The organism is Sphingorhabdus sp., assembly GCF_035329025.1.
Classification (GTDB): Bacteria; Pseudomonadota; Alphaproteobacteria; order Sphingomonadales; family Sphingomonadaceae; genus Sphingorhabdus_B.
The window spans coordinates 1-56543 of record NZ_DAOLHN010000007.1 but is presented as its reverse complement, the minus strand read 5'-3'; the positions used below and the strand labels follow the sequence as shown (position 1 = coordinate 56543).

The 56543-nt window shown below is 56.9% G+C and carries 54 protein-coding genes, 2 tRNA genes and 1 pseudogene (1 of these 57 running past the window's edge); 43 read left to right on the top strand and 14 right to left on the bottom strand.

Annotation, left to right across the window (positions count from 1 at the left end):
- A protein-coding gene (locus PKC81_RS03140; RefSeq protein ID WP_324333179.1) for an aminoacetone oxidase family FAD-binding enzyme crosses the window boundary here: on the top strand, positions 1 to 1104 show its 3' portion. It extends 105 nt beyond the left edge of the window; only the last 1104 of its 1209 coding nucleotides appear in the window; its start codon lies off the left edge, out of view; the stop codon is at positions 1102 to 1104.
- Here the strand turns inward: PKC81_RS03140 and PKC81_RS03135 are convergent.
- Both PKC81_RS03135 and PKC81_RS03130 read right to left on the bottom strand, forming a co-directional pair.
- Positions 1101 to 1517 (bottom strand): type II toxin-antitoxin system VapC family toxin, encoded by a 417-nt coding sequence (locus tag PKC81_RS03135; RefSeq protein WP_324333178.1) that lies wholly within the window; start codon positions 1515 to 1517, stop codon positions 1101 to 1103. The two genes, PKC81_RS03140 and PKC81_RS03135, sit on opposite strands and share 4 nt — an antisense overlap.
- Positions 1514 to 1774, bottom strand: a complete 261-nt coding sequence (locus PKC81_RS03130; protein WP_324333177.1) for a hypothetical protein — start codon at positions 1772 to 1774, stop codon at positions 1514 to 1516. Before PKC81_RS03130 ends, PKC81_RS03135 begins: the two co-directional genes overlap by 4 nt.
- A gap of 109 nt (positions 1775 to 1883) precedes the next feature.
- On the opposite strand from PKC81_RS03130, the gene PKC81_RS03125 reads away from it, so the two are divergent.
- On the top strand, positions 1884 to 2984 hold the full coding sequence (locus PKC81_RS03125) for a hypothetical protein (RefSeq protein WP_324333176.1): 1101 nt from the start codon (positions 1884 to 1886) through the stop codon (positions 2982 to 2984).
- 17 nt (positions 2985 to 3001) lie between these two features.
- Here the strand turns inward: PKC81_RS03125 and typA are convergent, their stop codons facing one another.
- A complete protein-coding gene (gene typA / locus PKC81_RS03120; RefSeq protein WP_324333175.1) occupies positions 3002 to 4822 on the bottom strand; it encodes a translational GTPase TypA in 1821 nt (606 codons plus the stop codon).
- 87 nt (positions 4823 to 4909) lie between these two features.
- Between typA and PKC81_RS03115 the strand changes: the two genes are divergently transcribed.
- Entirely contained in the window at positions 4910 to 5878 is a 969-nt protein-coding gene (locus PKC81_RS03115) for a bile acid:sodium symporter family protein (RefSeq protein WP_324333174.1), read from the top strand.
- A 97-nt stretch (positions 5879 to 5975) separates the two neighbouring features.
- Here PKC81_RS03115 and PKC81_RS03110 read toward each other — a convergent pair whose 3' ends face one another.
- Genes PKC81_RS03110 through PKC81_RS03100 form a run of 3 tightly spaced genes read right to left on the bottom strand, consistent with a single transcriptional unit; the run spans position 5976 to position 9267 of the window.
- Positions 5976 to 8477: an FtsX-like permease family protein gene (locus PKC81_RS03110; protein WP_324333173.1), complete on the bottom strand. Its 2502-nt coding sequence runs from the start codon at positions 8475 to 8477 to the stop codon at positions 5976 to 5978.
- Positions 8477 to 8599, bottom strand: coding sequence for a hypothetical protein (locus PKC81_RS03105; RefSeq protein WP_324333172.1), 123 nt, complete (start codon positions 8597 to 8599; stop codon positions 8477 to 8479). The genes PKC81_RS03110 and PKC81_RS03105 overlap by 1 nt, the downstream gene beginning before the upstream one ends.
- A gap of 2 nt (positions 8600 to 8601) precedes the next feature.
- On the bottom strand, positions 8602 to 9267 hold the full coding sequence (locus tag PKC81_RS03100) for an ATP-binding cassette domain-containing protein (RefSeq protein WP_324333202.1): 666 nt from the start codon (positions 9265 to 9267) through the stop codon (positions 8602 to 8604).
- 42 nt (positions 9268 to 9309) lie between these two features.
- Between PKC81_RS03100 and PKC81_RS03095 the strand changes: the two genes are divergently transcribed.
- From PKC81_RS03095 to PKC81_RS03085, 3 genes are all read left to right on the top strand, one after another.
- The gene (locus PKC81_RS03095; protein ID WP_324333171.1) at positions 9310 to 10005 is read left to right on the top strand and encodes an arylesterase; all 696 of its coding nucleotides are present in this window, start codon (positions 9310 to 9312) and stop codon (positions 10003 to 10005) included.
- Positions 10006 to 10116: 111 nt separating this feature from the next.
- Positions 10117 to 11328, top strand: a complete 1212-nt coding sequence (locus PKC81_RS03090) for a toxic anion resistance protein (protein ID WP_115548679.1) — start codon at positions 10117 to 10119, stop codon at positions 11326 to 11328.
- Between the two features lie 135 nt (positions 11329 to 11463).
- Positions 11464 to 12183 (top strand): hypothetical protein, encoded by a 720-nt coding sequence (locus PKC81_RS03085; RefSeq protein WP_324333170.1) that lies wholly within the window; start codon positions 11464 to 11466, stop codon positions 12181 to 12183.
- A gap of 14 nt (positions 12184 to 12197) precedes the next feature.
- Here PKC81_RS03085 and PKC81_RS03080 read toward each other — a convergent pair.
- A tRNA-Gln gene (locus tag PKC81_RS03080) sits at positions 12198 to 12271 on the bottom strand.
- A gap of 171 nt (positions 12272 to 12442) precedes the next feature.
- Here PKC81_RS03080 and PKC81_RS03075 point away from each other — a divergent pair.
- A complete protein-coding gene (locus tag PKC81_RS03075) occupies positions 12443 to 13606 on the top strand; it encodes a Ppx/GppA phosphatase family protein (protein ID WP_324333169.1) in 1164 nt (387 codons plus the stop codon).
- Between the two features lie 3 nt (positions 13607 to 13609).
- The gene (locus PKC81_RS03070) at positions 13610 to 14296 is read left to right on the top strand and encodes an RlmE family RNA methyltransferase (protein ID WP_324333168.1); all 687 of its coding nucleotides are present in this window, start codon (positions 13610 to 13612) and stop codon (positions 14294 to 14296) included.
- Here PKC81_RS03070 and PKC81_RS03065 read toward each other — a convergent pair whose 3' ends face one another.
- From PKC81_RS03065 to PKC81_RS03055, 3 genes are all read right to left on the bottom strand, one after another.
- Complete coding sequence (locus tag PKC81_RS03065; RefSeq protein ID WP_324333167.1) at positions 14297 to 15109, bottom strand: DsbA family protein; 813 nt, start codon at positions 15107 to 15109, stop codon at positions 14297 to 14299. It abuts the gene before it with no gap.
- A gap of 51 nt (positions 15110 to 15160) precedes the next feature.
- A complete protein-coding gene (locus PKC81_RS03060) occupies positions 15161 to 16534 on the bottom strand; it encodes a M48 family metalloprotease (protein ID WP_324333201.1) in 1374 nt (457 codons plus the stop codon).
- 99 nt (positions 16535 to 16633) lie between these two features.
- Positions 16634 to 19210 carry a ribonuclease E/G gene (locus PKC81_RS03055; RefSeq protein ID WP_324333166.1) on the bottom strand — a complete coding sequence of 859 codons (2577 nt, stop codon included), beginning with the start codon at positions 19208 to 19210 and terminating at the stop codon, positions 16634 to 16636.
- Between the two features lie 413 nt (positions 19211 to 19623).
- On the opposite strand from PKC81_RS03055, the gene PKC81_RS03050 reads away from it, so the two are divergent.
- From PKC81_RS03050 to PKC81_RS03025, 6 genes are all read left to right on the top strand, one after another.
- Entirely contained in the window at positions 19624 to 20526 is a 903-nt protein-coding gene (locus PKC81_RS03050) for an N-acetylmuramoyl-L-alanine amidase (RefSeq protein WP_324333165.1), read from the top strand.
- 104 nt (positions 20527 to 20630) lie between these two features.
- Positions 20631 to 22331 carry a DNA polymerase III subunit gamma/tau gene (locus PKC81_RS03045; RefSeq protein WP_324333200.1) on the top strand — a complete coding sequence of 567 codons (1701 nt, stop codon included), beginning with the start codon at positions 20631 to 20633 and terminating at the stop codon, positions 22329 to 22331.
- Complete coding sequence (locus PKC81_RS03040) at positions 22328 to 22663, top strand: YbaB/EbfC family nucleoid-associated protein (RefSeq protein WP_324333164.1); 336 nt, start codon at positions 22328 to 22330, stop codon at positions 22661 to 22663. Before PKC81_RS03045 ends, PKC81_RS03040 begins: the two co-directional genes overlap by 4 nt.
- A gap of 116 nt (positions 22664 to 22779) precedes the next feature.
- A complete protein-coding gene (gene lon / locus PKC81_RS03035; RefSeq protein WP_324333163.1) occupies positions 22780 to 25179 on the top strand; it encodes an endopeptidase La in 2400 nt (799 codons plus the stop codon).
- A gap of 285 nt (positions 25180 to 25464) precedes the next feature.
- Positions 25465 to 25737 (top strand): HU family DNA-binding protein, encoded by a 273-nt coding sequence (locus PKC81_RS03030; protein WP_115548669.1) that lies wholly within the window; start codon positions 25465 to 25467, stop codon positions 25735 to 25737.
- A gap of 139 nt (positions 25738 to 25876) precedes the next feature.
- Complete coding sequence (locus PKC81_RS03025) at positions 25877 to 27484, top strand: hypothetical protein (protein ID WP_324333162.1); 1608 nt, start codon at positions 25877 to 25879, stop codon at positions 27482 to 27484.
- Between the two features lie 78 nt (positions 27485 to 27562).
- On the opposite strand, the gene PKC81_RS03020 is transcribed toward PKC81_RS03025, so the two are convergent.
- On the bottom strand, positions 27563 to 27814 hold the full coding sequence (locus PKC81_RS03020; protein ID WP_324333161.1) for a hypothetical protein: 252 nt from the start codon (positions 27812 to 27814) through the stop codon (positions 27563 to 27565).
- A 138-nt stretch (positions 27815 to 27952) separates the two neighbouring features.
- On the opposite strand from PKC81_RS03020, the gene PKC81_RS03015 reads away from it, so the two are divergent.
- Positions 27953 to 29365 (top strand): M20/M25/M40 family metallo-hydrolase, encoded by a 1413-nt coding sequence (locus PKC81_RS03015; RefSeq protein WP_324333160.1) that lies wholly within the window; start codon positions 27953 to 27955, stop codon positions 29363 to 29365.
- Positions 29366 to 29371: 6 nt separating this feature from the next.
- On the opposite strand, the gene PKC81_RS03010 is transcribed toward PKC81_RS03015, so the two are convergent.
- On the bottom strand, positions 29372 to 29776 hold the full coding sequence (locus PKC81_RS03010) for a hypothetical protein (RefSeq protein WP_324333159.1): 405 nt from the start codon (positions 29774 to 29776) through the stop codon (positions 29372 to 29374).
- 242 nt (positions 29777 to 30018) lie between these two features.
- Here PKC81_RS03010 and rpsB point away from each other — a divergent pair, with 242 nt between their 5' ends.
- From rpsB to PKC81_RS02870, 28 genes are all read left to right on the top strand, one after another.
- Positions 30019 to 30831 (top strand): 30S ribosomal protein S2, encoded by an 813-nt coding sequence (gene rpsB / locus PKC81_RS03005; RefSeq protein WP_324333158.1) that lies wholly within the window; start codon positions 30019 to 30021, stop codon positions 30829 to 30831.
- Between the two features lie 175 nt (positions 30832 to 31006).
- Positions 31007 to 31933: a translation elongation factor Ts gene (tsf, locus tag PKC81_RS03000; RefSeq protein WP_324333157.1), complete on the top strand. Its 927-nt coding sequence runs from the start codon at positions 31007 to 31009 to the stop codon at positions 31931 to 31933.
- A 108-nt stretch (positions 31934 to 32041) separates the two neighbouring features.
- Positions 32042 to 32767, top strand: a complete 726-nt coding sequence (pyrH, locus tag PKC81_RS02995; RefSeq protein ID WP_324333156.1) for a UMP kinase — start codon at positions 32042 to 32044, stop codon at positions 32765 to 32767.
- A gap of 3 nt (positions 32768 to 32770) precedes the next feature.
- On the top strand, positions 32771 to 33328 hold the full coding sequence (gene frr, locus PKC81_RS02990; RefSeq protein ID WP_115548660.1) for a ribosome recycling factor: 558 nt from the start codon (positions 32771 to 32773) through the stop codon (positions 33326 to 33328).
- A gap of 133 nt (positions 33329 to 33461) precedes the next feature.
- A complete protein-coding gene (gene uppS, locus PKC81_RS02985) occupies positions 33462 to 34181 on the top strand; it encodes a polyprenyl diphosphate synthase (RefSeq protein WP_324333155.1) in 720 nt (239 codons plus the stop codon).
- Positions 34178 to 34912: a phosphatidate cytidylyltransferase gene (locus PKC81_RS02980; RefSeq protein WP_324333154.1), complete on the top strand. Its 735-nt coding sequence runs from the start codon at positions 34178 to 34180 to the stop codon at positions 34910 to 34912. Before uppS ends, PKC81_RS02980 begins: the two co-directional genes overlap by 4 nt.
- Positions 34909 to 36075 carry a 1-deoxy-D-xylulose-5-phosphate reductoisomerase gene (locus PKC81_RS02975; RefSeq protein WP_324333153.1) on the top strand — a complete coding sequence of 389 codons (1167 nt, stop codon included), beginning with the start codon at positions 34909 to 34911 and terminating at the stop codon, positions 36073 to 36075. The genes PKC81_RS02980 and PKC81_RS02975 overlap by 4 nt, the downstream gene beginning before the upstream one ends.
- Complete coding sequence (locus tag PKC81_RS02970) at positions 36065 to 37183, top strand: M50 family metallopeptidase (protein ID WP_324333152.1); 1119 nt, start codon at positions 36065 to 36067, stop codon at positions 37181 to 37183. The genes PKC81_RS02975 and PKC81_RS02970 overlap by 11 nt, the downstream gene beginning before the upstream one ends.
- 103 nt (positions 37184 to 37286) lie before the next feature.
- The gene (bamA, locus tag PKC81_RS02965; RefSeq protein ID WP_324333151.1) at positions 37287 to 39941 is read left to right on the top strand and encodes an outer membrane protein assembly factor BamA; all 2655 of its coding nucleotides are present in this window, start codon (positions 37287 to 37289) and stop codon (positions 39939 to 39941) included.
- On the top strand, positions 39941 to 40684 hold the full coding sequence (locus PKC81_RS02960; protein WP_324333150.1) for an OmpH family outer membrane protein: 744 nt from the start codon (positions 39941 to 39943) through the stop codon (positions 40682 to 40684). The genes bamA and PKC81_RS02960 overlap by 1 nt, the downstream gene beginning before the upstream one ends.
- 5 nt (positions 40685 to 40689) lie before the next feature.
- Positions 40690 to 41145, top strand: coding sequence for a 3-hydroxyacyl-ACP dehydratase FabZ (fabZ, locus tag PKC81_RS02955; protein WP_324333149.1), 456 nt, complete (start codon positions 40690 to 40692; stop codon positions 41143 to 41145).
- A 105-nt stretch (positions 41146 to 41250) separates the two neighbouring features.
- Entirely contained in the window at positions 41251 to 41478 is a 228-nt protein-coding gene (gene rpmE / locus PKC81_RS02950; protein WP_298603113.1) for a 50S ribosomal protein L31, read from the top strand.
- Positions 41479 to 41568: 90 nt separating this feature from the next.
- A tRNA-His gene (locus tag PKC81_RS02945) sits at positions 41569 to 41645 on the top strand.
- An 88-nt stretch (positions 41646 to 41733) separates the two neighbouring features.
- Positions 41734 to 42765, top strand: a complete 1032-nt coding sequence (locus tag PKC81_RS02940) for a Glu/Leu/Phe/Val dehydrogenase dimerization domain-containing protein (RefSeq protein ID WP_324333148.1) — start codon at positions 41734 to 41736, stop codon at positions 42763 to 42765.
- A 151-nt stretch (positions 42766 to 42916) separates the two neighbouring features.
- Positions 42917 to 43780 carry an OmpA family protein gene (locus PKC81_RS02935; RefSeq protein WP_324333147.1) on the top strand — a complete coding sequence of 288 codons (864 nt, stop codon included), beginning with the start codon at positions 42917 to 42919 and terminating at the stop codon, positions 43778 to 43780.
- A gap of 125 nt (positions 43781 to 43905) precedes the next feature.
- On the top strand, positions 43906 to 44622 hold the full coding sequence (ccmC, locus tag PKC81_RS02930; RefSeq protein ID WP_324333146.1) for a heme ABC transporter permease CcmC: 717 nt from the start codon (positions 43906 to 43908) through the stop codon (positions 44620 to 44622).
- Between the two features lie 4 nt (positions 44623 to 44626).
- Positions 44627 to 44758, top strand: coding sequence for a hypothetical protein (locus tag PKC81_RS02925; RefSeq protein WP_324333145.1), 132 nt, complete (start codon positions 44627 to 44629; stop codon positions 44756 to 44758).
- The gene (gene ccmE / locus PKC81_RS02920) at positions 44755 to 45204 is read left to right on the top strand and encodes a cytochrome c maturation protein CcmE (RefSeq protein WP_324333144.1); all 450 of its coding nucleotides are present in this window, start codon (positions 44755 to 44757) and stop codon (positions 45202 to 45204) included. Before PKC81_RS02925 ends, ccmE begins: the two co-directional genes overlap by 4 nt.
- Positions 45201 to 47135 carry a heme lyase CcmF/NrfE family subunit gene (locus PKC81_RS02915; RefSeq protein ID WP_324333143.1) on the top strand — a complete coding sequence of 645 codons (1935 nt, stop codon included), beginning with the start codon at positions 45201 to 45203 and terminating at the stop codon, positions 47133 to 47135. The genes ccmE and PKC81_RS02915 overlap by 4 nt, the downstream gene beginning before the upstream one ends.
- Entirely contained in the window at positions 47132 to 47662 is a 531-nt protein-coding gene (locus PKC81_RS02910; RefSeq protein WP_324333142.1) for a redoxin family protein, read from the top strand. The genes PKC81_RS02915 and PKC81_RS02910 overlap by 4 nt, the downstream gene beginning before the upstream one ends.
- Positions 47659 to 48066: a cytochrome c-type biogenesis protein gene (locus PKC81_RS02905; protein WP_324333141.1), complete on the top strand. Its 408-nt coding sequence runs from the start codon at positions 47659 to 47661 to the stop codon at positions 48064 to 48066. The genes PKC81_RS02910 and PKC81_RS02905 overlap by 4 nt, the downstream gene beginning before the upstream one ends.
- Complete coding sequence (locus tag PKC81_RS02900; RefSeq protein ID WP_324333140.1) at positions 48063 to 48713, top strand: cytochrome c biogenesis factor; 651 nt, start codon at positions 48063 to 48065, stop codon at positions 48711 to 48713. The genes PKC81_RS02905 and PKC81_RS02900 overlap by 4 nt, the downstream gene beginning before the upstream one ends.
- A 134-nt stretch (positions 48714 to 48847) precedes the next feature.
- The gene (locus PKC81_RS02895; RefSeq protein WP_324333139.1) at positions 48848 to 50782 is read left to right on the top strand and encodes a potassium transporter Kup; all 1935 of its coding nucleotides are present in this window, start codon (positions 48848 to 48850) and stop codon (positions 50780 to 50782) included.
- A gap of 85 nt (positions 50783 to 50867) precedes the next feature.
- Positions 50868 to 51614, top strand: a complete 747-nt coding sequence (locus PKC81_RS02890; RefSeq protein WP_324333138.1) for a hypothetical protein — start codon at positions 50868 to 50870, stop codon at positions 51612 to 51614.
- Between the two features lie 54 nt (positions 51615 to 51668).
- Positions 51669 to 52121: an AHH domain-containing protein gene (locus tag PKC81_RS02885; RefSeq protein WP_324333137.1), complete on the top strand. Its 453-nt coding sequence runs from the start codon at positions 51669 to 51671 to the stop codon at positions 52119 to 52121.
- A 220-nt stretch (positions 52122 to 52341) separates the two neighbouring features.
- Complete coding sequence (leuA, locus tag PKC81_RS02880; RefSeq protein ID WP_324333136.1) at positions 52342 to 54000, top strand: 2-isopropylmalate synthase; 1659 nt, start codon at positions 52342 to 52344, stop codon at positions 53998 to 54000.
- Between the two features lie 61 nt (positions 54001 to 54061).
- Positions 54062 to 55039, top strand: coding sequence for a nitronate monooxygenase family protein (locus PKC81_RS02875; RefSeq protein WP_324333135.1), 978 nt, complete (start codon positions 54062 to 54064; stop codon positions 55037 to 55039).
- Positions 55039 to 55509: a GNAT family N-acetyltransferase gene (locus PKC81_RS02870; protein ID WP_324333134.1), complete on the top strand. Its 471-nt coding sequence runs from the start codon at positions 55039 to 55041 to the stop codon at positions 55507 to 55509. The genes PKC81_RS02875 and PKC81_RS02870 overlap by 1 nt, the downstream gene beginning before the upstream one ends.
- Here the strand turns inward: PKC81_RS02870 and PKC81_RS02865 are convergent, their stop codons facing one another.
- Together PKC81_RS02865 and PKC81_RS02860 are read right to left on the bottom strand one after the other, a co-directional pair.
- Complete coding sequence (locus PKC81_RS02865; RefSeq protein ID WP_324333133.1) at positions 55510 to 56127, bottom strand: YceI family protein; 618 nt, start codon at positions 56125 to 56127, stop codon at positions 55510 to 55512. It abuts the gene before it with no gap.
- 78 nt (positions 56128 to 56205) lie between these two features.
- Positions 56206 to 56543 (bottom strand): annotated as a pseudogene (locus PKC81_RS02860) (ketol-acid reductoisomerase); the annotation flags it as partial.

The window sequence follows — 56543 nt, the reverse complement described above, 5'->3', positions numbered from 1 at the left end:
CATGCCTCGGGGCCGGGCAAGAAAATCCTGATTTCAGGCGGCGGGCGGTGCAACTTCACCAATGTGAATGCGACAAGCCAGAATGCGCAGGAACGCTATATTTCCGCCAATCCGCATTTCGCCAAATCGGCGCTGGGGCGATATGAACCGCAGGATTTCATCGATCTGGTGACGTCGCACGGGATTGCATTCCATGAAAAAACGCTGGGGCAGTTGTTCTGCGATGGAAGTGCACGGCAGATCGTTTCGATGTTGATGGACGAATGCGATAAGGCTGTCGTTTATGGTGGCCGCGTCGATTTTGCCTTTGGGCTCGATGTGCGAGACGTCGCACACGACGGCGTCAGTTTCCGTGTCGCCTATGGAAAACTGGCGGCCAGCGCCCCGCGCCTGATCGTGGCAACCGGCGGACCGAGCATTCCCAAAATGGGCGCGACGGCTTTTGCTTATGATCTGGCCCGCCAGTTCGGACTGAAGGTGATCGAACCACGCCCGGCCTTGGTGCCGCTGACATTGGGTGGCGACGACGTGCTGTTCCGTGAATTGTCGGGCGTGTCTGCAGAAGTGATCGCGACTGCAGGCAAGGCCGCATTCCGAGAAGCTGCGTTGTTTACACACAAAGGTCTGTCGGGCCCCGCCATCCTGCAGGCCAGTAGCTATTGGTCCAATGGCGATCCGATCCAGATCGATTTCCTGCCCGAGGCCGATGCGGGCGCACTGCTCGCCGAAGCCAAACGCGCCAATCCGCGCGCGACCATGCGCTCAACACTGGAGAAGCATTTGCCGGGGCGACTTGCCGAAGCCTTGGCCGCACAATTAGCGCTAAACGGCAATCTCGCCGATCAATCCGACCGCAAACTGGCCGAAGCAGGCGCGCGGCTGGATAGCTGGATCTTCCACCCCAATGGCAGCGAAGGCTATGCCAAGGCCGAAGTCACGCGCGGCGGCGTTGCCACCGATGGCCTGTCGCAAAAGACTCTGGAGGCCAAAGCTGTCCCCTGCTTGCACTTCATCGGCGAAGCCGTCGATGTCACCGGATGGCTTGGCGGCTACAACTTCCAATGGGCCTGGGCGAGTGGTGTGGCGGCAGGGGAAGCGGTTTAAGGGGCTTCCCAAGGATTGATCAGGGCCAAGTCTGTAAAACGAAAGTCCTTGATGTTGCGTGTTGCAAGCTGGAGGCCGTTTTCGACTGCAATCGCCGCAATCTGACCATCGACAACATTCATATTATGCTTTGCTGTCAGTGCATCGAACATGATGTCGCCATATATGTTGGCGCTGTTTGCAGTGAATGGCAAAGACCGGTCGGCATAACGGACGCGCAAATCTGCAAGATCGGCTTCTAGCCCGCTACGCCTACGACCCTCAGGTAACCGAGCGATGCCAAAAGCTAACTCGCCAAGCGATGGCGCGCTAATTATCGTCTCGGCCTCGTGCAACAAATACCAAGCCGTAACCTGTTCATTGGCAGGCTTTTTCATCAGTTCTGAAATGACATTGGTATCGAGAAGGATCACAAATCGAGGCCGCGATGCGGTTTGCGGTTTTCTGCGATGAAAGCCTCAAGATCGGCCAAATCGTCATCGGCATCCTTGCCGCCAATCGCTCCCAGCCGCCGCAGGAACGCCTCTGCGCTCTCTTTTGGTTGCCGGTTTGCATAAGCAACTAGCGCATCCTCGACAATTGCATGGATGGGCCGCTTTTCCTTGGCCGAAAGCTGATGCGCCAAATCGCGTGCCTTGGCCGAACGGACGGAGAGTTGTGGGGCAGTCATGGAGAGGAGTTTATGCTTTTGATGGCATGATGGCAAGATGGGATGAATTGTTGCTTCGTATCTGCATTTATGCTGAATACTTTACGTAAATCAAGTTAAAGCGGGATACATGCAACAGCTAAATGACCGAATTAAGCAACGTTTGATAAGCGGAGCATACCCTAACGAGGCGTCCGTTTCACATGGCATTGTTATTCCGCTTCTAGGTTCGCTGGGTTGGGATACTTCTGATCCGGAATTAGTATTGCCTGAATTTACGAGCGGCAAAGGGAGAGTCGATTTTGCACTCTGCTGCCGACCTAACCGGCCAAATGCGTTCATTGAAGTCAAAGGCGTTGGACGTTCGCTTGATGGCGATCGGCAGCTTTTTGAGTATGCGTTCCATCAAGGTGTTCAGCTTTGTGTTTTGACGGACGGACGAGAATGGAGTTTTTATCTGCCCAGTGGGCAAGGAAGCTATGACGAGCGGCGGGTATATCGCTTGCAAATGGACGATCGGGACACCGATGAATCCGTTCGCATTTTTAAGCGCTACCTCTCGTTTGAGCGAGTTAAATCCGGTGAAGCATTGGAGGATGCTCAGCGCGACTACAAGGATGCGTCAGCTAGGCGTGAGGCAAAGCGGATAATCCCTGCCGCTTGGACCGATCTAGTCAGAGAGCGTGACGACCTGCTAATAGAGTTGTTAGCCGATAAAGCCGAAGCAAAGTCCGGGTTTAGGCCATCTAATGAGGAAATTGCCACATTTTTGGCTCGATTGGTGCCGGACGCATCGGCTGGAAAAACAACGATGTCGGTCGACTATGAATCAGTTCGTACTGAGATATCAAAACCTCAGAGACTGACAACGACCCGAGCGGTTTCTCGACGAGATTTGACCTTTACGATTTTTGGCAGTGAGCGCTCAGCACCGAACGCAAATCATGCACTCGTCGAAGTATTATCGACGATTGCGCAAACAAATCCATCACTTGTAGAACAGCTGTCGATCGCGGTTCAATCGCGTAGCCGGAACCATATTGCTCGAACCGTCGCTGAAATTTACCCTAGCCGCCCCGACCTTGCTCGAGCAGAAGAGTTTCACGACGGATGGTTGATCGGATTGAATATCGCCAATCGTGAGAAACTGAAAATTATCAAGCTGGCATGCGACGTGTACGGTTTGCGTTTTGGACAAGATCTAAAAATTGACCTCCCCAACGCTGAGTAGGACTTGAGGCTGTTGCCTCAAGCCGCCTCTTTCTTCCGGCTCGCCTTCTTCCGCTCATGCGGGTCGAGCAATGCCTTGCGGATGCGGATGTTTTTGGGCGTTACCTCGACCATTTCATCGTCATCGATATAGGCGATGGCCTGTTCGAGCGTCATGATCTTGGGTGGGGTCAGGCGGATGGCGTCGTCCTTGCCGGTCGAACGGAAGTTCGTCAGCTGCTTCGACTTCATCGGGTTGACTTCAAGATCTTCGGGCTTGGCATTTTCGCCGATGATCATGCCTTCATACAGCGCTTCGCCGGGCGAGACGAACAATATGCCGCGCTCTTCCAGAGGGCCGAGGGCGTAGGCAACTGCTTCGCCATTGCCGTTCGAGATCAGCACGCCATTCTTCCGGCCTTCGATCGGGCCGCGATAGGGGCCGTATTTTTCGAACAGGCGGTTCATGATGCCGGTGCCGCGGGTGTCGGACAGGAATTCGCCATGATAGCCGATCAGGCCGCGCGAAGGCGCGCTGAAGGTGATGCGGGTCTTGCCGCCGCCGGACGGGCGCATGTCGGTCATTTCGCCTTTGCGCAGCGCCATTTTTTCAACGACCGTGCCCGAATGTTCGTCATCCACGTCGATGACGACGGTTTCATAAGGCTCGGTGCGATTGCCGTTTTCGTCTTCGCGATACAGCACGCGCGGGCGGCTGATGCCGAGTTCGAAACCTTCGCGGCGCATCGTTTCGATGAGCACGCCAAGCTGGAGTTCGCCGCGGCCAGCGACTTCGAACGAATCCTTGTCTTCGCTTTCGGTTACCTTGATCGCGACATTCGATTCGGCTTCGCGCTCAAGGCGATCGCGGATCATGCGGCTGGTGACCTTGGTGCCTTCACGGCCCGCCATCGGCGAATCGTTCACGGAAAAACGCATCGACAGCGTCGGCGGATCGATCGGCTGCGCCTGAATTGCCTCGGTGACCGATGTGTCGGCAATGGTGTTCGAGACCGTCGCAACCGTCAAGCCAGCGATTGAAATGATGTCGCCTGCGCTGGCTTCGTCGGTCGGCACGCGATCAAGCCCTTGGAAAGTCATAATCTTTGAAGCGCGACCGGTTTCGATGACCTTGCCGTCCATGTCGAGCGCATGGATCGGCTGATTGACCTTGACCGTTCCCGACTGGACGCGACCGGTGAGGATGCGGCCAAGGAAATTGTCGCGGTCCAACAGGGTCACGAGGAAGGAGAACGGCGCGTCGACTTCAAGAGCCGGCGGCGGTACATGCTCGACGATCTTCTGGAAGAGCGGGGTCAGCGTGCCCTCGCGCAGGTCCGGATTTTCATTGGCATAACCGTTGCGGCCCGAGGCGTAGAGCACGGGGAAATCCAGCTGCTCGTCGGTCGCGTCGAGCGAGACGAACAGGTCGAACACTTCGTCGAGCACTTCCTGGATACGCTCGTCGGGACGGTCGATCTTGTTGACGACAACGATCGGGCGCAAGCCGAGTTTCAATGCCTTCCCGGTCACGAATTTCGTCTGCGGCATCGCGCCTTCGGACGAATCGACCAGCAGGATGACGCCGTCGACCATCGACAGGATACGCTCCACTTCGCCGCCAAAGTCGGCGTGGCCCGGGGTGTCGACAATGTTGATCCGCGTGCCTTCCCATTCGACCGAGGTCGGCTTGGCCAGAATCGTGATCCCGCGTTCCTTTTCAAGGTCGTTCGAATCCATCGCCCGCTCTTCGACGCGCTGGTTGTCGCGGAAGGTTCCGGACTGGCGGAAAAGCTGGTCAACAAGGGTGGTCTTGCCATGATCGACGTGCGCGATGATGGCGATATTGCGCAGGGACATTTATCTAGCCTTTTGGGAGTGCGGTGCACAGGCACCGTCAATTGCGGGCGCCCTTAGCTTAGTTTGTGCACTGCGGCAAGGATTGCTATGCGCATCGCCATGATTTCACGCCTGATCCCCGACCGCTTCGTGCTCCTTCTTCTGGCCGCGGTGCTGCTTGGCTGGCTGTTGCCGGTATCCGGGCAGGGGCTGGCGATTGCGCAGGACGTCAGTTTCGTCAGCATTTTTGCGCTGTTTTTCCTCCACGGATTGCGCCTGCCGCGTCAGGAAGTGGTAAAGGCGGCACGCAGCTGGAAAGTGCAGGGGGCGATGCTGGCCTTCAGTTTTGTTGCCCTGCCATTGGCGGGGTTGGCACTGGCAAAAGGGGCGGGGTGGATGCTGCCTGCTGCTTTGGCGACGGGATTGGTGTATTGCGCGATGCTGCCATCGACGGTGCAGTCGGCGATCAGTTACAGCTCTATGGGTGGCGGCAATGTGGCAGCGTCGGTAGTAGGCGCGGCGCTCTCTAACCTTTCGGGTATTATTTTGACACCGGCGCTGGTCGCTCTGATGCTGGGAGCAGCATCCGGCGTAACAATTGGAAGCGATACGATCATCCGCATCGCAACCATGTTGCTATTGCCCTTTGCCCTTGGCCAGATTGCGCAGTGCTGGCTGGGTGGTTGGGCGCAGCGGCAAAAGGCGATGTTGTCTTTCTTTGACAGACTGGTGATTTTGATTGCGGTTTATGTTGCCTTTGCCGGTGCGGTGAATTCGGGCAGCCTGTCTGCACTCGATCTGGGGACGATGGCGACGTTGTGTGCTTTGCTTGGCGTGCTGCTGGCTTTTGCCTTTGCAGGGGCGTGGTTCTTCGGAAGGCTATTGGGGCTGGACCGCGCGGACCGGATCAGCCTCGTCTTTGCCGGTGCGCAAAAAAGCATCGCAACGGGTGCGCCGATGGCGGCGATCCTTTTTGGAAGTTCGGCGGGGCTGATCGTGCTGCCCGCCATCATCTACCATATGGCGCAATTGCTGCTGTCTGCACCGCTGGCGGCGCGGTTTGCGCGATCCCACTAAAACCGTAGCCCTGAGCCTGTCGTGCCGAAGGCCACCGGAGGTGAACGGCGCTTGTCCGGTGAGGCGTGCTTCGACAGGCTCAGCACTACGGTGAAATTTAGAGGCTCCTGAGCGCCTCAGCCGGGCGCGCGGCCAATATAGGCAGCGATCCCAACATGCCGAGTGCAAAAGTCAATCCCGCGCCGCCGATCAGCGTCCACGCCAGTGTCGCCGGGTCCGGAGCGAAGGTGAAATCGAAGATTTGCACGATCACATACCAGCCTGCACCCAGCCCAAGCGCCAGCGCGACAAGACCAAGCACCGCCGCGCGAATTGCATATTCCAGCGCCTGCGCACCCAATATCTGCCGCCGCGTCGCGCCGAGCAGCTTCATAATGACGCTGTCGTAAACGCGGCTCTGCCGGGCTGCGGCAATTGCGCCGACGAGCACCGCAATGCCCGCAAGAATGGCGATCGAGGCCGCCGCAGCAATCGCCTGTGCCATTTGCTGCAGCAGAACCGTTACCTGGCTCACGACTTCGCCGACTTCAATCAGCGACGAGGACGGGAAGGCAGGCGGTATCGACTTTGCCAGTGCCCGTTCTGCTTCGGCTGGAACGGTTAGTGTTGCGACCATGCTGTGCGGGGCGGCGTCGAAGGTGCCGGGTGAGAAAACCAGCGCATAGTTGAGCCCGAAATTCTCCCACTTCACTTCGCGCAGCGAGCCGATTTTGGTGGGGATCTCGACGCCGAGAACACTGACGGTCAGGCTGTCGCCAACGCCTACGCCAAGCGACTCCGCGACACGGATATCGAGCGAGACAAGGGCAGGCCCTTTATAGTCGGCAGGCCACCATTCGCCTGCGATGACTTCGCTGCCTTCTGGCACCTGCGGGCTATAGGTCAAGCCCCGATCGCCATTGAGCACCCACGCGCCTTCCGGAAGTTCTTCCAACTGGTCAACGCGCTGGCCGCCAAATTCGACGATGGTGCCGCGCAAGGAGGGGATGAGGTTGATCTCGGCATCAGGCGCTTCCTTGCGGACCATCGCCGAGAATTCTTCCGTCTGCTCGCGCGGGATATCGAGCGCAAAAAAGCTCGGGGCGCGTTCGGGGACGCTGTTCTGGATTTCATTGTTGATGCTGGTCTGGATCGCCGCCAGCGTGACGAAAAGGGTTAGGCCAAGGCCCAGCGCGATCACCAGCGCCTGTGTGTGCGATCCTGGCCGATGCAAATTGGCAAGTGCAAGACGCGGCAGCGGGGCTTTGGGACGAGGCAGTCGCAAAGCTATCGCCCGCATACCCCATGCGATCAGGGCGAGTAGCACCAACAGGGCAAAAGCCGCGCCGATAAAGCCCAGCGAGAAGATCGGTTCGCGCGCAGTGCCGACCGCCAGCGCGACGATTGCGGCGATGCTGGCCGTTACCCATATTGCCGTGCGTCGGTCGACGCGGCTGCTGCCCTCGACAACCGAACGGTACAGCCCGGCAGCGGGCACCGTGCGTGCGCGGGCGAGGGGAGGCAGGGCGAAGGCGAAGGCAATGAGCAGTCCGTATACCGCGCTGACGATGAGGGGCAGCGGGTGCAGGGTGAAACCGGGCGCTACAGGCAAGATATCACCTGCGATCCAGCCTATCGCCATCGGCATCACACTGCCTACCGCAAGCCCTACCAGAATCGCTACCGCCGCAACTGCGAAAATCTGAAGCATGTAGATGCGGAAAATAATGCCGCTATCCGCGCCGGTCACTTTCAGCGTGGCGATCCCCGCACGCTTGCTTTCCAGATAGCTGCCCACGCCGTTGCCGACACCGATGCCGGCAATCACCAATGCAGCAAGCCCGACCAGCGTCAGGAATTGCCCCATGCGTTCAATGAAACGGCGCGTGCCGGGTGCGCCGTTCGAGCGATCAGTGATGTCCCATCCGGCAGAGGGAAATTGCTGTTCAAGCGATTTGGCGATAGCTTCGGGATCGGCGCTGGCGGGCAGTTTGATGCGATATTTGCTTTCAAACATGCTGCCCGGCTGGATCAGCTTTGTGCCATCCAATGAGGCGAGCGAAACCAAAGCCACCGGCCCAAGCGTGAAACCCTCGCCCAAGCGATCGGGTTCTTCGGCAATCACGCCCGCGACTTTGAAGGCCGCCTCACCAAATCGCACGGACCCGCCGGTCGCAAGGTTGAAACGGTCCGCCAGCGTCTGGCCGACATAGATTTCCCCGTCCTTGGGTGCCTTCGCAACTGTGCCGCCCTGCAGCAGCAATTTGCCATATAGCGGGTAAGTGCCGTCAATGGCTTTCAGTTCGGCCAATATGCTGTCGCTGCCGTCGGGGCCGATGGCCATGGCGCGCAGGCGTACGGTTTCCGAAACCGTACCCGCTGCAGCAAAGGCTTTCAGTTCGGCGTCGCTTGCCTCGCGCTGGGCGATACCGATTTCGATGTCACCGCCAAGGATGGTTTGGCCGCGACGCGACAATTCTTCAGTGATGCTGGCTGTCAGGCTGCCGATAGCCGCCAATGTGGCAACGCCCAGGAACAGGCAGACGACAAGCAGGCGCAGACCTCGAATGCGCGCGGAAAGATCGCGACGGGCAATGCGCCAGAGGGACCCCCAACCCATCAGTGTTCCACCTTCTCGTCACCCCCGCGAAGGCGGGGGTCCATCACCGGCGGGTTAAATTTCAACGGCGGGTGATGGATTCCCGCCTTCGCGGGAATGACGATGAAAGAGAAAGTGTGCATCGTCACGCTTCAACCACCAACCCATCCTGCATCGCAATCACGCGGTCACAGCGGGCAGCAAGAGTGGGATCATGGGTGATAATGAGCAGCGTCGCCCCCAATGCAGCACGCCGTTCGAACAACAGGTCTATAATCGACGATCCGGTCGAGCCATCCAGATTGCCCGTCGGTTCGTCGGCGAAGATGATCTTCGGGGCGGCCGCCATTGCGCGCGCTATCGCCACACGCTGCTGCTCGCCGCCGGAAAGTTGAGAGGGATAGTGGGTCAGACGATGAGCAAGGCCTACCGCTTCCAATTCCTTGGCAGCGCGTCCGAAGGGATCGTCGATGCCTGCCAGTTCCATCGGCACTGCGACATTTTCGAGCGCGGTCATTGTGGGCAGCAGGTGAAAAGCCTGCAACACGATGCCAATGCGTCCGCGCCGTGCGCGGGCTAAAGCATCCTCATCCAGTTCGGTAAAGTTCAAACCGTCGACCAACACCGAACCGCCGCTGGCCCGTTCCAAACCAGCCAACACAGCCATTAGGGAACTTTTGCCTGAACCCGAAGGCCCGAGCAGAGCTACACTGACCCCATAAGGCACCTCGAGATCGACGCCGCGCAAAATTGATACCTGCGCGTCGCTGGCCCCAAGCGTGAGGGTGACATTCGACGCCCGTATCGCCATATCGGGCGCCTCGGTTTGTGTGGCGGACAAGGAGAGTTCCTTATGAAGACGAATTTTACCTTATATGGTGCGGCTTTACTGCTTGTCCAAGCCCTTGCTGCATGCGGGTCTTCACCTGTAGCAACCCCCACAGAGGAAACGGCTCAAATTGCGCCTGCCAAGGTAGAGGCTGCACAATATGACAAGCTCGTCGTGGCATTTGGGGATAGCCTTTATGCGGGGTATCGTCTCGGTCCGACGGAAGGGCTCGCACCTCAGCTTCAGGGAGCGCTCGAAAATGCCGGCATAAAGGCGCGCGTGCACAATGCCGGGGTGTCGGGAGAAACAACTGCAGCGGGCAAGCAACGCCTGACCTTTGTGCTCGATAATCTGGAAAAGAAGCCCGATCTGGTTGTGTTGGGGCTGGGCGGAAACGATATGCTGCGCGGAATCCAGCCCAAGGAAACCGAGGCGAACCTCAAGGCGATGCTCGATGAACTCAAAAAGCGCGATATTGACGTTGTGCTTACGGGTATGTTGGCCGCGCCTAATCTCGGGCCAGACTATGCTGCTGCCTTCAACCCGATCTTTCCCAAACTGGCGAAGCAATATGATGCGCCGCTTTATCCCTTTTTCCTCGACGGTGTGGTTGCCGATCCAAAGCTGATGTTGCCCGATAATATTCATCCCAACGCGCAAGGTGTGGCGAAGGTCGTCGACGGCCTTGCGCCGCTTGTCGAAAAGGCGCTCCAGCCCTGAAACAGCAGGTGTATTAAAAAAATAACACACCAAAGACCGGATTTGCTTGAAATCGCACTGACTGCGTTCCATTTATTCCCTAATATCATTGCCTGAGGAGGATCGACCCGCATGTCGACCAATGAAACCCTGACTGCCACCGAAACCGAGCTGAAGCTCACCCCGCCCGATCCGGTGCCGCCGATTGCTGCCGAAAAGGCGGTCGGGCTGGTTCCCGTCGAGGATGAAGTGAAGGGCAAACTCGCCGAAAAGGTCGAAGGCTATATCGCCGACTTGCTGGCGCAGGATGTGAACAGCCCGGAATTTGGCAAGCGTGTTGACCAGCTAACCAATATGGGTCGCAAGGAAATCATGGAAGCGGCCGGCCAGTCGAACCGCTTTCTCGATAGGCCGATCCGCCAGATGGACGAAACGTCCGGCGTTGGTGCTGACCTTGCCGAACTGCGTCGTACCGTTGAGGATCTGGATCCGTCCAAACGCGGGAATTTGACGACCAAGCAGAAGCTGTTCGGTATCATCCCCTGGGGCAACAAGCTGCGCAACTATTTCGACAGCTATCAAAGCGCGCAGGGCCATATCAGCTCGATCCTCGGCCGCCTTGCCAATGGCAAGGATGAGTTGCTGATGGACAACGCCGCGATCGACGTTGAGCGCCAGAATCTGTGGAAGGCGATGGGCAAGCTTGAGCAGATGATCCTGATATCGAAGCAGCTCGACGGGCGGTTGGAGGAGAAGGCCGCCGAATTGGAGCTTTCCGATCCGGCCAAGGCAAAGGCGATCCGCGAAACCGCACTCTTTTATGTCCGCCAGCGCCATCAGGATTTGCTGACGCAAATGGCTGTGACGGTGCAGGGCTATCTGGCGATGGACCTGGTCAAGAAGAACAATGTCGAACTGGTAAAGGGCGTCGATCGCGCCTCGACCACCACTGTCGGCGCACTGCGCACTGCGGTTACCGTCGCGCAGGCGATGACCAACCAGCGTCTGGTTCTCGGCCAGATTACTGCCCTCAACACCACAACGGCCAATATCATCGATAGCACCGGAAAGTTGCTTCGCGAGAATACGGCAGCGATCCACGAACAGGCGGCGGCATCGACCATTCCGCTCGAAACGCTGAGCCGCGCGTTCCAGAATATCTATGACACGATGGACGCAATCGATACCTTCAAGGTCAAAGCTCTTGAAAGCATGAAGCAGACGTCGGAGGCGCTTGAAAAGGAAGTTGAAAAGTCGAAAGGCTATATTGCGCGTGCAGAAGGAGCGGCGCAGGCCAAATTGGGTGCGACCGAAACCAACCTGTTGAGCTCGCTGGAGGCGTAAGAACTTATTATGACTAAACCATTTTTCGTCATTCCCGCGAAGGCGGGAATCCATCACCTGCCGTTGAAACTTGTACCACCGGTGATGGACCCCCGCCTTCGCGGGGGTGACGAGTGAATTGATAGAGTATTGCTCGTGAACTCACCCGCCTCACAATCCGATGAAATCCTCGACAGTGCGCGCCGTTCGCTGAAACGTGTCCGCATGGGGCCACCCATCGGCACGAAATCGCGGGCACTGCGCCGGGCGCATTTCTTCGGCAAGCTTGCACGTACGGGCGTTGTGGTTGGCGGCTTGCTGATCGGGGCAGGGATAGTTGGCGCTATCATCGACGGCATCGGTTTCTGGGGCGTGATGATTACCGGCGTGCTGGGCGCGGCAGCGGTCTATGCGCTGATGCGCTATCCAGAAATGCCGATGCCCACCACCGAATCGTTGCGTCAGACCGATCTCGGTACGCTTGCGGGAAAAACCGAAATCTGGCTGGAGGCGCAGCGCCCTGCTTTGCCTGCTCCGGCCATTCCGGTTGTGCAGAATATTGGCTTGCGGCTCGATGCGTTGGCGCCGCAATTGCAGACATTGGCTGAAACCGACCCGGCTTCGCGCGAGGTGCGCAAGCTGGTCGGCGAGCATCTGCCCGAACTGATCAACGGCTATAAACGCATCCCCGAACCGTTGCGGCGGCAGGACAATGGCGGCAAGACGCCGGAACAGCAATTGGTCGACGGTCTGAAGCGGATTGATCGCGAAATCGAGACGATGACCGGCCAGATCGCGCGCGGCGAACTCGACAAGCTGGCGACCCGCGAACGCTTCCTTGAAATCCGTTACGACGGAGCGAGCGAAACCGCTTGATTCTGTAAGGAAAATGGTTCCCCGGTAAGGATTCGAACCTCAATAGACGGAGTCAGAGTCCGTAGTCTTACCGTTAGACGACCGGGGAATGTGGGGAGCGCCATTAGGCTGACGGTAGCTGGCTGTCAATCGGCTGGATGCCGCTTTTCGATGCATTCAGCCAATTCTCTTGAAAAATTAATCTGTTCGCGGTATTTCTGCCCTCAAGTACCGGGCGGCATTTCCCGCTTTCGGATAAAAGATAAGAGAAGAATCGGCCATGGGCGAGCAGATCGCACCATCGCCGCAAAAAGGCGGAAAGGGCAAAGGCGCCCGTAAAAAGGGGCCAAACCGTCGCAAATCCGCCGATGCGGCAACAGGAGGAGCCTCGCGTGAATCGAACGCGAAGGCAGATCCTGAATTTCCAAAGGAAAACCGTTTTGGTGATACATCCAATCGTGGCAGCTGGCTGGGCAAAACTGCCTATGCCGCACTCGATTTGGGTACCAACAACTGCCGCTTGTTGATCGCTCGCGCGGCGAACGACGGCTTTACCGTGGTCGACGCATTTTCGCGCGTAGTGCGCCTGGGTGAAGGGCTGAATTCGACTGGCAAGATGAGCGAAGCGGCGATGGACCGTGCGATTGAGGCGCTGTCGGTTTGCGCCGACAAGCTCAAGCGCCGCAATGTTGTGCTCGCCCGCTCTGTCGCCACCGAGGCGTGCCGCCAGGCTTTGAACGGTGTTGAATTTATCGAACGTGTGAAGCGTGAAACGGGCATCGTGTTGGATGTTATCAGCCCCAAGGAAGAGGCCCGCCTTGCGGTCATGGGATGCCACGCCTTGCTGGAAGAAGGCGAAGGGCCAGCGATGATTTTCGATATTGGTGGCGGTTCGACCGAACTGGTGCTGGTTTCGACCGATGGTGCAACACCTGAAATTCTTGACTGGGCCAGCGTGCCTTGGGGCGTTGTTTCGCTGACAGAAAGTGAGGCGCACCGGGGTGACGATGAGCATTCGCTGCAGGAAACCTATGCCGCCATGCGCGCCAAGGTGCGCGAGAGCTTCGCCGAATTCGCCTCGCGTCTGCCCGTGGGTCAGGGCGATCACCGTCTGATGGGCACATCGGGCACGGTCACGACGCTGGCGAGCGTTTATCTAAACCTGCCTAGCTATGACCGGCGGCAGATCGACGGCTTGCATTTGCCTACCTCAGCCATGCGCGAAATCAGCCAGACACTAGCCGCCCGCCCACCCAAAGGCCGAGCTGAATTCCCGACCATCGGACAGGAGCGGGCTGATTTGGTGGTAGCTGGGTGTGCGATATTGGAGACAATTTTTGATATCTGGCCGGGAGAACGTCTCGGAGTAGCCGATCGCGGCATCCGCGAAGGCATATTGCGCGCATTGATGGCCAGCGACGCCCGTCGGCGGAAACGGCGGTAGGCGGTGACAAAATTCACATTTGGCGGAAACCGTTCCGGTCGCAGCACAACGGGCAAGGAACGGGTAAAGACCGCGAAACGCCGCAGTCCGCAGTCGGCGCGCTGGCTCGAGCGTCAGCTCAACGATCCTTATGTCAAACGGGCCCAATCCGAAGGCTATCGCAGCCGGGCGGCCTATAAGCTGATCGAACTCGATGAGAAATTCGGTTTTTTGAGAGGCAAGAAGGCAGTTGTCGATCTGGGCATAGCACCGGGCGGTTGGGCGCAGGTAGTCCGTCGTCGGCTGCCAAAGGCGAAGGTATCAGGAATAGACTTGCTGCCAGTTGATCCGATCGAGGGCGTGACACTTTTCGAAATGGATTTCATGGATGATCGCGCGCCTGAGTTGCTGGTAGAGGCACTTGGGCAGGCGCCTGACCTGATCATATCCGATATGGCGGCCAACACCGTCGGTCATAAGCAGACCGACCATTTGCGCACCATGGGGCTGGTGGAGGCTGCTGCGCATTTCGCCGTTGAAGTGCTGCAACCAGGCGGCGATTTTGTTGCCAAGGTTTTTGCGGGCGGCACTGATCCCGAACTTCTGGCGTTGCTCAAATCGAACTTCGTCAGTGTGAAGCATGCGAAGCCACCAGCCAGCCGCAAAGGCTCGGTCGAATGGTATGTGGTGGCGCAGGGGAAGAAAGGCTAATTAGCCTTTTTTGCGAGCCTTTTCGACAGCAGCCTTCAACGCTTCATATCCTAGAGCGCCTTCGAGAATCTGGTCGCCGATGATGAAGGTTGGCGTGCCGTTGAAGCCGATCTGCTGCATCATCGCCAAGTTGCGTTCGATTTCGGCCTTCACCTCTGGAGAAGCTGCATCCTTTGCCGCCTGATCCATGTTCAGGCCAGCGCGCCGGGCAGCGGCGGTGATCGACTGTTCGTTGGCGGGGCCCGCCGCAAACATCGCGTCGTGGAACGCTTTGTGCTTGCCCTGTTTGGCTGCGGCCAGTGCCCAGCGTGCCGCATCGCGGCTGCTGGCGGCGAGGATCGGCAATTCACGGTAAACGATCTTCACGTCCTTTTCGCTGCCGATAAGGCGATTCAGATCGGCAACGCTCGAGCGGCAGAATCCGCAATTATAATCTGTAAATTCAACGACTGTGATCGTACCGTTCGGATTACCGCCGACTGCGCCCGGGAAAGGCTGGGTTATTGCACTGCCGGCAGCGTCCATCCTTTTGGCCAATTCGCGCTTTTGCAGGATTTCGACAGCCTCGGTTATAATCTCGGGGTTTTCAAGGATGTAAGCGCGCACAATAGCTTCGGTCGCCGCGCGTTCCTTGTCGTTGATCCCTGCGGCCGAAATGGCGCGATCTGCATCGGCCTTTGCGTAAGCGGTCGTGTCCCCGCGGACCATTTCTTCCTTGCTGGTGAAGAAATAGATGCCAGCAGCGATCAAGAGAGCTGCCCCCAGTAGAGCAAAGATCAGGGGAAGGCGGCGGTTGGTCTGTTGCTGGTCCATAAACAAATACCTAGCTTCTTTGCCGATGCCAGACCAGCGGATTAACCGAAATCAACGCTTTCGCTTTTCCATCTTCTGCACCTGCGCCTCTGCGACCAGCTTCACATCCTGTGCCCTGATCCAGTCGTGGGAATATTCTGCAAGGCCCGCCATCGCAGTTGCTGCATTGGGCAAGGCGAGTTGGGGGGCGCCTTCCATCAGATAGCGTTCCGCACTGGCCAAGGCTGCTCGGGGTTCATCGCCCAGCGCCTGATAGACGACGCCCAGTTGATACCAGGCGAAGGGATTGTTGTTATCCTTGGAGACAGCGGCCTTCAGGACACGTTCCGCCTCGGCTAAATTGTCCTTGTTCTCGGTGGCGATGAGGGCATGACCGAACACAGCGGCGATAAGCGGCTGATTTCCGGTCAAGTCGACAGCCTTGCGCAGCGAAGTCAGGGCCTCATTGGGTTTTCCGGATTCGAGCAGAATCTGGCCCTGCAATTCTAGGAAATAGGGGTCGCTAGGATTTTTGGCTATGAGGTTGTTTGCCTCGGAGAGGGCCTTTTCCGGATAGGCCGCTTTGTGCCACGCATAGGCCCTGGCGTAGAGCGCTGGCACGCTCTTGTCAGTCTCTGGATAGTCGCGCAAGGTTGTATTTGGGTCCGCTATATAGCCTTGCAGTTTTGCCTTAACGCGCTTGAAGTCGGCTTCCCACTTGGGGTTGAGCGGTGCATTCCAGGCAGGATCAGCTTTGTACGTATCTTCCAATACTGTGATGCGCTCGCCCGACAAAGGGTGGGTGCGATCATAGCTGTCGACTTGCGGGATACCGAGGCGAAACTCGTAATTCTGCAATTTTTTGAAAAAGTTGATCGAGCCGCGGCCCGTTATGCCTGCCGCCGAGAGATAACGGGCCCCCGATGAATCGGCAACGCTCTCCTGCACGCGGCTGAATGCCAGGAATTTGCCCAAGGCCGCCTGCTGGCCAGCCGCCATGATTCCCATGCCGGCCTCTCCAGCACCGGCGGCAATCGCGGCCGCCGCCAGAATGAGGCTGGCGATGGAAATATTGCCGGCCTTCTCCATGCCCTCGCTATAGCGAATGACGTGGCCGCCTTCGATATGGCCAAGTTCATGCGCGATAACACCCTGAACTTCATTGGCTGTGGTCGCAGCATGGATAAGACCACTATGCAGGTACACCGTCTGCCCACCCGCAACAAATGCGTTGATCGATTTGTCGTTGATGAGCACGACGTCGACATTGACCGGATTTAGCCCTGCTGCGCGGATCAGCGGTTCAGAGATTTCATCGAAAAAGGCTTCGGTTTCGGCATCGCGCAATACCGACTGGGCGTGGACTGGTTGCAGGCACAATGCCGTCGCGGCGATTGCCGCAAACAGCTTTGAAAAAACACGAAACAGCCGTTCGCCCTCAAACATGTTCATGATGTGCACGGGTGGCGATGAATGGCGGATGAAGCCGAAACCGCGCCGGCCCGATAAACGCATGCAACGTAATATCGGGCCGGGCAGCGCAAATCAGCCAAAAGTACGCTGCCACCATCCGCGGCGCGGTCCGTCACCGGATTCGTCCGATTCCCCGTCGGCAGAAGTTTCTACCTTGGGTTCGGCGTCCGCTTTCTTGCTGGTGCGGCGTGGTTTTTTGGTTGGAGCAGGGGCTGCTTCGTCTGTCGCTGCAGCTACAGTTTCTGCCTCGGCCTTGGCTCTCGCTTTTGGCGCGCGACGGACTTTGGGTTTTTCAGCAACTTCAGGCTCTTCGGCAGCAGCTTCCGCATCGGCCGCCACCTCGGCAACCTCTGCAGTTTTCGCCTTTCGGCTAGCCCGTTTGGGTTTTGACGGAGATTGAGGCTCGACCGGCTGGGCTACCTCGACGGGCGCCTCGTCGGTCGAAACTTCTTCAGCAGCTGTTTCTGGATCACTCGAAGTTTTCCGGCGACCGCCACGCGAACGGCGTGGTTTGCGCGCAGGTTCGGTTTCAGCCGTTTCTTCGCCACTGTCGTTTTCGGCAGGCTCAGGGACATCACCCTCGGCACCTTCCTCGGCCGAGGCAGATTGTTCGTCGCGCTCCCGATTGCGTCCACCGCGGCGTCCACGGCGGCGGCGTTTGCGCTTGCCATTGCGGTCTTCACGGCTGCTGTCTTCTGCTCGTTCCTCGACTTCGTCGGTTTCGACTTCATCCTCGATTTCTTCGATATCGTCATCATCGTCGTCAAAATCGACAATCGGTGCAGGAATAGCAGGGCGTTCAGGGCGTGGACCACTGGCGGTCACAACCATTTTTGCGCCTTCTACCTCGCCATTGGGAAGAACTTCGACGCGGACATGATAGCGATCCTCAATCTCGGCAAGCTCAGCCCGCTTGTTGTTGAGGATGTAGATGGTCGCCTCCTGGCTGGCCTGCAACGAAATCTGGCTGCCATGGCCACGAGCCGATTCTTCTTCGATCAGGCGAAGTGCCGAAAGGGCAGAGGAAGAAGCCGTGCGGACCAGTCCGGTGCCTTCGCAATGGGGGCAGACACGGGTGGAGGCTTCAAGCACGCCGGTGCGCAAACGCTGACGGCTCATTTCCATCAGGCCAAAGCTGGAGATGCGGCCCACCTGGATGCGCGCGCGGTCGTTTTTCAACGCTTCCTTCATCGCCCGCTCAACCTTGCGGGCGTTGGAATGGTGATCCATGTCGATAAAGTCGATCACAACCAGACCAGCCATATCGCGCAGGCGCAACTGGCGGGCGATTTCTCGTGCGGCTTCGAGATTGGTCGCTAGCGCCGTCTGCTCGATACCATGTTCCTTGGTCGAGCGGCCTGAGTTGATGTCGATCGAAACCAGCGCTTCGGTCGGGTTGATGACGATATAGCCGCCTGATTTCAGCTGCACGACCGGATTGTACATAGCGTTTAGCTGATCCTCGACGCCGTAGCGCTGGAAGAGCGAAACCGGATCGGCATAATGCTGCACCCGCTTGGCGTGGCTCGGCATCAGCAGCTTCATGAAGTCTTTCGCTGCCTTGTAGCCATCGGCACCTTCGACAAGCACGTCGTCGATATCTTTATTGTAGATATCGCGGATCGCGCGCTTGACGAGATCGCTGTCCGAATGGATCAGCATCGGCGCTGCGCCCTTCAATGTGCGCTCGCGAATTTCGTCCCACAGGCGAGCGAGGTAATCAAAGTCGCGTTTGATTTCAGGCTTCGTACGGGCGAGGCCTGCGGTGCGGATGATGCAGCCCATGGTGGCGGGCAGCTTCAGATCGGAAATGATCGATTTCAGCCGTTTTCGATCCGATGCGCTCGAAATTTTCCGGCTTATGCCGCCGCCATGGCTGGTGTTGGGCATCAACACGCAATAGCGTCCGGCGAGGCTGAGATAGGTGGTGAGGGCAGCGCCCTTGTTGCCGCGTTCTTCTTTCACGACTTGCACCAGCAGCACCTGGCGCCGATGAATTACGTCCTGAATTTTGTAGCGGCGACGCAGGTTCAGGCGCTTTGCTCGCGCTTCGTCGCTGGCGCGCGGGGCATTGCTTCTGCCGCCACGACCGCGGCGGCGGCGACCGCGCTGATCCTTGCGACCGTCATTGTCGTCATCCGGCGATGAATCGCGTTCAGGATAATCTTCGCCATTATCGTCGCCATTGGCTTCAAGATCGGGCTCTTCACCTTCGGTAATGTCGATCGTGTCGATGCGATCATCGCTTTCAACCTCGATGAAATCCGGATCTTCCTCGTCATGCGCTTCGGATCGCATGATGCCGGTGGGTTCGTCTTCTTCAGCCTCTTCCTGCTCACGAAGAGCAGCTTCTTCGGCAGCCGCAGCCGCCTCTTCCGCGAGCAGGCGTTCACGGTCCTCTTTAGGGATCTGATAATAGTCAGGGTGGATTTCGCTGAAAGCGAGAAAACCGTGCCGGTTGCCACCATAGTCGACAAATGCCGCTTGCAGCGACGGTTCGACCCTGGTGACCTTGGCTAGATAGATGTTTCCCTTGAGTTGCTTATGTTCAGCCGACTCAAAGTCGAATTCCTCAATCGTGTTCCCTTTTACGACGGCTACGCGGGTCTCCTCCCGGTGGCGCGCGTCGATGAGCATGCGCGTTTTCATTATAAATTCTCCGAGCCTCCCATTGCTCCGCCTTTAGCAGGAACCGGGGGGCCATATTTTCTGAAAGTGATCCGGCATCGTCCGCAGCAAAGACTTCATTGCCTGCTGTATTCAATGACGGGGAATGTACGAATGTGTCTGCTGCATAGGCACCGCGGGCGCAATTCGCGCGGGCGTAATTTGCCGCCAACGCACCGAACCCCGTGGGGACGGCGGAAGGGGAAATTTCATGCCACATGCAACATCAACCTGTTTTATACCGAAAAGTCAGTCTGTTCGGCGTCTTGGTGGACTAGACTTATCAAAGTCATAGCTCCAGCTTTATGTGCTAGCACCCCTATGTCTGGCGGGCAAGTGGCGGCGGCGAAAAATTCCCTCGACCGAATGTCCTATTTTGCGCAAAAGCCGTTTCAATGATGATCAGCGCTTTCCTTGCACTTCTGATTACGGCTGCGCAGCCAATGGCGACGTCATCCGCTGTTGATGCATGGATCCGCACAGTTTTCGGCAAGGTTGCTCAAGCATTCCGGTCGGAACCGCCCCGGCGACGCTATGAAGTCACTGCACCCATCGGAAAGGGAGTGGCACGTGGATTGCCCAAAATATACGGGCGGGCGGATGCCCGCCTGCCTTTGGTGGTCATCGATGCCGGGCATGGAGGCCACGATCCGGGTGCGATCAATTCGCTGTCCGGCGAGCGCGAGAAGGATGTGACGTTGGCAATTGCCCGCGGCATTAGAGACGAACTTGTCGACACAGGGCGCGTGCGCGTCGCACTCACACGCGAAGGGGATAGTTTCCTCATATTGCAATATCGCTATGGCATTGCCCGCAAAATGAAAGCGGATCTCTTTCTTTCAATTCATGCCGATGCGGCTGGCAATCCTGAGGCGAGGGGAGGAACGGTGTATACCTTGTCAGAGGTTGCCTCCGACCGCGAAGCACAGCGGCTGGCTGCGCGCGAAAATCGGGCTGATGTCCTAAATGGCGTCAATCTTGGCAGGCAGGATCAGGAAGTATCGTCAATCCTGATAGACCTGACCCAGCGCGAAACCATGAACATTTCTGCAAGTTTTGCCAAATTGCTGATCCGCGAAGCAAAACCCAATATGCTGCTGCGCGAAAAGCCCCATAAATTCGCATCATTCATTGTACTCAAGGCACCTGACACGCCCTCTGTACTTTTCGAAACCGGCTATATCAGCAATGTGGATGACGCTGTCTTCCTGTCTTCGCGTGAGGGCCAGCAAAAGGTTGCGCGTGCCGTGACCAGCGCGGTGCAGGCCCATTTTGCCCGCCGCTTGGCGCGCGACTGAAATAGCCCTTCGACAAAATAATCTGTCGGGCCTATCGGAACAATATGGACGATTCATCCTCATCTGCTCTCGACGAACCCCGCTTCGCCCTGCGCGAACCGGATATGCCCGAAGATGCGCTGGGGCTCGGTCTGCCTGAGGCGCCGAAAGCTGCTGCAGCATCGCCCTATCGGGTGCTTGCGCGCAAATATCGTCCGCAGAATTTCGCCGAACTGATCGGTCAGGATGCGATGGTGCAAACGCTGGGGAACGCGATCAAGCGCGGTCGTCTGGCGCATGCCTTCCTGATGACGGGTGTGCGTGGGGTCGGCAAAACCTCGACCGCGCGCCTCATCGCCAAGGCGCTGAACTGTATCGGGCCGGACGGGCACGGTGGCCCGACCATCGATCCGTGCGGGGTATGCGAGCCCTGTCGTGCGATTGCCGAAGGTCGCCATATCGACGTTATCGAGATGGACGCCGCAAGTCACACGGGTGTTGACGATGTCCGCGAGATTATTGAGGCGGTGCGCTACGCCGCCGTGTCGGCGCGCTACAAAATCTACATCATCGACGAAGTGCACATGCTGTCGAAAAATGCTTTCAATGCGTTGTTGAAGACGCTCGAGGAACCCCCGGCACATGTGAAGTTCCTGTTTGCGACGACCGAGGTGAACAAGGTTCCAATCACAGTGTTATCGCGGTGCCAGCGCTTTGATCTGAAACGTATCCCGGCGGAAATGCTGGCCGTACATTTCGAAGAAATCTGCGTAAAAGAAGGTGTTGCCGCCGAAGCAGAGGCGCTACGCCTAGTAGCGCAAGCGGCTGAGGGGTCGGTACGAGACGGCTTGTCCATCCTGGACCAGGCCATTGCACACGCCGATCTTGCCGCGGACGACAGCGGGGCAGAAGCGCGCGTCGAGGCTGCGCAGGTGCGCAATATGCTCGGCCTATCTGATCGGGCTGCCGTGCGCAGGCTGTTTGGCCTTTTGCTGGAAGGAAATTCGCAGGCAGTGCTTGATGAGGCGCGCAACCAGTATCAGTTGGGCGTCGAACCAGCTGCAACACTTGCCGGTCTTTTGCGAGAGGTTCATTTGGTGACTCTCGCCAAAATCGGCAGTCCATCGGACGCCGCTTTGCCCGAAGAGGCGCGCGCGCAGATCGACGAATGGGCAGGGCGTTTGTCTTTCCCGCTGCTCCACCGTCTCTGGCAATTGCTGCTGAAGGGGCATGAGGAGGTCCGTCAAGCAAGTCTGCCGCTCGAATGCTGCGACATGGCCCTGCTGCGTGTGCTTCATGGCGCGTCAATGCCAGATCCTGGTGAACTTGCACGGCTGTTACAACAGGGCGGAGTACCATTACAGACATCTGCAGCCAGCATTCCCTCTCCGGCTGCCGACAATGCTCCTAGTGTTCCGACTTCGGCTTTCCCTTCTGATTTCAAGGCACTCGTCGAAGCGCTCGATCGCGGAGGCCACCCCAATGTCGCGGCGACGTTGCATGATGTAGTGCGGCTGGTCAGCTATGCTCCGCCGCGCCTCCAGTTCCAGCTCGCTGGCCCGGTACATCAGGGATTTGGCGCTGATCTGAATGACGCGCTGTTCCGTCTGACGGGCACGCGCTGGGAAATTGCCGAAACCCCGGGCGATGCCCAGCCAAGTCTGTACGAACAGGAACAGGCCGTCCGCGCCGCGCAGGACACAGAAATTCTGGAATCCCCGCTCGTCAAGGCTGCACTCGCTGCCTTTCCCGAGGCCGAAGTGCATGTTGACGGGCGGACGATACACTCTCCCCACGAAGCAGAAATCCGGAGCTTAAGAGCATGAAAAGCATCGAAGAGATGATGAAAGCGGCGCAGGAAGCCGCGCAAACCATCCAGAAGCAGATGGAGGAAGCGCAGGGCAAGCTTGATACAATTGAGGTTGAAGGTGTTTCCGGTGGTGGACTGGTCAAGGTCCGCGCCAGCGCCAAAGGCCGGATCATATCGCTAGCCATCGATGACAGCCTGATGGTGCCCGCCGACAAACAGATGCTTGAAGACCTTGTTGTGGCCGCATTCAACGATGCGCGGGAAAAAGCCGACGCCGCCAGCAACAGCGAAATGGGCAAGATGACCAGCGGTTTGCCGCTGCCGCCGGGCTTCAAACTGCCTTTTTGAGGCGCTTTTCCCCAGCTTTTCTCGCTATTTCGCCGCTATGCCGTTGAACCGGGAAAAATCACGCTCATATTGATGCCAAGTTTCCGCACCGCCTTTCGGTGCGGGCCGGAGTGAATATGATGCAATCTCTTCCCCTTTTGCCCCTGCGCGACATCGTCGTGTTTCCGGGTATGGTCGTGCCGCTTTTCGTCGGCCGCGACAAATCAGTGATCGCACTTGAAAAGGCGATGGCGGCGGACAAGGAAATTTTCCTGGTCACGCAGCTCGACCCTGCCGAAGATGATCCGGACTATGACGATCTTTACACGGTAGGCGTGTCTGCGTCCGTGATGCAGTTGCTGAAACTTCCCGACGGCACCGTGCGCGTGCTCGTTGAAGGCAAGCAGCGGGCGAACCTTCTGCGCCTGCATCAGCGCGCGGCAGACTATGTCGAAGCCGAGGTCGAACTTATCGAGACAAAAGCCACCGAGGGTCCGGAAACAACGGCGCTGATGCGGTCTGTGGTTGAACAGTTCGAAAACTATTCGAAGCTCAACAAAAAGGTTCCTTCTGAAACTGCAGTGCAGCTCGCCGAAATCGAAGACGCTGCGCAGCTGGCCGACGCGGTGGCTGCGAACATCAACCTCAAGGTTTCGGACAAGCAAGCGCTACTTGTGGAAGCCGATCCGTTGAAGCGCCTCGAAATGTCCTTCGCCTTCATGGAAGGCGAATTGGGCGTGTTGCAGGTCGAAAAGAAGATCCGCGGCCGCGTGAAGCGTCAGATGGAGAAATCTCAGCGCGAATATTATCTCAACGAGCAGCTGAAAGCGATCCAGCGCGAGCTGGGCAATGGGGATGAAGAGGGCGGCGACGAGCTGGCCGAACTGCAGACCAAGATCGACACGCTGAAGCTATCGAAGGAAGCCAAAGCCAAGGCGCAGGCCGAAATGAAGAAGCTGCGCAGCATGGCGCCGATGTCGGCCGAAGCAACCGTTGTGCGCAACTATCTGGATTCGCTGCTCGGCATACCCTGGGGCAAGAAATCAAAGTTGAAGCGCGATATCGCCAAGGCACAGGACATTCTCGATGCCGATCACTTTGCGCTCGAGAAGGTCAAGGACCGCATTGTCGAGTATCTGGCGGTGCAAGCGCGCACCAACAAGCTGAAGGGTCCGATCCTCTGCCTCGTTGGCCCTCCGGGTGTCGGCAAAACCTCGCTTGGCAAGTCGATTGCCAAAGCGACCGGGCGCGAATTCATCCGTCAGTCGCTGGGTGGGGTTCGTGATGAAGCCGAAATCCGCGGGCACCGTCGCACCTATATCGGCTCAATGCCGGGCAAGATCGCTTCGAACCTGAAAAAGGCGGGGACGATGAACCCGCTGTTCCTGCTCGACGAAATTGACAAGCTTGGTCAGGATTTCCGCGGTGATCCGGCATCGGCGCTGCTCGAAGTGCTTGATCCCGAACAGAACAACAAGTTCAACGACCATTATCTGGAAATCGACCTTGATTTGTCGGACGTGATGTTCGTGACCACCGCGAACAGCATGAACCTGCCGCAGCCGTTGCTTGACCGAATGGAGATCATCCGGCTTGAGGGTTACACCGAGGATGAAAAGCTCGAAATCGCCAAGCGTCACTTGGTGGAAAAGCAGGTCGAGGCGCATGGCTTGAAAAAAGGCGAGTTTGAAGTCAGCGATGATGGGCTGCGCGACCTGATCCGGTACTACACGCGGGAGGCTGGCGTTCGTACGCTTGAGCGTGAGATTGCCAAGCTGGCCCGCAAGGCGCTGCGTCGCATCCTCGAAGGTAAGGCGAAGAGTGTTTCGATCACGCCGGAAAATCTGGCTGAATTTTCAGGTGTTCGCAAATATCGCCACGGTATCGGTGAGGATGAAAACCAGATTGGTGCGGTAACCGGGCTCGCTTGGACCGAGGTTGGTGGCGAGCTGCTGACCATCGAGGCAGTTACCGTTGGCGGTAAGGGCCAAATCAAGACGACCGGCAAGCTGGGCGAAGTAATGTCGGAGTCGATTCAGGCGGCGCTGAGCTACGTAAAGGCCCGTGCGCCGAGCTATGGCATCAAACCATCGATCTTCAATCGCAAGGATGTGCACATCCACTTGCCCGAGGGGGCCGTGCCCAAGGACGGCCCTTCGGCCGGTATAGGCATGGTTACGGCGATCGTCTCGACATTGACTGGCGTCGCCGTGCATCGCGATGTCGCCATGACAGGCGAAGTCACTTTGCGTGGACGAGTGTTGCCGATTGGCGGGTTGAAAGAGAAACTGCTTGCGGCATTGCGCGGCGGCATCAAGACGGTTCTGATCCCGCAGGAGAATGAAAAGGATCTTGCCGAGATACCAGCAAATATAAAGGAAGGTCTGGAGATCATCCCGGTAACCCATGTCGACCAGGTATTGGCGCGTGCATTGGTTTCGCCGCTTGATCCTGTGGAGTGGACCGAAGCAGACGAACTGGCGGCTTTGCAACCGCTCGCACCAACTGCTGCTCCGGGTTCAGCGGTCACTCACTGATCCATCAGACTGTGAATCGAGATGCGGGACGCGATGTTGAATGACGTTGCGTCTCGCTGCGTTTTTGCCCGTTACACAGTGATTTGACGTCAAGGCGCGATGGATTTTACGCGTTTCGTCTCACTTATCGACAGATTATCCGTCAATTCGCCGAAAAGCGCGGTTTTTTGCGGATATTTCCTTTGACAGAGGGCTGTTTCTACTCCTTATTCCCGCTCCGGCCCAGCCGCGATTCCTTCCCGGAATTGGTCCATAATATTCATTTGAGAGGGGGATCCCGATACTATGAACAAGAATGATCTCGTCGCAGCCGTTGCAGATGCAAGTGGCCTGAGCAAAACCGATGCAGGCAAGGCAGTGGAAGCTACCTTTGACGCCATCACAAAGGCGCTCAAAAAGGGTGGCGAAGTTCGCCTCGTAGGCTTTGGCACCTTTGCTGTAGCCAAGCGCAAGGCTTCGACCGGCCGCAACCCGCGCACCGGTGAAGAGATGAAGATCCCTGCCTCGAACCAGCCCAAGTTCAAGGCTGGCAAGGCACTCAAGGATGCCGTGAACTAAGTTTCACAAATCTTTTTGGAAATAGGAAAGGGCGGGGCTTCGGCACCGCCCTTTTTTACATCCATAGTTATATTCACCATATTGTGCTGTGCGCGATTGGTGCATATCGACGTGGAATGCAATTAAGCTGGGGAGTTTTATGCACAAATTAGTCAAAATGTCAGCGCTGGCATTGTTATTGTCCACATCATCGGCGGCATTTGCCGAATGGAAGGTGGCGACGTCGGGCTTGCTGACGGTTTACAGCGAAGAAGATGAAGCGTCGCTCAAGGAAACCGTCACCAACATCGAAGTGTATCACCGTTTGCTGAAGGCCTATTCGCAATCCAAAAAGGAAGGCAGCCCGTTGAGGCTGACCGTATTTTTGTTGCGCGATACGACTGCGCTGCAATCCTTCCTTCCGGGCGACAATCAGGGTCTGCTGGGATTCTACAGTGCAACCGAACGTGGACCTTATCTGGTTTCGGTGCGTCGATCGGTGCGCCCGACGGGAACGCGCAAGGCGGTCGCCGACAATTCCAAGGATGCGGCGCCAAAGATATTGCAGCATGAATATGGCCACCATTTCATGTACCAGTATTTTCCTGGCCTCTATCCGACATGGTATAGCGAAGGCTTTGCCGAATATTACGGATCGATGGATTTTCTGCCGAATAACGTGGTTGAAGTAGGACACGCGCCTTTTTATCGCATGGATGTCATCCGCAGCGGCTGGTACCCGATGCGCAAGCTTTTGACTGCAAAAAGCTATGCCGATGTCGGGGACAGTTTGCGCAACCTTTACGCCCAAGGATGGCTGCTGACCCATTATGCGGCTTCAAATCCGGAACGCGGTAAGCAGTTGAACCAGTATCTGGTGGCGATCACGCAAGGCGTCAAATATGACGAAGCTGCCAAGGCTGCTTTCGGTGCCGATATCGATAAGCTCGACGACGAGATGAAGGCGCATGCGAAGAATCTGACAGCCAAGCGCTTGTCGCTAAAACCAATGGATGTCGGTCCGATTACAATTCGATCGTTGACCAAGGGCGAAGCGGCGATGCTGCAGACGGAAATGCGCTTGAACTCGTCTTTTGAACGATCGGTATTGCCGCTCGTTGTGCGCACCGGTCGGCAAGTCATCAAGGACAACCCAACAGATTTAGGTGCGATGATGACCCAGTTGGAGGTTGAGCGTCTTGCGGAAAATTTCGACGAAGCGGTTGCTCTTGCCGACCGGATTCTTGCACTGTCCCCGAACAATGCAAAGGCGATGGCCATAAAGGGGATGGTGCAAGTTGACAAATTGCTTGCCGCCAAGTCGACCGATGACGCGGCATTTGCCGAAGCGCGCAAGCCTATCCGTGCCGCGATCAAGATCGATCCGAATCTGGCGACTGCGCATGTGGGGCTTTACAAAAGCTATTCGCTGCGCGGTATCCTGCCCCCGGCCGAGGCGCAAAATGGTTTGATGAAGGCGCATCAACTGATCCCGCGCGATCGGGACATCCGCTATATGCTCGCCAAGGACTTCGAAGATCGTGGATTTATCGAAGATGCCATTTTCATAATCGAACCGGATGCCTTTGGGGCACTGGACGGCGATGAGAAAAAGGATGAGCGTCAAAAGAAGAAGGATCGCAAGCGGCTGCAGTGGCTGGCGGACAATTATACGGGTGTTGTTGTCCGCGAAGACGCAAAGGACATGTACGAAAGGTTGATTGCCAAAAAGGCTGCGGCCGATGGGGAAGCGAAGCTGACAAGCTGAGGCTTGAATTGGCTATCAAGAAAAAGGCGGGGTGCATCCCCGCCTTTTTTCGTTGAACCCAATATTCTGCTGGAAGGTTCAGGCGGCGCACAGTCGGCCAAAAGTGAATGCCTGCTGTTCGGGCTGTGGCTCCAGCTCATTAACGACAACGAGGCGGACGCGCTGGCCTGTATAACGCACAGCGCCCAAGCGAATAATCCGCTCGACTGGCGTTCCGCGCATGGCAGCTACTTGGCCAATACGTTCCCATTTCTGTGCCAGCGTCGAGAGGATGGCATAAACTGCAAGCAGGAAAGCAGTGGCGAAAAATGCGGCAGCAATGAACGACATTTGAATCCTCCGAATCACCGTTATTTCCTTATATGTTCTATATTTGTTCTATATTGTCAATTGGAAAATTCGGCGATTGAAAACATCCGACGCGAACGATAGCCTGATTTCAATATCTAGGTAATTTGGGGGGAGCAGATGCTGCTTGGAAAATGGATGATTGCTGCGGGTTTTGCATCCTTGGCGACCGGGAGTGCGACGGCACAAACGTTGCGGCCCGATCAGGCCGCGTTCCGAGAACTTTATGCCGAACTGGTCAACACCAACACGGCCTATTCGAACGGCAGTTGCACCGTCGCTGCCGAACAATTGGCAAAGCGCATGTACGATGCCGGTTTCACCAAAGACGAGGCGCGGGTCATTGTTGTCCCAGGCTATGAACGTGAAGGCAACCTGGTTGCCGAGTACAAGGGCACATCGAAAACACTGAAGCCGATGTTGCTGCTGGCACATATTGATGTGGTCGAAGCAAAGCGAGAGGACTGGACGCGAGACCCATTCACCCTGGTAGAGGAGGATGGGTTTTTCTTCGCAAGGGGGGTGGCCGACGACAAGGTGCAAGCCGCTATCTGGGTCGATAGCCTGAACCGCTTCAAGCAAGCGGGCTATCGGCCCAAGCGCACCATCAAGGTGGCGGCAACCTGCGGCGAAGAAAGTTCAAGCAAGGCGCTGAACGGGGCGGAATGGCTTGCGCGCAACATGCCCGAAACTTTGTCTGCAGAATTCGCATTGAATGAAGGCGGCGGTGGCAGGCTCGACAAGAATGGCAAGCCACAATTTCTTGCGATCCAGGTCGGTGAAAAGGCCAACCGCATATTTGAGTTGGAGACCACCAATCCCGGCGGCCATAGCTCCGTACCGCGCCCGGACAACGCGGTTTACGACCTGGCAGAGGCTATTGTCGCCGTAAAGCGGCTGGGCTTTCCGGTGCAGTTGAACGATACAACGCGTGCATTTCTGAAACAGATGTCCCCAACCGCGCCAGCAGCGGGACAAAAGGCGATTGCGGATTTGCTGGCAGACGAAGGCAATGTGCAGGCGGCGGCAATCCTGTCGGCTGATCCTGTAATGAACTCGACCCTGCGCACAACATGTGTGGCGACAATGCTCGAAGCCGGGCACGCGCCCAATGCATTGCCGCAGCGGGCCAAAGGCGTTGTTAACTGCCGCATAGTTCCCACGATGACGACCGAAGCCACGCAGGCGGCCATTGAAGCAGCAATCGCCAACCCTCGTGTCAAGGTGACGCTGCGTAAACCCCATCGGCCGATGGCCGTGCCGCCGCCGCTCGACAAGCGCATTCTTGATCCGGCGATCAAGCTGGCGGAGGAAATTTTCCCAGGCGTGCCGTTGGTTCCGACGATGTCGACGGGGGCGACCGATGCGACGATGACGGCGCTGATCAATATCCCAACTTATGGGATTCCGGGTATCTTTTATGAAGCCGATGGTGGCGGGGTGCACGGGCTCAATGAGCGTCTGCGAGTCAAATCAGTTTATGACGGGCGCGATTATCTGCACCGGTTGGTGCAAATCTATGCAGACAAATAGCCGGCGTTAGTTGGCGTCGATCTTTCCGCGCCGAGCGGCGAACCATTCGCGTAACATCGCCTGGGTGCATCCGGTGAAGCCGCCTGTGCCCACGACCGAGCAGCTGTTCGGGCGCATGGGCCGTGCTTCTTCGTCCAGGCTTTCGACTGCTGACGTCCAGGATTGGCTGGCTGCGGCCTCTTCCTCGCCTTTGCGCAAGTCTTTGGGAATGCGATAACGATCGCTTTCGGGCGCTGTGGCGCAGACGACGATTTCGTCAGGATCAACAGCCTCAGGACATTTTTCTTCGCCAAAGGTAGCGAGGAACGAGATTTTCTCGGGCGGCTGGGTAGCACTGCCTCGAAGCATATCGTCGGCTTGCGCTGAAGGAGCTAATGCTGTTGCGAGGAGAGGAAGCAGGATGCGGGTCACAATTTTTCCAGGCGATCGATGTTGGGCGGATCGCTCTCTCCGCTCTTCCGCGTCATGAAGTGAACGATGGATTAATCCGGCCGGTATTGCAGAAATTCTGCAGCAGGCTTGACGAATCCCAGCGTTGCAGCTAACGGCCCGCCCATTCCACATGGAAAGCGCACATCACCGGTGCCTTTGCCGTAACCAGCTTGCGGCCTTGGTTCTTGCTTTCCAGAGGTTCAACCGGAAGGAGAAAGACTATGGCGGCACCTGTCGTCACTATGCACCAATTGCTTGAGGCCGGAGCACATTTCGGCCACCAGACCCATCGTTGGAACCCGCGCATGAAGCCGTATATCTTCGGCGCACGCAACGGTGTTCACATTCTTGACCTCAGCCAAACTGTTCCGCTTTTTGCGCGTGCGCTCGACTTTGTTTCGTCGACCGTGCAGGCAGGCGGCAAGGTCCTGTTCGTCGGTACCAAGCGCCAGGCGCAGGGACCGATTGCTGATGCGGCGCGCGCTTCGGGCCAGCATTTCGTCAACCACCGCTGGCTGGGCGGCATGCTCACCAACTGGAAGACGGTTTCGAACTCGATCAAGAAGCTGAAGACGCTGGAAGAGCAGCTTTCGGGTGAAACTTCGGGTTTCACCAAGAAGGAAATCCTTCAGATGACCCGCGAACGCGACAAGCTGGAGCTTTCGCTCGGCGGCATCCGCGATATGGGCGGCATTCCGGACGTGATGTTCGTGATCGACGCCAACAAGGAAGAACTCGCCATCAAGGAAGCCAATGTTCTTGGTATTCCCGTCATTGCAATCCTCGATTCGAACGTATCGCCCGATGGCATTGCATTCCCGGTTCCGGCGAATGACGACGCAGCCCGCGCGATCCGCCTCTATTGCGAAGCTATCGCTACCGCATCGAGCAAGGGCAACACTGGCGCTGCTGTAGCACGCGGTGAAGATCTTGGCGCAATGGTAGAACCGCCGGTTGAAGCCGCGGTTGTCGAAGTTGCGGCTGAAGAAGCCTCCGCCGCCGAAGCCAGCGCAGAAGCTGCCCCGGAAGCGTAACAAAAATAGTGTCATTCCCGCGGGGCCGAAGGCGACCGGAGGTCAAAGCGGGAATCCACGGCCTGACATTCCGGTTTTAACCGAGGCTTTAGGTCATGGATCCCCGATGATTTCGGGGATGACATGTTTCTGGACCTGACTGGTCCTGCCAAACCAAAGTCGAAAGGACAAGATAATGTCTGCAATTACCGCTGCTGCCGTCAAGGATCTGCGCGAACGTTCGGGCGCTGGCATGATGGATGCCAAAAAGGCGCTGGAAGAAACCAATGGCGATATGGAAGCCGCCGTCGATTTGCTGCGCGCCAAGGGCCTGGCCACTGCCGCGAAGAAATCGAGCCGCACGGCTGCCGAAGGTCTTGTCGGCGTTGCTGTTGATGGCACCAAGGGTACCGCAGTCGAAGTCAACAGCCAGACTGACTTCGTTGCCAAAAACGAACAGTTCCAGGATTTCGTCCGCAAGGTGACCGGCGTTGCGCTTGGCGTTGGCGCCAATGATGCTGAAACCATCCTTGCTGCCGCTTATCCCGATGGTGGTTCGGTGCAGGAAGTGTTGACCAACAACATTGCAACCATCGGTGAAAATCAGGTCATCCGTCGTGCCCGCACCATTTCGGTGACCAACGGTCGCGTCGTTTCTTACGTCCACAATGCCGCCACCGCTGGCATGGGCGGTATCGGCGTTCTCGTCGCACTTGAAAGCGAAGCCGATGCGGCAACGCTCGACGGCCTCGGCAAGCAGCTGGCGATGCACATCGCAGCCGCTTTCCCGCTCGCGCTCGACGAATCCGGCCTCGATCAGGAAACGATGGACCGCGAAGCCGCGATTGCCCGTGAAAAGGCTGCTGAAAGCGGCAAGCCTGCTGAAATCGTCGAAAAGATGGTTGAAGGTGCGATGAAGAAGTTTGCGAAAGAAAACGCGCTTCTCTCACAGCTGTTCGTCATCGACAACAAGACACCGATTTCGGAAGTCGTTGCCCAGGCTGGCAAGGCTGCTGGCAAAGACATCAAGCTGGTCGACTATGTCCGTTACCAGCTTGGTGAGGGCATCGAAAAGGAAGTCTCTGACTTCGCCGCTGAAGTGGCTGCCGCCGTCGGCGCGTAAAAATCGGGCTATCCTCTGCAGGGCAGGGGATAAGGCCTTGGCGATATGGCGCTCCGCTCTTATAGCAGGGCGCCATTATTGCATCTGCAGTTGGGGAAAGAGGATTTTATGGCCGATGGCCGTTATCGCCGTGTGCTTTTGAAACTGTCCGGCGAAGTGCTGATGGGTGATCAGGCGTTCGGAATCGACCCCGATACCGTCGCCCGCGTTGCTGCTGAAGTGAAGGCGGCAAAGGATACCGGGCTTGAACTGTGTTTGGTCATCGGAGGCGGCAATATCTTCCGCGGTATGGCAGGTGCCGCCAAGGGTATGGATCGGGCCCAGGCCGATTATATGGGCATGCTCGCCACGGTTATGAATGCGTTGGCGATGCAGAATGCGCTTGAGCAACTGGGCGTGCAGACCCGCGTGCAGTCGGCGATTGAGATGGACAAGGTGTGCGAACCAGTGATCCGCAGGCGCGCCGAGCGGCATCTCGAAAAAGGCCGCATCGTGATCTTCGCGGCTGGCGTGGGCGCACCCTATTTCACGACAGACAGCGGTGCCGCACTTCGCGCCGCAGAAATGAAATGTGATGCGTTGCTCAAAGGAACCTCGGTCGACGGCGTCTATGACGCCGACCCGAAAAAGGTTGCGACAGCAAAGCGTTATGAAACATTAAGTTATGATCGTGTCCTTTCAGACAATCTGAAGGTGATGGATGCAAGCGCCGTGGCGCTATGCCGCGACAACTCAATCCCGATCGTGGTGTTTTCAATCCGCGAACAGGGCAATATCCTCAAGGTGCTTGATGGAAGCGGCACCTTCACCGTAGTCACTCAAGAAAAGGATTGAACCATGCCGCAATATGACAAGGCCGATGTCGAACGCCGCATGAAAGGCGCCGTTGAATCGCTCAAAGGCGATCTGTCGGGCCTGCGCACGGGGCGTGCCAATGTGACGCTGCTCGACCCGATTGTGGTTGAAGTGTACGGGTCTAATATGCCGCTGAACCAGGTCGCGACAGTCAGCGCTCCCGAACCGCGCATGCTTTCGGTGCAGGTATGGGATCGTTCGAACGTGACGCCGGTGGAAAAGGCGATCCGTTCGGCCGGATTGGGCCTCAATCCGATCACCGACGGCCAGACGCTGCGTCTGCCCATCCCCGATTTGACCGAAGAACGCCGCAAGGAATTGGCTAAGCTGGCTGGCCAATATGCCGAAAAGGCCAAAATCGCCGTCCGCAATGTCCGCCGCGATGCCAATGACGCGCTGAAGACCGATGAGAATAAAAAGGAAATCAGCGAAGACGATCGCAAGCGCCTGGAAACCGAAGTGCAGAAGATGACCGATGACACGATCAAGGCCATCGACGAAGCCGCGGTGCACAAAGAAAAGGAAATCATGAGCCAGTGAGTGCTCATACTTCATTTCCCCGTTTTATTGTCATTCCCGCGAAAGCGGGAATCCATCACCTGCCGTTGAAATTTATACCGCCGGTGATGAACTCCTGCCTCCGCGGGGGTGACGAAGTTCGGGGTATGGGGTGATGTTAGGTTTCGCGAAAAAAGCCCCGTCAACAAGCGGCGGCACCTCCCACGTACCCCGCCATGTTGCTATCATCATGGACGGCAATGGTCGCTGGGCGAAGAAAAAGCACCTGCCGCGCGCGCTCGGCCACAAGAAGGGGGTCGAGGTTGTTCGCGAAATTGTGCGCCGTGCCGCGACGACGGGGCTGGAGGCTTTGTCGCTTTATGCTTTCTCCAGCGAGAATTGGAAGCGTCCGGAGGATGAGGTTAATGATCTGATGGGGCTGCTGCGTGGCTTTATCAAATCGGACATCGACGAATTTGCCGCCAATGATGTTCGGCTCAAGATTATCGGCAATTACGAGGTTTTGGCTCCCGATATTGTCGACATGATCAACGATGCACTGGCCCGCACCGCGCACAACAAGCGGACCACGCTGGCCGTGGCACTGAACTATGGCTCGCAGGACGAGCTGGTCCGCGCGGCGCAATCAGCTTCGGGTGAGGGTGCGATTACGGCAGAAGCGATTGAACGCCATCTCGACACCGCCGACATGCCGCCCTTGGACCTGCTGATCCGCACTTCGGGCGAACAGCGTTTGTCCAATTTCATGCTGTGGCAAGCGGCCTATGCCGAGCTGTGGTTCACCGAAACACTGTGGCCTGATTTCACCCCGGCAGAGTTTGATGCCGCCCTATCCGAATTCGGCACGCGCGAAAGGCGCTATGGCGGGCGATGAGTGGCGACGAAGCACTACCGAAACCGCGCTCTGACCTTGGCTTGCGGACGCTGTCAGGCATAGCAATGCTGGCTCTGGCATTGGGAGCGATTTGGTTCGGAGGTTGGTTTTTTGGAGGTTTGATCGCCAGCGTAGCCGTTGGTGTTTTCTTTGAATGGATCAAGTTGGTTCGGGGTTTTGTAACGAACTCGGGCGGTAGAGGGCTGTGGTATCTGGGAGGCGCGGGTTATATCGGCATGGCTTGCTTTGCCTTGCTGACACTTGGCGGTGTTCTGCCATCTCATACAGAGCGCGGCATAATTCCAGCACTCAGTTTGATCGCAATGGTGATAGGTACAGACATCGGCGCGTATTTCGCCGGTCGTACATTTGGGGGCCCGAAAATTGCTCCTAGAATCAGCCCATCGAAAACTTGGTCTGGCTTATTTGGCGGCATGACAGGTGCCGCAGTGATGCTTGCGCTTACATCGTCCGAGCAGTTTTACCAGTTTTGGACGGACCAGAATGTCGATTTCCAACCCGTTGGAATTTTACCGACGGTTTTTGCGGGAGTAGTTGTTGCGGCAACGGCTCAAGCTGGAGACTTCTTCGAAAGCTGGATGAAGCGGCGGGCGGGCATGAAGGATTCTGGCAGTCTGATTCCGGGGCATGGCGGCTTATTCGACAGGGTCGATGGACTGCTGGGAGTAAGTTTTATTGCGGGTATTTTGATTTTGGCGGGCGTCGCATGACGCGCACCATCTCCATCTTCGGCGCAACTGGGTCGGTTGGGCTGTCGACGCTCGATCTTGTTCGGCAGCATCGAGACAAGTATCGCGTCCTTGCTTTGACCGCCAATGGCAATGCCGTCGACCTCGCCAAATTGGCGCGTGAGTTTGAGCCTGAGGTTGCTGTCGTTGCGGATCAAAGCGCCTATCCGCCGCTAAAGGAAGCGCTTGCCGACACTGCAACCAAAGCTGCCGCTGGCGATGCAGCGCTGGTCGAAGCCGCACAAATGGGTGCTGATTGGACGATGGCCGCTATTGTGGGCTGTGCAGGCCTGCCGCCTACCATGGCTGCGATAGAGGCGGGCAAGACCGTCGCTCTCGCCAATAAGGAAGCGCTGGTTTCAGCCGGCGATCTAATGATGGCGGCGGTCGAACGGTCGGGCGCGACATTGCTGCCCGTCGACAGCGAGCATAATGCGATCTTCCAATGCCTTGCAGGCGGACGCATCGATCAGGTTCGCAAAATCACGCTGACAGCAAGCGGTGGCCCCTTCCGTACCTTTTCGCTCGATCAAATGCGGGCTGTTACACCCGCCCAAGCAGTTGCCCACCCCAATTGGGATATGGGTGCGAAAATCAGCGTCGACAGCGCGACGATGTTCAACAAGGGCCTCGAACTGATCGAGGCGCATCATCTGTTCCCCGTCGGCCTCGACAAACTGGACATCGTCGTTCATCCGCAATCGGTGATCCATTCGATGGTCGAATATGTTGACCGCTCAACTCTCGCGCAGCTTGGGTCCCCCGACATGCGCATCCCGATTGCCAGTGCATTGGCTTGGCCGGAGCGGATCGAGACGAACAGCGCGCCGCTCGATCTGGCGCGGATTTCGAAATTAGAATTTGAAGCGCCGGACATTGCGCGCTTTCCTGCGCTGCGGCTGGCCCGATCGGCCGCAGAGCAGGGCGGTGCTGTCCCCGCGATCCTGAATGCCGCCAATGAAGTGGCTGTTGCAGCATTTCTGTCGGGTCAGATTGGTTTTCTCGATATTGCAAATGTCGTTTCGTCTACTCTTGACGGTTATTCGCCGAATGCGCCGCATTCGCTCGATCAATTGTTCAGCATTGATGCAGCCGCCCGCGCTTATGCCAAGGGCCTGATGGAAAAATTGCCACATGCAGCTTGAATCCCCGCACATTCTCGTCACCCTATTCGCGTTCCTGCTTTTGCTTGGTACGCTCGTGGTCGTGCACGAACTCGGCCATTATTCTGTCGGACGCTGGTTCGGCGTGAAGGCAGACAAATTCTCGATAGGATTCGGCCCGCAAATCTGGGGCAGGGTTGATAAGCGTGGGACGCTCTGGCGCGTGGGCGCTTTGCCGTTGGGCGGCTATGTGCAATTTGCAGGCGACATGAATCCTGCAAGCCAGCCTGACGAAAATTGGGAGAGGCTGTCGGCGGCAGAGCGTAACCAAACCTTTCAGTCAAAGGCCTTGTGGAAGCGCGCATTGATTGTTTTTGCCGGGCCGGCGGTGAACTTCCTCTTGGCCATTGCCATCCTATCCGGCTTCCTGATCCACTATGGGCAGGCCGTGAATCCGCCGGTGGTGCAGAGCGTTGCCGAAGGCACCGCTGCCGAAAAAATGGGTTTGAAACCCGGTGATCGCATCCTTGCGGTCAACGGCACTGCAGTCGACAGTTTTGGTAAGCTGGCTACCGAAATAGCCGTTCACCCCAATGAACGCATTCCCATCAGATATGAACGCGACGGTGCCATTCGCACCGAAATAGCCACGATTGGCGTACTCGAAGAGATGGACCGCTTCGGTAACAAATATAGCCGCGGCATATTGGGTCTGCCCATTCCGCGGGCCGAAATCCACGAAGTCAGTATATTGGAGGTGCCGTGGCTGGCGACCAAGGAAACCGCTAATATCGTACGCCTTACGATCAAAACCACTGGCCAGATCATTTCAGGACGCCGCCCGATATCCGAACTGGGCGGGCCATTGAAAATCGCCAAGGTTTCGGGTGAACAATTTGTGTTGGGTATGGCCGCCTTCCTTTGGCTGACGGCAATGATCTCGATTAACTTGGGGTTCATCAACCTCTTGCCAATTCCGATGCTCGATGGCGGACATTTACTTCTTTACGGGATTGAGGCGGTGCGCCGTCGGCCAGCGACGCCGGTTGTCCAGGAATGGGCGTTTCGTGCCGGCTTTGCGGTTTTGGTCAGCTTCATGCTGCTGGTGACGTTCAACGATCTCGCGTCGTTCGGGCTGTTCGGCAAATGAGGCGTGGATAGAATCGACAGATTGCTTGATTGAAACCGGCGCTTCGGGCAAGGGCGCAACAATATTTTTTCCGATAGCGGGGCCAGAGGAAGGTCGAGAATTTATGAGCAAAACTTCGGTTTCCGGCAAATGGATCGGCGCTTCTGTGCTGGCGGTGATGGTTTCGCTGTCGGCGGTACCGGTTGCCGCGCAAACAGGTGAAGCTTTAACAGCCGCTCCGCAAGACAATGTCATTCGCTCGATCAGCGTTGTCGGCACGCAGCGCCTCGAAGCCGATACCGTCCGTTCCTACATCCGGCTTCGTGTCGGCCAGCAATGGACCCAGGCCGCAGGCGACCAGGCGCTGAAGGATCTGTACGCAACCGAATTGTTTGCCGATGTCAGTGTACGCAACAATGCGGGCGACATAACCATTGAAGTGCGCGAAAACCCGGTCATCAACCGGATCATCCTTGAAGGCAACAAGCGCATCAAGAATGACAAGATTGAACCCGAAATCAAGCTCGCGCCCCGCCAGATCTATTCGCGGTCTAAGGTCCGCGCCGACGTTGCCCGAATCGTCGAACTTTACAAGCGTCAGGGGCGCTTTGCCGCGCAGGTTGAACCCAAGCTGGTTCAACTCGACCAGAACCGCGTCGATATCGTGTTCGAAATTACCGAAGGGCCGAAATCCAAGGTTCGCCAGATCAATATCATCGGCAATGACAAATTCTCGGACGGCAAGCTGCGTGGTGAAATGGTCACCAAACAAGCCCGTCTGACCAGCATCTTTAGCTCGGGCACCAGCTATGACCCTGACCGCCTGGCTTTCGACCAGCAGAAGCTACGCCAATTTTATCTGACTGAGGGCTATGCAGACTTCCGCGTTGTGTCTGCGGTGGCCGAACTGACGCCCGACAAAAAAGACTTCATCATCACCTATGTGGTTGAAGAAGGCGAACGTTACAAATTCGGTGATGTAAAGGTCGATAGCAAGATCCGCGACTTCAAATCGGACGCGCTGACTTCAACCTTGCGGATGAAGAATGGCGACTGGTACAATGCCAAGCTGGTCGAAGATACGGTTGAGGGATTGCAGGAAAGCGCCGGGCTGTTCGGCTACGCTTTTGCCGACGTGAACCCACAGTTTAATCGCGATAAAGAAGCGCTCACGATGAGCATCACCTTCGATATTGCGGAGGCACAGCGTGTTTTTGTCGAGCGTATCGACATCAACGGCAATACCATCACCCAGGATAAGGTTATACGCCGCGAATTTCGCCTGAACGAAGGGGATGCCTTCAACAGCATTGGCGTAAAACGCACCACAGATCGCATTAAATCGCTGGGCTATTTCCAGGAAGATCTTGAGGTTGAACAAGCGGAAGGAAGCACTCCCGATCGCATCGTCCTGACAACCAATGTGGAAGAAAAAGCCACTGGTGAGCTCTCGCTGTCGGCTGGTTTCTCGTCGATTGAGAATTTCATCTTCCAGGGTTCGATCACCCAGCGCAATTTCCGTGGCAAAGGTCAGGAACTGCGGACCAATATCTCCTATTCGAGTTATTCGAAATCGGCCGAAATCGGTTTTACCGAGCCCTATCTGTTTGACCGCTCGATAGCTCTTTCAGGTGACATATTCCGTCGGGACCTCAACAGCTTCAACTTCTTCAACAACAGTCGCAATACGACTTACGAGCAGGCAACCACGGGCTTCCAGCTGCGCACGGGCGTTCCGGTCAACGAGTTCCTCTATTTTCAGGCGGGCTATGGCTTAAGCCACGACGATATCTCGCTTGATCGCAATCTGTTCTTTACGGATCCGGATGGGACGGGCCCGTTGCCTGCGGCTTGCGACCCCGTGCTTGCCGGTCGTTTCCTTTGCGATGCCATCGGTAATCGTTTGACATCGACCTTGGGTTACACGCTGCTTTACGATACCCGTGACAATCGTATTCGTCCGACAAGAGGTCATAGTTTCAGCATAAGCCAGGATTTTGCAGGTCTTGGCGGTGATGTTCGCTATATCAGAACAAGACTGAATGCCGACAAGCACTTCAGAGTAACCGACAGCGGCTTCATTCTGTCATTTTCAGCCGAGGGTGGATATATCCATCCGCTGGAAAATCGCGGCTCGGCTGCGCAAGGTATCGATGATGTCCGGCTGACCGACCGCTTTTATCTTGGCGAACCGCAAATCCGCGGTTTCGACATTCGCGGTGTTGGTCCTCGAGTACAGCGCATCTTCTTTGATGGTGAGATCCAGAACGGTGTGGCGGTCAACGTTCCGCGGCTGGAACGCAAGCAAATCCAGGATGATGCCATTGGTGGCCGCGCCTATTATCTAGGCCGGGCAGAACTGCAGATTCCGCTCGGAAGCGGTGCAAAGGAACTCGGCCTAAGGCCGTCGATATTCATTGACGCCGGTGCTGTTTTCAACGTTACCACGCCACTTTTGCAGACTGTGCAGCAAAAATCGACCGCGACCACCACCACTCCCAGCCTGCCTCTATACTACAATGTGAATACGTCAGGCGCGACGCCAGTTTTGGAGACATCAACCGTAGCAACCAATGCCGATGGCTCTGCACGTGTCCCCGTATTGCAATTCGAAGAACGGTTTTTCGGTGACAGCTGGAAGCCGCGCGTATCGGTCGGTGTAGGCGTGAACTGGAACTCACCTTTTGGTCCGTTCAGAATCGATCTGGCGCGTGCGCTGCTAAAAGAGCCGGGCGACGATACCAAATTATTTACATTCAACGTAGGAACCCAATTCTGATGACAAAGTTTTCCAAGACCGCCTTTGCCGCTTTTATGGCAGGCACTGCGCTTTTTGCAGGTAGCGCGAGCGCTCAGGTCGCAGGCATTGCAACGCTCGATACGACCGATGCTATCATGCAGACCAAGGCATTTTCGCAGGCCTACCAGCAGATCGGTACGACCTATGCGAATAACAGTCAGATGATTCAGACGAAGCGCAAAGAGATTAATGATATCAATGCGCAGCTTGACACCAACAAGGACAAGAATCTGACTCAGGAAGAGCTGGATGCGGCAATTAAGGCGAAGAACCCGTTGCTGACACAGCTTGAGTCAAAAGAACGCGAAATCGCCCAGCTTCAACAGCCGATTGTGACAGCGCAGGCCTTCGCCGTCGAAAGCATCGCCGATCGCTATGCAGCGGCACAGCAACAAGTTGTTACGCAAAAGAAAATTAACATGATCCTGTCGCCCGATGCATTTATCTGGGCTCCGGATGCTGTTGACGTGACCAAAGCCGTCACAGCAGCCATCGATGTCGCGCTTCCGGCAGTCGCGATTACGCCGCCGGCAAACTGGCAGCCCAAGCAGTCGACAGGTGCGCTTTATGAACAAATTCAGCAGCGTCTGCTGACCGCCGCCCGTGTGCAGGCGATCCGCAATGCGCAGGCTCAACAAGCGGCCCAGCAGGGTGCCGCACCGGCAACTCCGGCGGCGACCACACCTGCAGCGCCCGCACAGCCCCAACCCGAAAGCCGCTAAATTCAATGAGCGACTTCACTAACTATGATGTCCGGCGCGTGATGGCGGTGCTTCCGCACCGCTATCCGATGCTGCTTGTCGATCGCGTCCAGGAACTGGTTGTGGATGAGCGGATCTCGGCCATCAAGGCGGTGACGATCAACGAAGGCTTTTTTCAGGGGCATTTTCCGGGCCGCCCGATCATGCCGGGTGTGCTGATTGTCGAAGCGCTGGCGCAAGCTGCCGGCGTTTTGGCTATGGAAAGCTTTGGGCTCGCTGGCTCGGGCAAACTGGTTTACTTCATGGCAATCGACAATGCCAAGTTCCGCGCTCCCGTGGAACCGGGCTGCCTGCTGACGCTGACCGTCCAGTTCACGCAAAAGCGGCCACGCGTATGCAAATTTGCCGGGCAGGCGCTGATTGGCGATCAGGTCGCCGCTGAGGCGGAATTCATGGCGATGATTGCTGACCCGCCAGCCTGACGCGACAGCTTCCAGAAGGCTTGCATTTGGATGAAGGCGTCGCTAAGGGCGGCGCTTCGCAAATCCTGGCTCCGGTCGGAAACCGGGCCGCAAAGGAGAAATGTTATGAAAAACGATATCCATCCCGATTATCACATGATCAAGGTGCAGATGACCGACGGCACCGTCTTCGAAACCCGCTCCACCTGGGGCAAGGAAGGCGATACGCTGCAGCTCGACATCGATCCGACGTCGCACCCCGCTTGGACCGGTGGTCGTGGCACCATGCTTGATTCGGGCGGTCGCGTTGCACAGTTCAACAAGCGTTTCGGTGGGCTTACGCTCAAGAAATAAGCCTTTTGGCCAATGGATTTGAAAGGTGCCGGGTTGACGCCCGGCATTCTTTGCACATAAGGACGCGCCTGCCTTTCTTCAGGCGCTGTGGCGATCGTAGCTCAGTTGGTTAGAGCGCTGGTTTGTGGTACCAGAGGTCGCGGGTTCGGATCCCGTCGATCGCCCCATTTTTTCCTGACATTTATAGCTGACAAAGTGGCTGAGTAATATTATTGCGCAGCTTCGTAATTTCTCGCGACTCGTTAGGAAGCTGTCATGCCTGCGCTCTGGGACTTGCCCGATTTTGACGCCCATGAATCGGTCCATCTGTTCGATGACCCAAAAACCGGCCTGCGCGCGGTGATTGCAATTCATTCAACACATTTAGGGCCGGCAGCAGGTGGCACGCGTTTCTGGCATTATGCTGACCAGCAGGCTGCACTGACCGACGCGTTGCGCCTATCGCGCGGAATGAGCTACAAAAACGCGATGGCGGGGCTGCCTGCAGGTGGCGGCAAAGCCGTCATCCTCGCCAATGCCAATCGCAGTAAGTCACGCGAACTGCTCGATGCCTTTGCGCGCGCGGTCGACTCGCTTGGCGGTCGCTACATCACCGCGCAGGATGTAGGCATGTCGGAAGCAGATGTGGTCACGTTGTCGCACACAACGAAGCACGTTGCGGGCCTGCCGGGGCAGGGTGGTGATCCGGGTCCCTATACCGCACGCGGTGTCTATTTGGGCGTCAAAGCTGCGGCAAAACGCGCGCTTGGAAGCGAAGACGTCAAGGGCATGCACTTCGCCATTCAGGGTGTCGGCAGCGTTGGTGGTGGCCTTGCGCGCTATCTGGCTGCGGAAGGCGCGAGGTTGACGCTGGCTGATGTGAATGCAGATCGTGCTGCGTCGTTAGCCGCCGAACTTGGTGCCGAAACGGTCGCAACAGACGCTATCATGGCGGTTGAGGCAGATGTTTTCAGTCCTTGCGCACTGGGAGCAATCCTGACTGAGACGAGCGTAACGAGCCTGAAGGTCAAGGCTGTCGCCGGGGGGGCAAACAACCAACTGGCCACTGCGAAACAGGGCCGCCAGCTGGCTGACCGGGGAATAGTCTACGCGCCTGACTATGTGATTAATGCGGGTGGTATCATCAATGTGTTGCGCCACATTGATCACGCCGACGATGCGGCCATCAACGCGCGTATCGATACCATTCCCGGCCGACTGCACCAGATATGGGATGAAAGCGAAGCGAGTGGCGATACCCCGGCTGAGGTGGCAGATCGCATTGCTCAGGGACTGATCGGCCGCTGATTTGCCGCCTTAAATGCGGCAAGGCCATAAACGCTTTACCGCATGTTACGCTCTTGTTACCCTCAGTATGCACGCTTTTTGGCGGATATTCATCTGCCAGCAAGGTTCGCCTGAACAGGCTTTTGATGCGTATAAAACGAAGGAGAATAAGATGCGTGTCGCTTCCAAAAGGGCGGGTGAACTGATCCTGCTCGCAACGCTTACGGTTCCCTTTTCAGGAAGCCTCAATGCACAACAACCCAGCTATGACCCTATAGTCGTCGAGGGCAGCCTGCCTGATCCCAGCACGATGGCCAAGGGGCCTGACATCAAAGGCGTGATCGTTGCGCGTACAGGCGAAAAATTGAAGGTCAAAACGGAAGACGGCAACAGTACGATCATTGCCATCACCGAAGCCACCAAAGTGAAGACCAGTTCGGGCCTTTTCGGTGGCCGCAGCAAATTGGGCAATGATGCATTGCTCAATGGCTTGCCAGTGACCGTGAAGACGCTGCAATGGGAAGGCGGGCTGGTCGCCAGCCAGGTCAGTTTCCGCAAAGGCGATTTCAAAACTGCCAACATGATCCGTAACGGCACCGAACAGCAATTTGCCGAACAGACTGCGGCAACAGAGGCGCTGCGCGGGCGCATGGGCGATATCGACAAATATAATATAAAGGGCACCACCAACGTCTATTTCGACACCGGCAGATGGCAATTGTCATCGCAGGCGAAGTCGGAATTATGCGCTGCGGCTTCGGAGGCCGAGGCGACTGACAATGCACTTATGCTGGTTGTCGGTTACACCGATTCGGTTGGCAGCGAGGAGTACAACCAGACATTAAGTGAAAAGCGTGCCAGCAGCGTTATCAATTATCTGCAGCAGGCCTGTCGCTGGAAACCCTATCGCATGCTGACGCCCACCGGGATGGCAGAGTCCGATCCGCTGGCCAGCAACGATACTGAGGAAGGCAAGGCGCAGAACCGCCGCGTTTCGGTCAACATCCTCGTCAGCAAGAGCGTCGACGGACTTTAAATTCTTCAGGGTGGGCTGTTGCCCACCCTGAGATGCCCGAATGAACGCAAGTTCGGGCCAACTTTGCGCCAAATCAATTGGCGCGCCCTTCAAGCAGTGCTAGAGGCGCGGGCGAGTCATATTATATGCATCGCTTTGCAAATCCCGCCCGCTTTCTCGGCATTGCCAAACCGCTGACGCCATTGCTTTTATGGCCCGGCATACTGCTTGTGTTGGGTGCCTGCTGGTGGGGGCTTACACAGGTTCCCGCCGAACGCCTTCAGGGTGAAACCGTCAAAATCCTGTTCGTCCATGTTCCCGCCGCATGGCTGGGGATGGGGGGCTGGACCGGCATTGCGATTGCCAGCATCGTGCAACTGGTTTGGAGGCATCCGCTTGCTGGGGTTTCGGCCAGGGCGATTGCCGTTCCTGGGGCGGTGTTTGCCGCACTTTGCCTGATCACCGGTTCGATCTGGGGGCGCCCCGCCTGGGGTGCCTGGTGGGTATGGGATGGTCGGCTGACTTCCATGCTGATCCTGTTCTTTCTCTATCTCGGCTATATCGCTCTCGCTAACGCATCGAGCGAGAAGGGCAGCGTCAGCCGCACGGCTGCAGTGTTTGGTATCATCGGCGCGGTCAACATTCCGATCATAAACCGTTCGGTGGTGTGGTGGGAAAGCCAGCACCAGAAGGCAAGCATCACGCTGGGCGGTTCGTCAATCGACGCAGCCTATTTATGGCCATTGTTCGCAAGCGCGCTTGGCTTTACTCTGATTTTTGGCGGAGTAGTGCTGATGCGGATGCGTGCGCAGCTTGCGCAAATCCGCATTGAGGCGCGCATGCGCAGGATGGCGGAGGACTGACGCCATGAATCACACACCCTTCATCATCGCCGCTTTCCTTGTCACCGCAATCGGCACATTGGCGCTGGTCGCGCACAGTTGGATTGTGATGCGCAAATCGGAAGCACTCGCCGACGATCTGAAGAGCCGGAAATGAAGCCCAAGCATCAACGTCTTGTCTTGGCTGTTGTCGCTTTGGTTGCCCTGATTGGTGCAGCATTGCTTGCGGCTTCGGCATTGCGTGAAGAAGCCAGCTATTTCTACACGCCGGCCACTTTGGCCAAAGCCGATGTCGAGCCGGGCAAGGCGATCCGCCTTGGCGGGATGGTGCAGCGTGGATCGATCAAACGTGATGCAGACGGCTTGACTGTGCGCTTCGTCGTTCAGGATCGCGATGCGACGCAGCCGGTTATGTACAAAGGCATTACACCCGACCTTTTTGTCGAAGGGTCGGGGGTGGTTGCCGATGGCCGGATGAACAAAAGCGGCATTTTTGTTGCTGAAAGCCTGTTGGCGAAGCATGATGAAAATTATGTGCCGCGCGAGTTGAAGGACATTGATATGTCCACTGCCGAGCACAGCAAGGATACACTCGCGGAATGATCGCTGAATTCGGACTTGCAGCGCTGTGGCTGGCAGCGGCATTCGCTTTGTTGCAGACCTTTGCTGGCATCGGCCATTGGCATGGTTTTTCACCCGCGCTGGCGTCATTGACCCGGCCGGTGGCGGTGGTGCAGGGATTGCTTTGCCTAATCGCCTTTGGCTGCCTGATCTGGCTTTTTGCCGTTACTGACCTCTCCGTTTTGCTGGTCGCTTCGAACAGCCATATCGACAAGCCGATGATTTTCAAGCTGGCGGGAAGCTGGGGCAATCACGAAGGCTCGATGCTGTTATGGGTGACGGTACTGTCGTTGGCTGGCGCGGCGATCGCGCTGTTTGAAAAACGGCTCGACCAGCAGACTTTGGGTGCAGCGCTTTTTGCGCAGTCACTGCTCGGCCTCGGTTTCTTTGCCTTCCTGTTGTTTTCATCGAACCCGTTTGAGCGGCTGGACCCAGCGCCTCCAGCGGGGGCGGGGCTGAACCCGTTACTCCAGGATATAGGTCTCGCCTTCCATCCGCCGACGCTTTACATCGGCTATGTCGGGCTTTCAGTGGCTTTTTCCTTTGCCGTGGCAGCACTTCTAACCGGTAAGGTCGGGCCGACTTTCGCTCGCGCCATGCGGCCGTGGGTTCTGCTCGCTTGGATATTCCTGACCATCGGGATTACCGCAGGCAGCTATTGGGCCTATTATGAATTGGGCTGGGGCGGCTGGTGGTTTTGGGACCCGGTCGAAAATGCCTCACTCATGCCCTGGCTCGCGGCAACGGCCTTGTTACACTCGGTAGCCGTATTGGCGACACGCGATGCATTGCGGGCCTGGACAATCATGCTGGCGCTGGTCGCGTTTGCGATGGCGATGGCGGGGACATTCCTTGTCCGTTCCGGCATCCTTACCAGCGTGCACGCCTTTGCGGTCGATCCGGAACGCGGGGCGTTCATCCTTGGCTTGCTGGCAATCTATGTTGGCGGTGCCTTTGCGTTATTTGGCCTGCGCATCGGCGTGGTGCGAGAGGGCAAAACCTTTGCATTGCTGAGCCGCGAAGGCGCGATTGTCGGCAACAATATTTTCCTCTCGGTTATTCTCGCTATCGTGCTGGTTGGCACTTTATGGCCGCTCGCAGCCGAAGCGATGGGAAACAAGATTTCGGTTGGCCCGCCTTATTTCAACCGCACCACGGTGCCGATTGGCTTATTGTTGATGCTTTTGCTGATTGTGGGCCCATTGTTGCGCTGGCGTGGTGATCTGCTCGCGCGGCACAAGGCTTTGTGGATCCCTGCCGGGATTTTCATCTTGTTGTTCGCCGTGCTGATGGCGACGCAGTCGCAGGCTGGTGTGTGGCCTATCCTGGCATTGTCGCTCGCCGTTGCGACTGCGCTCGGTTCGATCTTGCCACTGGTCGGGCGCAATCTGTTGCGCACCCCATTGTCTGTCTGGGGTATGGCACTGGCCCATTTCGGTTTTGCCGTCAGCGTCGCCGGAATGGCCGCAGAGTCTGGCTGGAAGAGCGAGAAACTTGCGGCAATGCGCGTCGGTGAGACTGCGGTTGTATCCGGTTGGGAGGTCAAGCTTGCTGATGTGCGCCCTGTCGTTGGCGACAATTGGGTAGCGCTCGAGGGACAGATGCAGGTTCGCCGAGGTGGTGACGTGGCCGAAATGCTGCCGCAATCGCGCCAGTTTTCGAGCCCTAAGCAGCAAACCAGTGAGGCGGCATTGCTCACCCGATGGGACGGGCAACTCTACACCGTTATTGCCGCCCCTGCGGAAGGCGACGCGACTGATCGCTGGCAGGTTCGTCTATGGTGGAAGCCGTTTGTAACTTTGATTTGGTATGGCGGCCTGTTGATCGCGCTCGGCGGAGTGCTTGCCTTGATTGGACGGATTGGCCTGTTCCGCCGCAAGCGTTCGCGCAACAACCCGTGGAGCGGCGCATGAGAAAGAACTGGCTGATCTGGGCGCCGTTGGCGCTGTTCGCCTTTCTTGGCGGCATATTCCTTTACGGCCTCGTCGAACCGAAAGACGAATATGTCCGGTCGAAACTGGTAGGCCAGCCTTTGCCCGAATTTTCTCTGCCTGCGGCAACCGTGGGGGTGCAAGGGCTTGCGAGCAAAGACTTCGCTGATGGTAAGCCGCGCATGCTCAATATCTTCGCCAGTTGGTGTCTGCCCTGCAAGGCAGAGGCACCATTCCTTGAGCAGATCAAGGAGGCGGGGGTTGAGATTCATGCCATCGCGATCAAGGACAAGCCTGAAGACGTTGCCGGATTTCTGGCTGAACATGGTAACCCGTTCGTTCGCATTGGTGCCGATATGGACATGCTGATTCAACTTAAGCTGGGCTCGTCGGGTGTACCTGAGACCTATCTGATCGATGGCAAGGGCCGCATCATTCACCAGCATATCGGCGATATCCGAGCCGAACATGTCGCGCCGCTGCTCGAAAAGCTGAAGGAAGCGCGATGATGCGCTTGCTGCTCGCCTTTGCACTTGCGATTTCGCCGCTGCCGTTGTTCGCGCAGGAAGGAGCGCCCCCGCCGCTTGCCAACCAGCAGTTGGCTGATCCGGCGCAGGAGGCGCGCGCACTTGAGTTGATGCAGCGGCTGCGCTGCATCCAGTGCCAGGGCCAGTCCATCCATGACAGTGACGCGCCGATTGCGGCAGCCATGCGCCATGAGGTGCGCGAGCGGATCAAGGCCGGTCAAAGCGAGGCCGAGATCGAAAGCTGGCTGATAGAGCGTTATGGCGACTGGATCAGCTTTGCTCCACCTGCCAGCGGAGGCGGCTTGGTGCTTTGGCTATTGCCAGTGTTGTTACTCGGTGGTGCAGCGCTGGTAGCGCGCGGTCGTTTCAGCAAGGACAGGAAATGAGCGGCTGGATAGTCATGACCGGGATGGGGCTTGCGTCTGCGCTCGCCATTCTTGCCTTTGTCCAGGGGCGCCGACAATTGTGGCAGCCGATAATGGCTACGGTTATCCTCGCAATGGCAGGCTATGCCTGGCAGGGACGCCCGGAATTGCCATCGGCTCCAGCCCAACCAATTGCTGCGGAACAGGGTGCTGCCGAGGCGCTGCTCAAGATGCGCAGCGATATGGACCAGAATTATGGTGTCGCAAAAATGTGGCTGGTTACGGCTGACGGCTTTGCCCGGGACGGAAGCTATGCGGCTGCTTCAGGCTATATCCAGGCTGGGTTGCGTGAGCATCCCGAAAATGCAGATTTATGGTCTGCTCTGGGTTTGGTGCTTATGCTGGCGGCCGACGGTGAACTGACGCCGCCCGCAAAGCTTGCCTTTGACAAGGCCCGCCAGTTGGCTCCGAACCTGCCAGCGCCTGATTATTTTGAAGGATTGGCAGCCTTGTTTGACCGCAAACCAGATGTGACAATCGGCAAGTGGAAGCAGCTTCTCGAGCGTGCGACTCCCAACGCCAAATGGCGTCCGGCGGTTGAGTCGCAACTTTCTGGGCTTGAGTCGCTGCTCGCAGGTGCACCGCAAGCACCTGCTTCTCAAAAATAAGTATGTATAACAGATATTTATATCTGTCGAATTTACGCCGATAGTGCGTTGTTTGGGCTATGATGGCGTGCTATCGGCGCGCGCTGCGCTCCGAATAGAGTGGGATAGCCGATCAATTCGCCTTTGGGGGGCGCATGGCAAATAACGAAACCGAGATTTCCGAACATCAGCAGCAACATGTAGGGCATGGCCATAAAAAAGCTTCGCTCTTCACGCTGTGCGTCGGCACCGTTGGTGTGGTCTTCGGGGATATCGGTACCAGCCCGATTTACGCTTTCCGCGAAACATTTGCCGGTCACCATCCGATCGAGCCTGATCCGATGCATATTACCGGCGTGCTGAGCCTCGTCTTCTGGTCGATGATGCTGGTGGTGACCTTCAAATATGTCTTCACCATCATGAAGGCGGACAACAAAGGGGAGGGTGGTAGCCTCGCTCTGCTCGCGCTGATCAGCCGCAAGACGCAGGGCGAGAAATGGACCGCGCCGATCATCATGCTCGGCGTGTTCGCGACTGCACTATTTTACGGCGATTCCATGATTACGCCTGCCATGTCGGTGTTATCTGCAACCGAAGGTCTCAACTATGTCCACCCTGGCTTCAAAAGTTGGGTGATACCGATCGCGCTTGCAATTCTGGTAGGCTTGTTTGCGATACAGGCGCGCGGAACGGCGAAGGTTGGTGCGCTCTTCGGCCCGATTATGGTTCTCTATTTTCTGACCTTGTCGGGGCTCGGCCTGATGTATCTGGTCGAGATGCCGGAAATCGTGTTGCACACGCTCAATCCTTGGAATGCGATAAACTTCTTCTACGTTGACGGATTTAGAGCCTTTGTGTCGCTGGGCGCAGTCGTTCTTGCGGTGACGGGCGCGGAGGCGCTTTATGCCGATATGGGGCATTTCGGGCGGCGGCCGATCAAATTCTCGTGGCTGTGGTTTGTGCTGCCTGCGCTGATGCTCAATTATATGGGGCAGGGCGCCATGATCCTGTCGATGAGCCCAGTTGAGGCTCAGGCAGCGATCAAGGATCCGTTTTTCCTGATGCTGCCTGACGCCCTGCGCCTGCCCATCGTCTTCCTTGTTATCCTAGCGACGATCATCGCAAGCCAGGCGGTAATATCGGGCGCCTTCTCGCTGACCCAGCAAGCGATCCAGCTTGGCTTCATGCCGCGGTTGCGAATCCTGCACACTAGCGAGAGCGAAGCAGGGCAGATCTATATCCCGGCGATCAACTGGGGCCTGATGATCATGGTCATCGTCCTCGTTCTCTTCTTCCGTTCGTCGAGCAATCTCGCGGCCGCTTACGGTATCGCTGTGACGGGCGCGATGTTCATCGATACCTGCCTGATATCGGTTGTTCTGCTGAGCCTGTGGCAATGGCCGAAATGGAAGGCGCTCCCGATCCTTGCTGTCTTCTTCATCGTCGACATCGCCTATTTTGGCGCCAATCTTCTCAAGGTGCCGCAGGGCGGCTATTTTCCGCTGCTGATCGGCCTCGTCATATTCACGCTGTTGACCACCTGGTCGCGCGGTCGCGCACTGATGCGTGAACGCATGGCCGAAAGCACGATGCCGATGGAAATCTTTATCAAGTCGGCGAGTGGCAGCGCCCAGCGGGTGCCTGGAACCGCAATTTTCATGGCTTCGACCAGCGCAGGTGTGCCGTCCGCGCTGCTGCATAACATCAAGCACAACCGCATTCTGCACGAACGCGTCATCATCCTCACGGTGGACATTGCCGAAATGCCCTATGTCGAAGACGACAAGCGCGTCGCTTGCAAGCCTTTGGGAGAGGGCTTTTTCCGCGTAATCCTGCGTTATGGCTTCCTTGAGGAAACCGATGTGCCTGCAGCGCTGGCCAAGGTCGATCTCTGTGGCCCGCCGTTCGACATGATGCAGACCAGCTTCTTCCTTTCACGACAAACGCTGATTGCATCCAAGGTGCCTGGAATGGCGATCTGGCGAGAAAAGGTTTTTGCCTGGATGCTGCGCAACGCGGCGAACGCAATGGAGTTTTTCAAACTGCCGTCGAACCGTGTGGTCGAACTGGGCAGTCAGGTAGAAATTTAGTCCATATCGGAGCTTCGCTTTAAAGCAGGTTGCTTCGTCGGGAAAATACAACTAGAACAAAAAAGGAACTAGGGAATCTAGAACTTTGGAACTAAGTCCGCCTTTGCTGCTCTTGTTTGGTATTTCGCAATCTGAAGTGCGATCAAAGTTCGATGCTCTTCTTGCCGATAGTGCGGATATTGTCGTTGACGGGCTTGGCCAAGCCGAAAGATCACAGAAAACGCTGGTTTGCGATGGCGTTACTGTTGTTTGCGACTGGAATGTTGGGCAAGGAAATGTGGCTAGTAGGAAGAAGATATTTTCTACGATCAACGACGATATGGTGCGCAGCGCCATGGCGATTTCCTTGCATCCTCATGTAGGCGATGGGCTTAAGATACCGGCAATCGGAAAGATGTTTCTGTCGCTGGGCGCTTCATTCGCCAGACAACTCAGCGCGATTGCTGTTGTCTGGCAACCATCGGCGCTTCAGACCGACACCGACTATTTTGTAGAAGTTGTCGATTCCTACCTATCGGGTGGCGTGTTTCCGGTATTACCGGTTGTCGACTTTGAGTTCGACGATGTCGATAACATGCTGCGATCGAATGGCCTTGGTCTCTTTTGCGGACAGGAGTTTGAGTTCAGGTCAGATCAACTGGAACGCCCGGATTTGGTCCGTAGGGCAATCCGTCTTGCGCACGATCTGGCGATTAATGGCGCTGTTGAGGATGAACAAGATGTGCCAGATATTGAACCTGAATCCGTTATCCATCTCGCGCCCAGTGTTGATGGCACCGTGCTGCATTGCCGGATTAAATCCAATGCGGAGCAAATTGTAACGCTTGGTTGATTGCTTTTCGCACCGCCTGCAATAGCTTGGGATTGCAACAGGGGGTGAGCGCCTATGCCATCGTTTCGTGAAGTGAAAAGACGCGTCAGGGTTCCGGGCTTTCACTGTCACCATATCATTCCGGTCGAAGTTATTGAAAAGCGCGCATTTCGAACTCTTTTTGGCAATGTGCGTGCGATGGGTTTCGACTTTGACGATTTCCATCGGAATGGCCTTTACCTTCCATGCACTGAACAAAATGCCGCAGCCTTCGGCTTGCCGCTGCACCGAGGGCCACATCCAGTTTACAACCAACTCGTCAGCGAGTGCATAGCCGCGCTGGAAAAGTTGACTCGTCACGCCCAACTGCTCGAACTGCATAATCTGCAAGATACGCTGAAATCAGCATTGCGAAATAACGAAGTTCCGCTCCGAAAGGGCAGACGCAATCCGGCGAACTCTGATCTGGATTTCGAGTCGGTCGAGATCGCTGCCTATCGTCTCTGGAACCTGCTTCCGTCGCATTGAGGCACCTTCTGTTGCGCTTTTTTCTGGACGTTTGAAATTTTGTGTGAAAAGGCGCGGGCATCATGAAAGCTCGTTCGCTCTCGCTTCTTCTTCGACTTACGCGCCCTTAGGCGCGTGAATGCATCCGGCTGTGTCCGGAGCCGCCCGGCCTAAGGGTTACAACGAAAACCAGAACCGGAACATGAGGTGCCACTGCGCGCCCAATATATTGAGAAATAAGATGCTGAACGATCCTTCCCGCAAATACCGCGCATTTCCGCAAATCGATTTGCCTGATCGCCAATGGCCCAGCCGAACGATCGACAAGGCACCGCGCTGGCTCTCGACAGACCTTCGTGACGGCAATCAGGCGCTCATCGACCCGATGGGCGCGGAGAAGAAGAACCGCTTTTTCGATCTGCTGGTCAAGGTTGGCATCAAGGAAATCGAGGTCGGCTTCCCGTCCTCGGGTGCCACCGATTTCGATTTCATCCGTGAACTGGTCGACGGAGGTCGTATTCCGGACGATGTGGCGATCCAGAGCCTGACGCAGTCACGCCGCGATCTGATTGAAAAGACGTTCGAGGCGATGGCCGGTGCCAAGACAGCGATCGTTCACCTGTACAACGCAGTCTCGCCGGCTTGGCGCAATATCGTGTTCAATCTCGACAAGCCGGGTGTGAAAGCCATCGCTATCGAAGGCGCGCAGATCCTAGCCGAACAGGCAGCGAAATATCCGCAGACCGATTGGCATTTTGAATATTCGCCCGAAACCTTCTCGACCGCCGAACTCGATTTCAGCCTCGAGGTGTGCTCGGCCGTGATGGATATATTGAAGCCGACAGTTGACAAGCCAATCATCTTCAACCTGCCAGCGACGGTCGAGGCGGCGATGCCCAATATCTATGCCGACCAGATCGAATATTTTGGGCGCCATATTCCGAACCGCGATGCAGTGGTAATCAGCCTGCATACCCACAACGACCGCGGTACCGGCATAGCGGCTACCGAGCTCGGCCTGCTTGCGGGAGGCGACCGAGTTGAGGGTTGCCTGTTCGGTAATGGTGAACGCACCGGCAATGTCGATCTGGTTACCGTCGCGCTGAACATGTACACGCAAGGGCTGCATCCCGGCCTCGATTTCTCGGATATCGACGAAGTCATCCAGACGGTAGAATATTGCAACCAACTGCCTGTCCATCCGCGCCATCCCTATGCGGGCGAGCTTGTGTTCACAGCTTTCTCGGGCAGCCATCAGGATGCGATCAAAAAGGGCTTTGCGCATCAGGCAAAGCGCAATGACGAGATATGGGAAGTGCCCTATCTGCCGATCGATCCTGCCGACCTTGGACGCAGTTACGAAGCTGTCATTCGTGTCAACTCGCAGTCAGGCAAGGGTGGCGTCGCTTGGGTGCTCGAGCAGGATTATGGTCTGAAGCTTCCCAAGAAGATGCAAGCCGATTTCTCGCGTACCGTGCAGGAGCTTTCGGACACGACCGGTCGTGAACTGACCTCAGCGGATATCTGGGGTGCATTTCAGGATCGCTATTTCATCACCAAATCAGGGCGTTTCGAGCTGTTCGACTATGCCGAAAACCATTCCGGGACGGACCGGATTTTTGTTGGCAAATTGAAGGTGGACGGGGAGTTCCGAAGCCTTTCCGGACGCGGTAATGGCCTGATGTCGAGTGTGATTGCAGCGCTCGCTGATCATGGCGGGCCGGAAATGGATATTGTCGATTATAACGAGCATGCCATTGGCCATGGTGCAGGAGCGCAGGCGGCGGCCTATGTAGAATGCCGTACAGCGGATGGACGCAGCCTTTTCGGAGCAGGCATTGACACCGATGTCGCTACGGCAACCGTGCGTGCGCTGTTGAGTGCTGCAAACGGCATTTGACAAGGGCAGGGCGTTACGCTCTTTACGGCTTAAACAAGTGATTAAGCCTTAGGAGTTGCCGATGTCTTTGCCTGCCATTTTTGATAATCTCCGCTTGCCGGTGATCGGTTCGCCGCTTTTCATCGTATCCGGACCCGAGCTGGTGATTGCGCAGTGCAAAGCGGGCGTTGTCGGCAGCTTCCCGGCGCTCAACGCACGTCCGGCGAGCCAGCTGGACGAATGGCTGCACCAGATCACCGAAGAATTGGCGGCGCATAACCGCGACAATCCGGATCGCCTCGCGGCGCCTTATGCCGTCAACCAGATCGTGCACCGTTCAAACAACCGGTTGGAAGAGGATATTTCGATCTGCGCCAAATGGCAGGTGCCCGTGACTATCACCTCGCTCGGCGCGCGCGAGGATCTGAACCAGGCAGTCCATGCGTGGGGTGGTATCACGCTGCACGATGTGATCGATGATCGCTTCGCGCACAAGGCCATCGAAAAGGGCGCAGATGGCCTTATTCCGGTAGCCGCTGGCGCTGGCGGTCATGCAGGCACAACTTCGCCCTTTGCTCTGATGCAGGAAATCCGCGAGTGGTTTGATGGCCCCGTCGCGCTGTCGGGTTCGATTGCACACGGCCAATCGATCCTCGCTGCACAGGCGATGGGCGCCGATTTCGCCTATATCGGCAGTGCGTTTATTGCGACCAAGGAAGCCAATGCGGTTGAGGGCTATAAGGAAAACATCGTCGAAGCGAAGGCGAGTGATATTGTTTACTCAGACCTCTTCACCGGCGTGCATGGAAACTATCTGCGCCAGTCGATCGTCAAGGCTGGCATGGATCCGGACAACCTGCCCAAGGGCGATATCAGCACGATGAACTTCGGTTCGGGCGGCAACACCGAAGCCAAGGCCTGGAAGGATATCTGGGGTTCCGGTCAGGGCATCGGTGCGGTCAAGGAAGTTCAGTCGGTAGGGGACATGGTCGACCGTCTGGAGCGCGAATATCGCGCTGCTAAGGAGCGGCTCGATGGAGCCTATCGCAAAGGCTGGTGATGCTGCGTATCGTCGAATTTCGGGACGATCTTGCGCCGCTGTTCCACGACATCAACGAAGAATGGATCAGCAGCATGTTCGAGATGGAGGATGTGGATCGCCACGTCCTCCAGAATCCCCGTGCGACGATCATCGACAAAGATGGCGACATATTATTTGTCGAGGTTGAGGGCAGGGGGATTGTTGGTGCCGGAGCGCTTAAATGGTCTGGCCCCGGCCAACTCGAATTGACCAAAATGGGTGTGCGATCGGACCTGCGAGGATTGAAAGCGGGTGAGTTTCTGCTCAACGCCCTCGTAGAACGGGCTGCTACGATGGCACCCGAACGGCTCTATTTGCTTACTAACAAAAAATGCGAAGCCGCTATTCATCTGTATGAAAAATGCGGCTTCGAACATGATGCGGCGTTGCTTGCCGAAGCGCAGCACCATTATGCGCGCTGCGATGTTGCGATGACTTATCGAGGCTGATCAGCCTTCCTTTTCAAACGCCACGCTGATCCGCAGTTTCACATCGTCGCCGACCATCGGGACATATTTGGTCATGCCCCATTCGCTGCGTTTGATCGTCGTCGCGGCATGAAAGCCGACAGTTGCCTTCTTGCTCATTGGGTTGTTGCCTGCGCCTTCGAAACGGGCTTCAAGTTCGACCGGCTTGGTAACGCCCAGCATGGTGAGATCGCCCTTGATGACGGCCTTTTGCCCGTCGACAGTGACGCTGGTTGAAACAAAGCGCGCGCTCTCAAATTTCGCGACGTCGAAGAAATCGGCGGTTTTAAGATGGTCGGTCAAGCCTTGGCTCGATGTTGCCACCGATGCGATCGGGATGGTGACATCCACCTTTGCCGCTGATGGATTGGCGGGGGCGATCTGCAACGTGCCTTTGATGTCGCCAAACAAACCAAAATAGTCGTTGAAACCGAAATGGTTGACCTGCCAGTTGACCTGCGTGTGCCGGCTGTCGACAACATAGGTTCCGGCGGCGACGCGTGCAGCATCAGCAACCCCCGGAAGCTGCGGAGCGGCATCCTGCTGCGCCAACAGCGGTGCCGCGAAAATGAGGGGCAGGGCGATCAGGAATTTGCGCATTTTAGGCTCCAGTAAAAAGGGGATGAGGCATTTGCTGCCCCATCCCCCAAAAATGTCAATTGCTAAGCGGCAAAGCGCTTAGTTCTTGGCTTTGTCGACCAGCTTGTTCTTGGCGATCCACGGCATCATCGCGCGCAGGCGGGCACCCGTTTCCTCGATCGGATGCGCCGCTGCGGCCTTGCGCGCAGCCTTCAGTTCAGGCTGGCCGGCACGGTTGTCGAGCACGAAGTTCTTCACGAAACGGCCTGATTGAATGTCTTCCAGCACCCGCTTCATTTCCCACTTGGTTTCTTCGGTGATGATACGCGGACCCGTGGTGATGTCGCCATATTCGGCGGTGTTCGAGATCGAATAGCGCATATTGGCGATGCCGCCTTCATAGAGCAGGTCGACGATCAGCTTGGTTTCGTGGAGGC

Bases quoted from the DNA above. Each gene is read 5' to 3' on its own strand.
- PKC81_RS03130 (WP_324333177.1), bottom strand. From the start codon at position 1,774: ATGACTGCCCCACAACTCTCCGTCCGTTCGGCCAAGGCACGCGATTTG.
- PKC81_RS03125 (WP_324333176.1), top strand. From the start codon at position 1,884: ATGCAACAGCTAAATGACCGAATTAAGCAACGTTTGATAAGCGGAGCA.
- typA (WP_324333175.1), bottom strand. From the start codon at position 4,822: ATGTCCCTGCGCAATATCGCCATCATCGCGCACGTCGATCATGGCAAG.
- PKC81_RS03115 (WP_324333174.1), top strand. From the start codon at position 4,910: ATGCGCATCGCCATGATTTCACGCCTGATCCCCGACCGCTTCGTGCTC.
- PKC81_RS03110 (WP_324333173.1), bottom strand. From the start codon at position 8,477: ATGGGTTGGGGGTCCCTCTGGCGCATTGCCCGTCGCGATCTTTCCGCG.
- PKC81_RS03105 (WP_324333172.1), bottom strand. From the start codon at position 8,599: ATGCACACTTTCTCTTTCATCGTCATTCCCGCGAAGGCGGGAATCCAT.
- PKC81_RS03100 (WP_324333202.1), bottom strand. From the start codon at position 9,267: ATGGCGATACGGGCGTCGAATGTCACCCTCACGCTTGGGGCCAGCGAC.
- PKC81_RS03095 (WP_324333171.1), top strand. From the start codon at position 9,310: ATGAAGACGAATTTTACCTTATATGGTGCGGCTTTACTGCTTGTCCAA.
- PKC81_RS03090 (WP_115548679.1), top strand. From the start codon at position 10,117: ATGTCGACCAATGAAACCCTGACTGCCACCGAAACCGAGCTGAAGCTC.
- PKC81_RS03075 (WP_324333169.1), top strand. From the start codon at position 12,443: ATGGGCGAGCAGATCGCACCATCGCCGCAAAAAGGCGGAAAGGGCAAA.
- PKC81_RS03065 (WP_324333167.1), bottom strand. From the start codon at position 15,109: ATGGACCAGCAACAGACCAACCGCCGCCTTCCCCTGATCTTTGCTCTA.
- PKC81_RS03060 (WP_324333201.1), bottom strand. From the start codon at position 16,534: ATGTTTGAGGGCGAACGGCTGTTTCGTGTTTTTTCAAAGCTGTTTGCG.
- PKC81_RS03055 (WP_324333166.1), bottom strand. From the start codon at position 19,210: ATGAAAACGCGCATGCTCATCGACGCGCGCCACCGGGAGGAGACCCGC.
- PKC81_RS03050 (WP_324333165.1), top strand. From the start codon at position 19,624: ATGATGATCAGCGCTTTCCTTGCACTTCTGATTACGGCTGCGCAGCCA.
- PKC81_RS03045 (WP_324333200.1), top strand. From the start codon at position 20,631: ATGCCCGAAGATGCGCTGGGGCTCGGTCTGCCTGAGGCGCCGAAAGCT.
- PKC81_RS03040 (WP_324333164.1), top strand. From the start codon at position 22,328: ATGAAAAGCATCGAAGAGATGATGAAAGCGGCGCAGGAAGCCGCGCAA.
- lon (WP_324333163.1), top strand. From the start codon at position 22,780: ATGATGCAATCTCTTCCCCTTTTGCCCCTGCGCGACATCGTCGTGTTT.
- PKC81_RS03030 (WP_115548669.1), top strand. From the start codon at position 25,465: ATGAACAAGAATGATCTCGTCGCAGCCGTTGCAGATGCAAGTGGCCTG.
- PKC81_RS03025 (WP_324333162.1), top strand. From the start codon at position 25,877: ATGCACAAATTAGTCAAAATGTCAGCGCTGGCATTGTTATTGTCCACA.
- PKC81_RS03020 (WP_324333161.1), bottom strand. From the start codon at position 27,814: ATGTCGTTCATTGCTGCCGCATTTTTCGCCACTGCTTTCCTGCTTGCA.
- PKC81_RS03015 (WP_324333160.1), top strand. From the start codon at position 27,953: ATGCTGCTTGGAAAATGGATGATTGCTGCGGGTTTTGCATCCTTGGCG.
- rpsB (WP_324333158.1), top strand. From the start codon at position 30,019: ATGGCGGCACCTGTCGTCACTATGCACCAATTGCTTGAGGCCGGAGCA.
- tsf (WP_324333157.1), top strand. From the start codon at position 31,007: ATGTCTGCAATTACCGCTGCTGCCGTCAAGGATCTGCGCGAACGTTCG.
- pyrH (WP_324333156.1), top strand. From the start codon at position 32,042: ATGGCCGATGGCCGTTATCGCCGTGTGCTTTTGAAACTGTCCGGCGAA.
- frr (WP_115548660.1), top strand. From the start codon at position 32,771: ATGCCGCAATATGACAAGGCCGATGTCGAACGCCGCATGAAAGGCGCC.
- uppS (WP_324333155.1), top strand. From the start codon at position 33,462: ATGTTAGGTTTCGCGAAAAAAGCCCCGTCAACAAGCGGCGGCACCTCC.
- PKC81_RS02980 (WP_324333154.1), top strand. From the start codon at position 34,178: ATGAGTGGCGACGAAGCACTACCGAAACCGCGCTCTGACCTTGGCTTG.
- PKC81_RS02975 (WP_324333153.1), top strand. From the start codon at position 34,909: ATGACGCGCACCATCTCCATCTTCGGCGCAACTGGGTCGGTTGGGCTG.
- PKC81_RS02970 (WP_324333152.1), top strand. From the start codon at position 36,065: ATGCAGCTTGAATCCCCGCACATTCTCGTCACCCTATTCGCGTTCCTG.
- bamA (WP_324333151.1), top strand. From the start codon at position 37,287: ATGAGCAAAACTTCGGTTTCCGGCAAATGGATCGGCGCTTCTGTGCTG.
- PKC81_RS02960 (WP_324333150.1), top strand. From the start codon at position 39,941: ATGACAAAGTTTTCCAAGACCGCCTTTGCCGCTTTTATGGCAGGCACT.
- fabZ (WP_324333149.1), top strand. From the start codon at position 40,690: ATGAGCGACTTCACTAACTATGATGTCCGGCGCGTGATGGCGGTGCTT.
- rpmE (WP_298603113.1), top strand. From the start codon at position 41,251: ATGAAAAACGATATCCATCCCGATTATCACATGATCAAGGTGCAGATG.
- PKC81_RS02940 (WP_324333148.1), top strand. From the start codon at position 41,734: ATGCCTGCGCTCTGGGACTTGCCCGATTTTGACGCCCATGAATCGGTC.
- PKC81_RS02935 (WP_324333147.1), top strand. From the start codon at position 42,917: ATGCGTGTCGCTTCCAAAAGGGCGGGTGAACTGATCCTGCTCGCAACG.
- ccmC (WP_324333146.1), top strand. From the start codon at position 43,906: ATGCATCGCTTTGCAAATCCCGCCCGCTTTCTCGGCATTGCCAAACCG.
- PKC81_RS02925 (WP_324333145.1), top strand. From the start codon at position 44,627: ATGAATCACACACCCTTCATCATCGCCGCTTTCCTTGTCACCGCAATC.
- ccmE (WP_324333144.1), top strand. From the start codon at position 44,755: ATGAAGCCCAAGCATCAACGTCTTGTCTTGGCTGTTGTCGCTTTGGTT.
- PKC81_RS02915 (WP_324333143.1), top strand. From the start codon at position 45,201: ATGATCGCTGAATTCGGACTTGCAGCGCTGTGGCTGGCAGCGGCATTC.
- PKC81_RS02910 (WP_324333142.1), top strand. From the start codon at position 47,132: ATGAGAAAGAACTGGCTGATCTGGGCGCCGTTGGCGCTGTTCGCCTTT.
- PKC81_RS02905 (WP_324333141.1), top strand. From the start codon at position 47,659: ATGATGCGCTTGCTGCTCGCCTTTGCACTTGCGATTTCGCCGCTGCCG.
- PKC81_RS02900 (WP_324333140.1), top strand. From the start codon at position 48,063: ATGAGCGGCTGGATAGTCATGACCGGGATGGGGCTTGCGTCTGCGCTC.
- PKC81_RS02895 (WP_324333139.1), top strand. From the start codon at position 48,848: ATGGCAAATAACGAAACCGAGATTTCCGAACATCAGCAGCAACATGTA.
- PKC81_RS02885 (WP_324333137.1), top strand. From the start codon at position 51,669: ATGCCATCGTTTCGTGAAGTGAAAAGACGCGTCAGGGTTCCGGGCTTT.
- leuA (WP_324333136.1), top strand. From the start codon at position 52,342: ATGCTGAACGATCCTTCCCGCAAATACCGCGCATTTCCGCAAATCGAT.
- PKC81_RS02875 (WP_324333135.1), top strand. From the start codon at position 54,062: ATGTCTTTGCCTGCCATTTTTGATAATCTCCGCTTGCCGGTGATCGGT.
- PKC81_RS02870 (WP_324333134.1), top strand. From the start codon at position 55,039: ATGCTGCGTATCGTCGAATTTCGGGACGATCTTGCGCCGCTGTTCCAC.
- PKC81_RS02865 (WP_324333133.1), bottom strand. From the start codon at position 56,127: ATGCGCAAATTCCTGATCGCCCTGCCCCTCATTTTCGCGGCACCGCTG.